Here is a 53,067-nt window from a genome sequence, read left to right on the forward strand (position 1 = left end):
AGGCATACGAAGCATCACTGTGAGCGCCGACTCTGGCAGTGCCGGTCAATGACGCTAGTTGACACTTCCAGCAGGTCGCAGCCAGTCGTTGATAGCGACGATGAGGGCTGTCGCCTCGTAGCGGACTGCGAGCTTTGTCGTACCTGGTGGGTGCGCCAAGCGTGGCTACGTCTATCTGGGGACCGTCACCGCTGCCGCGCTTCTGATCTGGCTCCGCTGCTGAACCAGGCCACGCTCTATCCCACCTCGGCGGTGACCACCATGGGCGTGTCGGCGTCGGCCTGCGCGAGAAGGGCACCGCCCGGGGCCCACATTGCCGAGCGGCCGCAACCGGTCCATGCGCCGGCCGGGCCGACATGGTTGGCCAGGACGACGTGCATGTTGAAGTCCTTGGCGATGCCCGGGTACACCGCCGTCAGCTCCTCCATGCCGCCGCCCGTGCCGTACAGCGAGCTGGCCAGATGCACCTGGCACCCATCAGCGGCGCCACGGGATGCCAACTCGGGGAAGTGGTTGTCGAAGCACGTGGCCAGGGCGAAACGAAGCCCTCCAAGCTCAAATCGCCCGTCGTGCTGTCCTGCCGCGAATACGCCTTGCTCGTGCTCGAACAAGTGCTGCTTGCGGTACGTGGTGATCAGTTCACCGTCGGCCCCGAAGACCAGCGTCTCGATGGCAGGCCGCTCCCCGTCGGTGGCCGCAGCACAGTTGACGACGCTGGCGACCCCAGACGCCCGGACCGTATCCAGGCGCGGGTCGTCCGCCTGCACCCAAAGATCACGGCGGTCAAGTACAGCTTCAAGCTCGTACCCGGTCAGCGCCAGCTCAGGGAACACCACCAGCTCGGCACCCTGCGCACGCGCCTCGTCGGCGAGGGCAGCCATCTGCTGCACATTCGCCGAAATGTCAGCAGGTACGCAGGTGAACTGGGCTGTCGCGATCTTCATGGAACTCAGCATGCCAGCCCGCCATAAGGACGCTCGGCGGAGGTACTGCTGGCCACCACATGATCGAAGAGTCAGGCTCTAGTCAGCGTGTCCATCCGACATCCTTCCCGGACGACTCAGCTGTCTTCTCCAGTGCGTGCCGCACGAAGTGGAGTTCCGCTGGGTCCACGTAGTCCCCGTTCTTGCGGTACATGGCCATGCCGGGCAGCACGAGCTGTGCCATCGCCACAGCTTCCTCGCAGGTCTAGCAGCCGTCCAGGCTGGTCAGCCTGAACGTCGGGTGCTCGTCCTTGAGGTGTTCGTAGAACTCGAATTCCCGCATCCCGAGTTGGCTCTTCTCATCGGCGATGCCGTGTTGCCACCAAGCATCAGCGATGTCTCGGCATCCGCCGCACGTGGTCATCTCCGGAATCAAGGTCACGGACACACCCTAGGTTTCTGCGGAGATCGACGGTAGCCGCTTGCCACGTAGTCGATCAGGGACTTGGCGGTGCTGGAACCGTTGGATGGCGCCTTGGCTGGAGTCTCCCAGGTCTCTTGGTCCCCGTAAGATCGAGACTGGGCACGGGGCCGCCGGGAGTGATTGCGGTGTCCGTGCCGCCGAGCGCCGAGCCCACGTTGTGGGAGCTGCACCGTGCTGTCTCGCAGCTGCGTGAGGATCTTCGCGGTGACCTCGCACAGCTCGCCGCACGTCTCGATCAGGTCGTCACCCAGGATGTGTACCGGGCTGATCAGCGGGCGGTTGACCAGCGCATCAGCCAGATCGAGGCCGGCCTTGCAGGTCTGCGCAGTGAGCACGATCAGAGTCTGGACCGGGCCGAACAGCAGCGCCGCGAGGACCAAGTGCAGGCCGCTGCGACGCGGCGGTTGGTGATCTCGTCCTTCGTTGCCCCGCTGCTGCTCATGGCCTTGCAGCTATGGATCGTCTCGCGCGGGGCGCCGCCGTAGGCGGTGAGCGAGCAGATCCAACTTCCACTTTGGGCGCGGGGGAGATTTCGAGCGCCAACGTTGGCAACACCTCTTACTCCAGACCGGCTGGTCGCGGCGCTGCGCGCCGAAGGCGTACGCATCGTCGAGCGGTCGGGCTGGCGAACCCACAACCGGAACCACAAGGGCCCCTGGGGGCCTGTCCGCGGCGTGATGGTCCACCACACGGTGACGTCCGGCACCAGCAACACCGTCAGCATCTGTGAGCGCGGATACGAAGGACTGCCGGGTCCCCTGTGCCACGGCGTGATCGCCAAGGACGGCACGGTCTATCTGATCGGAAACGGCCGCGCCAACCACGCCGGCCGAGGGGATGGAGACGTTCTCCGCGCCGTGGTCGCCGAGCGTGCACGGCCTTCAGCGAACCAGGCTGATACGGACGGCAATACGTCGTTCTACGGCTGGGAGTGCGAGAACCTCGGCGACGGCCACGATCCCTGGCCTGCAGCACAGTTGGAGGCAATCGAGCGAGTCTCGGCTGCACTGTGCCGGGTGCACGGCTGGAGCTCAGCGAGCGTGATCGGGCACCGCGAGTGGCAGCCCGGCAAGGTCGACCCCAAGGGTTTCACCATGCAATGGCTGCGTGATCGCGTGGCCACGCGCCTGAAGACTCGCCCCACGGGCGGAACCCCGAGTGAGTCCTCCAGAGGCACCACGTACACGGTGAAGAGCGGCGACACCCTGTCGGGGATCGGGCAGCGCCTCGGGGTCAGTTGGCAGGCGATCGCGCAGGCCAACGGCATCACCGCTCCGCACGTCATCCAGGCCGGCAAGCAGCTCAAGATCCCCGGGAAGAGCAGCGTGAGGCCGTATATGCCGCCGTCGTTCCCTGTCGGGCTCGCTCCAGGCCGTAGCGCGCCGTCGGCCAAGCATCTCCAGCGGGTACTGAAGGACACCGGCTGGCTCGACCGGTCGGTGCCTCTGTCGGACAACTACGGCCCGAAGACCCAGAAGGCGGTCACCGGGTTCAACCGCAAGCACAACCTCTACTCCGCCGGCCGCCCCAACGACCCGGCCATCGGCTGTCACGGCTGGGACCTCCTGCACCAACTCGCCTACGGGAAATGACCTTGAGCACTTTCATTCATGACCACAGCACACGCCTGTACGCCATCGCTGCGGCGGCGCTCTCCCTGATCGCCTACTACGTGGAGGGGCTGCCGACCGGGCTGATCCTCGCCCTGGTGGCCGCCGTCCTCGGTACTGGTGAGGCGGTGCAGCGCATCGAGGACCGCAAGACCAGCAAGGCGCTGCACCTCGAGCCGCCGCGCACGATCACGGACTGACCCAAGCGAGCCCGCCTCCCGCGCCACGCAGCCTGGCGCGGGAGGCGGGCCTCCTTCCTATGTCCATGACCAGCGCCCTCTCCCCGGTGGCAAGATCAGGCACCGATGGAGGGGGCTTACGCATGCGTCCAGTAGTGCACCTCGTGGGTTGCGGAACGCGACCCACCGCCGATCTTCCGAACTTCGCGTCCAAGCTGCAGCCATCGGGATGGGACCCCTACATCCTCCCCAGCCCGGTGGGGTGCCGGTGCCTCGACATCTACCATGCCGAACGGGACTCCGGGCATCCTGTGCGCTGGGACAGGCGCAAGCCGTCGTTGTTGCACCGGCTACTTTCAACTCGATCACCAAGATCTCTGCGGGTGCCGCGGACACCTTGGGGTTGGCGGTGACTGCCGAGGCCATCGACGCGAAGCTGCCGGTGGTCGTGGTGCCATGGGCGAACTCCAGCCTGGCCAGCCATCCGTTATACGAGCCCGCTCTGCGGTCACTTCACGAATGGGGTGTGCAGATCCTGTCAGCGGCCCAGTCCCAGGCTTTCCCGTGGAAGGCACTGGGTGCGGTGCTCGGCGAGATCCGCGATGACTTCGAAGCAAAGAAACAGCTGCTTCCCCCTGGGTAGTTCTGCCGCATGCAGCAGCACAGCTCCTATCCGGTGAAAGGGATTCGAGATTTGAAGACTGGCCTGAAGGTGGCGTTCTGTACTGGCAACCCGGGCAAGTTCGCCACCGCACAGGAGCACTTGGCGCCCTGGGGTATCGAGATTGAGCAGGTTCCCCTGGATCTCGATGAGATCCAGACGGTGTCGGTTGAGGAGATCGCGCGGCACAAGGCGCAGCAGGCATTCACCATGCTGGGCCGGCCTCTGTTCGTCGAGGATTCCGGTTTCTACATCGAGGAGTTCGGCGGCTGGCCAGGACCGATGGTCAAGCACGCGCTGGAGGCCCTGGGGCCGGGCGGGCTGACGCACTTGGGTGACCGTACAGAGAAGCGGGCGTGTCGCTTCTCCAGTGCTGCCGTGTACGTGGCGCAGGACGGCCAGGAGCATATTTTCGCTGATGACACTCGTAAGCCTGGGACCATCTCTGCGGAGCCGGTGCGCGGATTCGGAGAGAGGGCCTGGTCCGACTTGTGGTCGATCTTCGTTCCTCAGGGGGCTTCCACGACATTGTCTGCGTTGCCTTCCGACGAGCAGGACCGCTTCTTCGCAGAGTGGCGGAAGGCCTCAGTTGTCGCGGCAATGGGAGCGTGGCTGTCGCAGGCACATTGATATTTCCGCGGTGATATCACTCTGGGAATGGGGGGGTGGGCAGTTTCTTGACATGGTGGTCATCCGCCACCGCGACGGGCACCCGCCGCGTGATTCGGGTGCCCTCTTGAGCTGTCGGGTGATTCGTTGGCCTATGGGGAGAGCGCGTTGATGCCCAAGCTCACCGTTCCGCGAAAGGTCTCAGTCATGTCGCACCGCCATCTCGACAAGTTGCCCTTCGCGTTCAGGGTTCCGGCCTCTCTCGATGAGGTGCCCCCTGCACGGCGGCGAGTTGTCGACCATGCACGGAAGGTCGGCCTAGTCCTGGACGAGCAGGTGCAGGGCGACTTGGAGCTGATGGCGGGCGAGCTCATCGCGAATGCCGTCGTGCACACGGGTGCTCCGCTTGTCGTGTGCGTTCGGTGGGCTGGTGAGCGGCTGCGAGTCGAGGTCACCGATGTTGATGCGGTCGTGCCAAGCGCGGCGAGCGCCGGGGAGGATGCTGAGACCGGGCGTGGCCTGCTTCTTGTCGAGGCTCTGGCCGACGCCTGGGGTGTGGCCCCTGATCGTGCGGGGAAGACGGTCTGGTTCGAGAAGGGGCTCGGCTCGACGCCCTTGGCTCGTCCTGTGGACGCGTCGCCAGGTGCTCGCCCCACCGTCGCGGGATGTTCGCGTCAATCGTCACCAGGGCCGTGGCCCGAAGGGGGACCTGCGGGGTCCGCTGCTCAACTGGATGGCGAGCACCGTCGGGAGAGTTCTGCGGCGGCCTGATCAAACGGGACCTGGACCTGGTCACCGCTGTCCATGACCCGCACGGTGACCGCGCCGGCCTCACGTTCGGCCGCACCGTTGATCACGCAGAATCGGGCCCCTTGGGCACTCGCCCATTTCATCTGCTTGGCGACCTTTTCGCTTGACCTGAGGTAGACGCCCGTGCGGACTCCAGCGCGGCGGATCCCAGCTGCCAGGCGCAGCATGGTCAAAGCCCCCGAGCGCCGACATCTGGGCGGCGGGGGCCTTGTAGCACCTCTTGGAAAGTGCTGGTTCAGACTAACAGTGCCCAGCTCAGGCGCCTCGGCGCTCGGATCCGCGACGGCTGCAACTATTCTGCTCTCTCCAGCACGTCGTAGCGGAGAGGAGGCTGGGGTGGCGAAGCCGCTGTTGTTCGGGCGCCAGGAGATCGGTCGGGTCTACAACATCAAGCCCGAGGCGATCAGTAACAACTGGGTCTACAAAGGCGTCCTCTCCTACGAGGACGCGGTGATCATTTCGGGCAAGCCGTACTGGCCTGGCGGGTTTGTGGTGTCGCTCGCGTTGCCGCCGGGCAGTCGAGGCCGGCAGCTGGATGAGCGGGAAGTGGCCGCGCTGGAGAAGGAGCAGGGTGCCGGTGTCCGGCCGATGAAGAAGGGCGAGCTTCCGCCACTGGTCGGCGCTCAGGAGTATGCGGAGCTGTTCGGCGTGACGGAGTTCGCGGTCGGGCGGGCTGCCGCCTCCGGTTCGGGCCAGGTGCCGCAGGCCGACTACGAGCTGTCGGGGTCGAACGTGTGGCTGCTGGAGACGGTTCTCGACCACGCGCCCGCCACCATGGAGAAGTCCCGCAAGAAGATCTGGGTGTTGCGGGACGAGGTGGCTGCGGCGTTGCGTGAGGGCCGGTATGACGGTCCGGGGTCGTTCTTCTCGCAACGGGGAAGCAAGGCGAAGCCGGCCTCCTAGGGCGAGCTTCGAGCGGTGCAGAGCGTAGTTGACTCCCCTTCATTAAAGAGTAGAATTCACACATAAGGGGAGAGGGGGTGTGCAGAGTTGCACTCTTCATGCCGCAAAATAGGTCGCGATACAACGGAGGAGGGAGGGTCATGCTTCCTGTTCAGGTGGAGCTGCCCATCGCACCACTGCGACACCCGGAGCCCGCCAGCACGGGAGTGAGCATCCAGGAACGCTTCGAATCGTTCCACCAGTTCAACCCCTGGATCCTTGAGCAGCTGGAGGCGTTGACCGCCGACTGCACCGAGCGCGGCCTGCGCCGCATAGGCATCGGGATGCTGTTCGAGGTCCTGCGCTGGCATTACGGGCGCGCAACGCGGGGCGAGCCGTTCAAGCTCAACAACGACTTCCGCTCTCGATATGTCCGCATGCTGGTCGATCGGCGCCCGGAGTGGTCTGGCCTGTTCGAGACCAGGGAGCTCCGCACCCCTTGATATAGGTCGCGATAAATCTTCTGTACCTCTTGGAGAAGTGCATGTCCCACCCCGTACCGAAGCTCCGCACCCGCAAGCCCACCGGCGTCATCCCGTGGCCGATCATCCTGATCGAGGGCGAGGAGAAGAGTGGAAAATCGCACCAGGCCGCGACATTCACCGGCTCGGAACTGACCGGCCAGGCGTACTGGCTGGAGCTCGGCGAAGACACGGCCGACGAGTACGCGAACGTGCCGGGCGCGGACTACCTGCTGATCGAGCACAACGGCAGCTACCGCGACATCCTCGGGCAGATCGAGGCCGTGCACGCCGAGGCGAAGCGCGCGGCCGCGGCGAAGGAGAAGCCCGTCGTCCTGGTCATCGACTCGGTGTCGATGCTGTGGCGGATGCTCGTGAACTGGACCAACGAGCGAGCCCGGCGCACTACGAAGAACCAGGCGAAGATCCGCCAGGACCCGGATGTCGAGATCAAGCCCGCCATGAACTTGTGGAACGACGCAGCGGAGCGATGGCAGCGCGTCATGTACCTGGTGCGCACGATGCCGGGCATCGTGATCCTGCTGGCGCGTGGCAAGGAGGTCGCGGCCGTCGACGGTAAGGGTGAGCCGATCTCCGGCACGAAGGACTGGCGGGTTGAAGCGCACAAGTCGCTCGCCTTCGACGCGACGGTGTGGGTGCGCCTACGCCGCGAGGAGCCGACGCAGATCGTGGGCGCCCGTTCGCTGAAGTTCGAGGTGCCGCGCAATGGGACGCCGAAGAGGATGCCGGACTTCTCCATCGAGCAGTTGGTGTTCGGTCTGATGGGCTGCTCGATCCACAACCAGCCCAAAGTCGCCCCGGAGTTGACCGGGGATCTGGCGCAGCTATGGATGCCGAAGGTCGACAAAGCTGCGGAGCAGGGCGTGGACGAGCTCAAGAAGCTGTGGCGTGAGGTTGAAGCGGACAAGAACCTTGGCCGCGACGAGGTTCTTGTGGTGCGGGCCGCCATCGAGCGGAAGGCCGCCGAGGTGAAGAATCCGAAGAAGTTCAGCGACCAGACGAGTGACGACGTCGCACGCCTGCGGGCGGCCGCGGCCGATCAGCAGGACCAGGACGCCGAGGCCAAGGGCGACTTCGAGGAGTTGCCGCCCGACGAGTTCGCCGCCGCCTGACCTTCGCACCCTCTCTGCCGGGGCCCGCTGTGACGGCCCGGGCCCCGGCATGCCCTCTTGGAGACTGCTGTGACCGCCGCAACCTTCCGTACGCCCACTTCCCTGTCGATCTGGGATGCCGCGCACGCCGCCGACGCCCGCCGCCCCCGGTCCATACAGACCCAGCTCGGCGCATCGGACACCATCTGCTCACGCCGGGCCGGATACATCCTGGCCGGCACCGAGCGGACGAACGCCGGGGACAAGCGTGCTGCGATCCTCGGCACCTACATCCACAAGGGACTGCTCGAGGACGCACGCCGCGAGTACGGGTGGCTCGTCGAGCGCACTGTCGCGGACGCCACGCTGCGCGGACACATCGACGTCGTACAGCTTGATGCCGCGACCGCGGACCGACTCCCGAAGAGGCACCGGCCCATTGAGCCTGCCGAAGTCGTGACCGTGGAGGACGTGAAGACAAAGTCCAGCCGGGTCTGGGACCGCGTCGTGAGGTACGGGCCGACAGCAGCCGAGATGCGCCAGGTCCTGCTATACGCGGATCTGCTGCGCACGGTCGGCTTCGCGGATGTTCCTGGGCAGCGGTATCTGCACCGGCTTGGGCCGATCGACGTGCAGCGCATCCGCTTCAGGTTCGTGTGCCGCGACACCGCCGGAGAGCACATCCAGGAGTTCGACTTCGACGACTGGCTCGCAACTGAGGCCCGCTGGTGGGTGGACCGCGTCATGGAAGCGGACTCCCCGCAGGAACTGCGCCGCGACCACGACGGCCCTGGCGTGTCCGTGATCTGCGACAACTGCCCGTTCGTGAACACCTGCTGGCCGGGCGTGGCGCCGGGCAGGCCTGCGCAGACGATCCTCATCCACGACGACGAGGACCGGGCCAAGGCGCTCGCCGACTACGTGCGGGCGCACGAGCGGTATCGGGAAGCGAAGCGGGTGAAGGAGACGGTGCGGGCGATGCTCGACGACTCCCCTGAAGGCGACTACGGGGACAACCATCTGGGTTGGGGCGGTGGCAACGGCAAGGAAGAGACGGACGTCGCCGCGATGGTCGAGCAGTTCGAGGACGCCGAACTGGTCGTGCCGATGCTGCCGGACGAGAAGGCCATGGTCCAGATTCTGCGCCGCGCCGGCATGGTCGTGCCGCGGCGTAAGGCAGCCGGTCAGAAGACCGCCCGCACGATCAAAATCAGCCGGGCCCACAAGATCACCTGACGGCTCTTCTGGCGGCCTCCCATGCCCACGGTGGGGCCGCCTTCCATCTTTGCTCCATCCGCTGCTTGTACTGCCCTGGAGGCATGCTCCGTGACGATCCTGCGCCGCCACCTCAGCACCGGGTTCACCGTGCTGCCGACGGCCACCCTCGAAGACTCCCGGCTGTCGTTTCGCGCGCGGGGGATTCTCGCCTTCCTGATAGCCAAGCCGGACGACTGGAGGGTGCGGGCCGAGTCGATCGCCAAGGCAGGCAAGGAGGGCCGGGACGCAGTGCAGGGCGCGCTGCGGGAGCTGCGGAACTGCGGCTACTACCGGGTGGTGACCGAGCGGCTGGATGACGGGACGCTGGCGCGGGTCACGGAGGTGTACGACACAGCTCAGGAGTGGGCGGCTGAGGAGTACGCGCGGCAGGTGGGCAGGCGGGTCGGACGCAGGTTGATGCGGGAGGTCGAGGAGGCCGCAGGTGGAGGCAGCGAGGGAGACGAGGGGACCGAAACCGGGTTTTCAGGCGTCGGTTCACCAGGCGTCGGTGAACCCGCCGCCGGTTCTTCAGGCTTTCTAGTTAGTAACCAGAACAAGTACCCACAGGAGAAGAACCCCCTTACCCCCGCAGCTGACGCAGCAAGGGAGCCCGATGCCGCTCCGTCTCCAACTGATGAGGCGGCGACTAAGTCCTGCACGGCGCACCCCGACCGCCCAGCACGCTCTTGCCGTGGCTGCGGTACGAGTCCGCGACAGCAACGGGAGACGGGACAACGGGCACAGAAGGAGCAGTTCAAGAGGGCCGAGCGGGAGGCGAATGAGCGGGTGCTGAAGTCGGTTCGCCGCGATCCTGGTGGGCAGGGGCTGTCGGCGGTGGCCCGTCGCAGGCTTGAGGAGATGCGGGAGGCGCGCGCCGGGGCGGCTGACGGTGATCGGGGGCGGGAGACCGACAGCGCCAGATAGGTCGCATCTGATATGAAGCACTTCAGCGTGGGTCCCATTCGCCACCCCTACCCGACAGAGTAGAATTGAGGTATTGGGTGAGGGTGACGGTTCCACAAGGACGATGCTTCCAACTGCTGTTCCATGAGGCCTCCGAGGCCTCGGACACATCTCCACCCATCAACCATGACGCCTAACGCGATGACTAAATAGGTCGCGACATTATCTCTGGGATCGGACTTCTCATGCTGGACGTCGCTTCGAAGGTTGCTGGCATCCGCGCCGAGTACGGGCCGGAGGAGCTGGACGCACTGGCCATCTACAGCGACGTGCACGCTGCTCTCGAATCGATCGGGTTGCATCCGTACATCGAGACGCGCGGGGGCCTGGCCGTCTGCGCGTACGCCCCGGACGGCTCGTTGGTGATCTGGGCCGGCCAGGACGCTCTTCCGCTGGGGCGTCGCATGCTCATGGGCTGGCACGTCACGCATGTCCCGGAGGACTCCAACCGCCCGCCGTGGCGCTGTGTCGTGCGGGACACGACACCTGCCGACCTGTGCTGTGATCCGCCGGGCGATCTACGGCTCGATGCGATGACCGATGCGATCGCTCAGCACCTGGCCGGCTGCTCGCACACCTCCGTGGAGGCAGGAGCGTGAAGCTCTCGGACGACGACCTGCGGATGGCCGTGCGGGACTTCTTCGCGCCGATGCAGCTACTGGGGTTCTTCGACCTGCCGGACAGTGCGGCCCGCATCGAGTGGGGTGAGCGGCAGTTCGCAGAGCGCGGGGGACGTTTCAGTGTGCGGCGCCTGGAGGGCGAGCCCGACGCGGGAGCACTGGCCGTGTGGACGCCGGCGCCTGGCGGGTTCCGCTACGAGGTCGAGACGCGGCAGGCAGTGCGCGCTGGCTACCTCACGTGGCGCGAGGTGCATGAGCTTGCCGACCGGCGCATGACCGCGGTTCGCTACGGCGCCCTGCGTGAAGCGGTCGAGCAGGAGCGGCTGCATCAGGAGGCGTACGTGCCGTGCCCGGGACCTCACGTGACACCCGGGGCATGGGAGGCGAAGTTCTATCGCCGTTGGTCGCGCCACAGCATGACGCTCCAGCTCAAGGCTGCTGCCGCCTTGGACGCAATCCTGCCTGCCGCCGTCGCCCACCCCTCCCTGTTCTGAATTCATCCCCACTACAAGGAAGCGCCACCGTCGTGATCACCTCCACCGCCTCGACCGCCTGGACCGAGCTCGCCCCCTGCGCCGGCCTGGACGGCTATCTTCCCGACGACTCCCTGGTGCGCAGGCCGAAGCAACTCCTCGAAGCCTGCGGGCCGTTGATGGAGGACTGCGCACAGTGCCCGTTCGCGGTGCGCTGCTACGACCTTGTGCGGCCGGAAGCCAACCGCTTCGACGGGGTGTGCGCGGCCCGGATATGGGTCAACGGCAAGGCGGTTGCCGCAGCCGAGGGCTCGCCTAGGCTGCCCAAGCTGCCTACGCAGGCCGGGACGTGCGGGACAAGCAGCGGAGTGGCGGGACACCGGCGGCTCGGCGAGGCTCTGTGCGGTCAGTGCCGGGTGACGGCGCAGCGTGCCGATGTGCGCCGCGCGGGGGCGGCGAGCATCCGCAAGCGCGCTCGTCGCAGCGGTTCACTGGCTCATCGCGAAGGCCGAGGCGGACGGCTTCAAGATCTGGGGGCCGACGGACTTCGCGAAGGGTGACTTCGCGCGCGTGCACGGCCGGTGGTTCCAGATTCTGCGGGTGAATCCGAAGTCGCTGACCGTGCCGAGCATCCTCAACGTGCACTCCAAGGTCGTAACCAAGGAGAACTCGGCGTTCCGCGATATGACGCACACCGTTCCCTACGACTCGGTGTTCGGCCGCAAGTCCGCCGAGGCCATGGCCGAGGCGCTCGTGCCCGCCGACGAGCCCTAGGTGTTGCGGGTCATGACGTTGTTGACGCTCATGCGATGGGCGCGGGGGTGTGCGTCCCGGTAGCGCCTTGTGCGAGTGCCTGTTTTGCCTGCGCGAGTCTGCGGATTGCCTGGATCAGTTGACTCGAAGGGAGCGTGTACGGCAGTCGGATGTTGCGTTCGAACGCGCCCCCGATCCCGAATCGTGGTCCGGCCGCGATGGTCACTCCGTGGTCAGGCGCCATGGCTGCCAGCCGTGAGCTGACGGGGCCGGGGAAGGTTGCCCATAGCGTCACACCGCCGGCTGGTTGCAGGGCGTGGATATCCGGTAGGTGCTCGGTGAGTGCTTGCCGCAGGGCGTCACGTTGCGACCTGAGTTGCTGGAGTGTGTCGGGCCGCTGGGTTTGGTGCTCGTTCAGGAGGACGGCTGTGGCGAGCTGTTCGACGACGGGGGTGCCGAGGTCTGTCGTGGGACGGGCCCTTTCGACGCGTTCCAGGAGAGAGGGAAGTGCGCGAATCCAGCCTATGCGTAGGCCACCCCAGACACTCTTGGACACAGAGCCGATGCTGATGGCTGCGGGCATGTGCAGCGCGAGGGGTTCGGGGTTCGGAACGTCCAAAGCCAGATCGGCCATGGTCTCGTCGACGACCGTGGGACACGCGAGCTTGAGCTGTTGGCGCACGCTCGTGGGCATGCACATCCCGGTCGGGTTGTGAAAGTCAGGTATCAGGTAGGCCAAGTTCGCAGCTTGCCCTGCTGCTTGGAGTTGCTCGGTGTCCCAGCCGGACGACGTCACAGCGACGGGCAGAAGTCGGGCGCGCGCTTGAGTGAATGTCGTGATCGCGTGTGGGTAGGTCGGATGGTCGATGAGGACTTTGTCGCGTGGCGACAGGAGTATTCGCGTCAGAAGAGCGAGCGCATGCTGTGCGCCGTTGGTGATCAGGATGTGATCGGGCCGGGTGGGCAGTCCTCGCCGCTGATACCAGTGGGCGACTGCTTCGCGCAGCTCCGCGGTGCCGTATCGGTCGTAGCCGTGCCGCTCGAAATGTCGTGGCAGCTGTTCGAGAGCGGTCGCGAACGCAGCGTGGAGGATTTCTACGGGCGCAGCCGGCGCGGCAAAGGACAGGTCGATGGTCTCTGTGTCCGGGCCAACCGGGTGCTCGGACGTGGTGTCATCAGGCAGTCGTACCGTCGCCCTGGTACGTGCCTGTGTGGCGAGGTATCCGTGCTCGACCAGGGTGCGAAATGCGGTACCGACGGTGGTTCTGCTGGTGCCGAGCGCGACAGCCAGGTCACGCTCGCTCGGCAGGGCCGCCCCAAGGGAGAGGCGTCCATCCAGGATGAGCAGACGCAGCCTGTCGGAGAGACGTTGATGCGCTGGCCCTGGCCCCTCCTGCCAGGTCCCCAACATCCGCGCCACCGCGTGCGAGCTGATTTTCACCAAACCAGCGTATCCAATCTGGCTATGGAATACAGGTCCAGATCACCCAGAGACTCGCCATATGGCACCTCCCGCTTCCACGGCACACACCTCCGTCCCGGCTCGTCACGACCCACCGGTGCTACCGCGCATGAGCGCATTTGCCCAGGTCCGGGCGGCCCGAAAGGCACGTCGGATCCCTCAGCTCCTGCTCGGCTTGGTGGGATACGGGGCCGCCGTCATGTTGCTCGTCCAGTCCGGGCTTGGCGCGGCCAGCTGGAACGTGCTCACAGAAGGCACCGCCAAATCTCTTGATATCTCGTTCGGTTGGGCGACGAACCTGATCTCGCTGCTTGTGCTTCTTGCATGGATCCCCCTACGAGAACTGCCCGGGCTTGGCACGCTCCTCAACGTCGCGATCGTCGGCTTCGCCGCCGACGCCACCGCGACTGTGCTCCCCAGCCCACAGGGGCCACTCACCGAGATCGCATATCTCGCCCTCGGCCTTGTCGCCCTGGCATTCTTTGACGCGCTCTACCTCGGCGCCCAGTTCGGGTCGGGACCACGCGACGGCATCATGACCGGACTCGTTCGCCTCACTCACCTACCCGTCGCCCTTGTGCGCACCGGCATCGAAGTCGCTGTTGCCTGCGCCGGCTGGCTTCTGGGCGGAACCGTCGGGGTCGGCACGGTGCTGATCGCCCTGTGCATGGGGCCACTCGTCGCCTGCTTCCTGCCGCTGGTAGCGGTTCGCATCCCTGCCGTTTCTGCACCCACACGGCACACCCGATGACCTTGCAGAGACCGTCGCTTCACCGCAACGCCCCGCTGTCTGTTGAAGGCCGACGCCGCCTCGTCGAACGCTGCACCTCCCGCCCGATCGCTCACGTGGCCGCGGAGATGGGGATCTCAAGAGCGTGCGCGTCGAAGTGGGTGAACCGGTTCCACCACTACGGTGAACTTGGCCTCCACGATCGGTCCTCCGCGCCTCGCCATCAACCGACAGCCACGCCGGGCGAGGTAGTGGAGCAAATCGAGCGGCTATGCCGGGAACTGTGCTGTTCGATCAGGTAGCTCGCTGTTCTGTGCATGTTTGAGTCGGGGGGATCTGGCTGCCGGCAAGTGGGCTGTGCTGGAGCCGTTGTTGCCGGTGAGCAATAACCGGTGCGGTCGGTGGCGGGATCACCAGCAGGTGATCAACGGGATCATTCACCGGCTGGGCACCGGTGTGCAGTGGCGCGCCGCCGGCGCCGCCGGGCTCCTCAAAAGGGTCCCTGCGAAGATCGGTTCAGCCTCTGCCGGCGGCGGTGAGCCTGCGCGACCTGCTGGAGGAGGCGGTGCGGCAGGCGAAGGGCTCGGCCCGTCCCGCGGCGGACTCACCTGCAAGATCCACGTCCCCTGCACGGGGCCCGGTCGTCCCCGCCGCACGCCCGACAGCGTGAGCGCCGACAAGACGTACAGCAACCGGAAGATCCGCGCCTACTTGCGCAAGCGAGGGATCCGGCACGTGATCCCAGAGAAGAAGGACCACAAGGCCGCCCGCCTGCGCCGAGGTTCATGCGGCGGACGGCCCCCGGGCTTCGCCAAGGCCCGCTACAAAGATCGCAACACGGTGGAGCACGCCATCGGGAAGCTGAAGCAGTTCAGGGCCGCGGCCACTCGCTATGACAAGCGCGGATATGTCTATCTCGGCACCGTCACGGCTGCGGCGCTCCTCATCTGGCTCCGCTCCTGACAGGGGGAGTTCGGGAGCGGACGCTGCACCAATAGCAACCCGGAGCCCGCGATCAGGATTCCCGCTCGGGATGTGACATTCCCCCACCGCTTCGCGCCTTCCCGCCACGCCTGTCACCCGCGCATACTCCAGGGCCGCATCGCCTCAGACGGACGGGAGGCGAAGGCCGATCAGATGGAGTTGATGGAAGAGATGATGTCGCACGCGGTCTCTGCGGCAACCTCGGGAACCTGGCTGCTCGGTGACCTGAAGGTCAACCGGATCGGCTTCGGCGCCATGCGCCTGACCGGCAGCGCCGCCTTCCACCAGGGCACCCACAGCGACCGCGATCAGTCCATCGCCGTCCTGCGCCGCGCGGTCGAACTCGGGGTCAATCACATCGACACCGCAGCGTTCTACTTCTCTCGGCTGCGCTCCGCCAACGAACTGATCAACACGGCGCTGGCGCCGTACTCGGACGACCTTGTCATCGCCACCAAGGTCGGCCCCGCCCGGGACGCCTGCGGCGAGTGGGCCGATCCGGCACGGCCCGACCAGCTGCGCGGCCAGGTCGAAGAGAACTTGCGCCAACTCGGCCGCGACCACCTCGACGTGGTCAACCTGCGCATCATGGGCCAGGACAACATCAGCGAGCACTTCGGGGCCCTCGCCAAGCTGTGCGACGCCGGACTCATCCGCCACCTCGGCATCTCCGGCGCCCGCCCGGAGCACCTGACCCAGGCACAGGCCATCGCACCAGTGGTCTGCGTCCAAAACCGGTACGGCATCGACATGCCCAGCGGCGAACAGATGCTCCGCGAATGCGCAGCGCGCGGCATCGCGTTCGTGCCCTTCTTCGCCATCGCCGGGAAGGGCCGCGAGGCGGGAGCCGTCCAGGCCGAGCACGACGAGGTGCGCGCCGTCGCCGACACTCACGGCGTCTCACCGGCGCAGATACGCCTGGCATGGATCCTGCAGCACGGCGCACATGTGCTGGCTATCCCCGGAACGGGCAACCCGGCGCACCTGGTCGCCAATGTGGCAGCGGGCACACTGCGGCTGACGAAGGAAGAACTCCAGCTCCTCGATTCGATCGACCGCTCCGCACCCTGATGCCTGCCGCGTCAACCCGTACTTGAGCAAGCCCCGCAACCGGCTCGCGATCGGGGAGAGGCCGTAGCCCCAACACCTCCTTGTGGGCTGGGGTTTCGCAGTTGCCCCACCTCAATTAGAGAGTAGAATTCATTTACGAGGTGAGGGGGTGACCCCACTCCCTCACCTACCGCCTCAGACCCACGAGAACGGCATCTGCATGAGCAACACCCAAGCCCCCACCAGCGGCGGCATCAGCGCCTACCTCGCAGGCCTGAAGCCCTCGGTGCGCAATCTGGCCTCAGCCGTCAAGGCCTTGGCCCGGATCGACGACCTCGGCTGGGCGCCGCTGGGCGGGTATCCGGGCAGCGACGTTCTGTGGCCCGTGCGCTGCCTGGTCTGCGACTGGGAAGGCACCCGCTTCTACAGCCACCTGCGCCGGGCGCGCCCTGCCAGCCGTCACCCCGGATGCCGCCCGAAGGCAGAGCATTCCGCCGCCCTGGCGAAGCTCGCCGAGCGAGTGAGGAGCACCTGCGAGTGCTCCGTACCTCACGCGATCACACCAGAGCAGGTCACGCTGGCCTTCGAGACCGTCGCTCAGGCTCAAGTGCGCAACAACGCCCAGGGTTTGGCGATCGGGCTCGACCGTCTCCTGACTCCCTGCCCAGCGAGCGGAGCGCGCGCGGCAGCGGTCGCCGCCCACGTCCAGACTGCGAACTGCCTCAGCGATAAGGAAAGAACCTCCGTGGACCTCTATCTGCCCGGCGACCGGGTGGCCGCCCAGTACCTGTCGAAGAACCACGGCCCCTGCATCGCCTACAACCGCACCGTCATCCAGTCCGAGCCCCATGAGCGGCACGGGCCGCAGGTCTGGGTGCACATGCCCGACGACGCCGTGTACGGCAGCCCGCTGCAGTTTTCCGCCCACAGCGACTCCATAGCCTTGATGGAGAGCACTCCGGTCGGGCTGCAGAGCCCCGCATTCCTGGAAGCCAACCTGAACTGGCACCTCGCCGCGGCGGCCCCGAACTCCATGCACGCAACCTGGCCGTATCCCCGCAGCCACGCCCTGGTCAAGGAGGCGTTCACGGACGCCGAGCGCACTGAACACGCCAGCATCGCCGCTCAGCACATCCAGCAGTGGCGCCAGCGAGACCCTGCCGGATTCTGCACCTGGCAGGACTCCTGTCCCTCAACGGGCGGGGTGTGACGTGGCGGGCTGGATGCGCGGCATGTGGAGCATCACGCTGTGGCACCCCGAGCGCGAGGTGGGCACGTTCATGTACCTGGTGCCCCACTGGCAGGAACGCACCGAAGGCACAGCCCGGTTTCTCGCTGCGGCTCGTCATGCCGATCGCGCTTCGGTGATGCTCGACCCGGCCACCGTGCGCGAGATGGTCGTCGGCGACGTGTCCTACAGGGCCGCGGTGCGCTCACGGGAAAGGGCCGTGGCCTGGGTCGCCCTCGTCCAGCACGATGCGATCGACGCACGCGGATGGCACGCCGCCGAGCCTGGCGAGCGCGATGAGCTGTGGCGTCAGCCGCTTCGGGAGATGCACGAGCGGTACCGGGAGCGGGTCATCGGTTTCGGCGACTCGCTCGCCGACATCCTGACTTCGCGGGCCGGTACGGACGCGGGCTGGGATCTGGAGCCATACCGCGACCAGTTCGGCCGCATCGTGTGGGACGCCGTGCGCGCCGACATCCACAAGTCCGGGCTCTCCTACACCTGGCACACGCCATACGGCGTCGTCTGGATCGACCAGGGCTGACCCGCGCTCCCCCTGGCCCGTACGGCCGTCTCCTCTTCACCATCTCGGACCGCCCTGCAGGGGTGGGCCCTCGCACACCCACGCCCCCTCACCGAAAGCGATCAACTCATGACGCAGCTCGACCTGTTCGCCGCCCTGGAAGAAAAGCCGCACCCCATCCCCGCCACCTTCACCGCGCCAAAGAAGCCGTCCACGCCATCCCGCCCTGCGCCCACGGCGGCCGCCGTAACAGCCCGGCCGCGAAGGGCGACGCCTTCGGGCGACCCGCACGGGCACGCCATGCGGATCGGCGAGGCCGTTGCCGGGGTGTGGCATCGGCAGCACGGCGGTTCGCGGATCGAGGTGCCCATCGGCATCGTCGCCGCGCTCGCGCTGATCCGGCAGAAGGACGACAGTGGCCCGGACCTGAAGGCGCAGATCCTCGCCCAGGACAACACGCAGTTGATCACGATGTTCCGGGAGATCTGGTCGACGCATTGGATGCACCGGCCCGATCTCATCGACCGCGCCCGCATTCTGCATGAGTGGCTGAACGACAAGGAGATCGACGACCACCGCGCCTACCTCGTGCGTGCCGCCACCAAAGCCGCCCTGGACCAGGGCCTGTTCGACCTCACCGGACATGCGGACCCATATCTGCGCGCTCAGACCGACGTGCTGTCGCCGATCATGATGCTCGTACGTTCCAGCGGCGCCCAGCAGGGCCTCGGCGAGTACCACACCCCCGCCTCGGTAGCCGATGCCATGGCGAACATCCTCGCGGCCGGGAGCGTCATGAATATCCAGCTTGCGGTGAAGGACCCGCAGCGCGGCGAGCACATCCATGACCCGGCCGCCGGCAGTGGCGGACTGCTGCGCTCGGCGGCGCAGCGCCTGCGTGAGCAGGGGCTCGATCCAGCAGAGTTCCAGTGGTCGATGGTCGACATCGACGAGATAGCCGCCGCCTGCGCAGCAGCGAATTCGATCATCTGGGAGCTTGGGCCTCGGGTGACAGTTGCCTGCGCCGATTCACTCGCCAACCCCAATGCCGTCGAGGACGCGATGAGGCACGCGCGGGCCGTGTTCGCACACCGTGACGAGATGCTTGGCAAGGCGCGCATCGTCGCCGCCCTACGCCAGACGCAGCGCCTCCTGGAACAGAGCACTGCGGTCGCCGCCTGACGCGGGCGGGCCCGCGGAGCCGACAGCCGGCTCGCACACCTGGCGCTACCCCTGACCTGCGCAAACAGGTTTGACGCCCCCTCTCTGAAGAGTAGGATTACCGTATCGGTTGGAGGGGAAATCCCTTCCACTACGACGAACGGACTCCTTCATGACCGCCACCATCCACGCCCTTCGCATCGACCTCGACGGCAGGCTCCGCGACCTCGACATCGGCACCACACTCAATGAACAGTCGAAGGTCATCGCGCGTGCACTGGTCGACTCGGCGGAGGCCGTGCAGTACATCAGGCGGACGAAGGGGCCCTCCATCGTCGTGCTCGCCGGGGAGCACCGCGACAACAAGCTCCCCAACCTCTATGCAGGTCTTGCCGTCCACGGCCTGAGCGGAAGCCTCGGTCACGAACTCCAGGGCCCAGTCGTCTTCGCCGGATACACGCGTGACGGCGAGATCGCAGACCTCCCCCAGGACGCGGTCGCGGAGATTCGCGAGCTGTGCCCGGGCAACCCCGACGGCATCCCGGCCATCGTCCGCATCCGCTGAACCCGTCCGCGGGACGACCGCCGCGCCGTCCCGCCCCCACCCCGCCCGCCGCACCTCTGGAAGAGGAATCCTTCGCATGACCTCTACGGACACCACCGACCTGCAGCCGATCACCGTTTCCCTGATCGACCTGTACCTTCTCGCCGAGGAACTAGCCGGGCAGCTCGGCGTCTGGAACGTCACCGACGACTTCGAGCCCAGCCAGGACTCCTCCGTCCACCTCGTCGCCGCCGACCGCCGCGCGATCGGGCTGCGTCTTCTCTTCGGCGGGCGGGCAGTACAGGCATTCGCCATCGGCGGCACCGCCCCCGAGACCCCGGCCGGCACCGACAAGCCAGTCGAGGCGGGCCCTCGGCGTCTAGCAGAAGGCGCGCGCTACAGCACCGGCGTCACGTTCACGGTCGACGAGACTCCGCTGGAGTCGCTCCTCACCGGCGTTCGCACGGTGCTGCTCCCCGCGTTCGACGGTCACCGCTCTGTACTGGACTCGCGCGGCCGCCGTCCCACACCACCGCCGAGCACCGGCCCGGCCCCCGCAGATCAGGCGGAGGAGACGGAGCCTGAGGCGAAGGAGACTTCGAAGCCCCGCGCGCGCAAGAGCACTCCTCGCGCAAAGGCGGCGAAGCCCGCCTGCAGCAGCACCCGCAAGAAGGCCACTGCCACCGCCTGAGCCCCTGCGGGTCGCACCTTCCCGCCCACACGCATCTTGAAAGAGCACGATGACCGTCATTGACATCGAAACCGCCGTGACAACCGTAGACCTCAAGGAAGAGTCGACCGCTGAACCGCCCGTCGGCATCGAGGGATTCGCCGGTACGTTCACCTGGGTCGATCCGCGCACCCTGGTGGTCGACCCGTACAACCACCGAAAGTCCCGCACGTCTCTCCCGGTGAGCAGCGCGGAGCAGGACGACGAGGATGAGGACGAAGAGGAGGGCCACGGGGAGGCTGAGGATACGACCGAGCCGGATGCTGAGCTGATCGCCTCGGTCGACGAGATCGGCGTGCAGACTCCTCTGCTGCTGCGCCCGCAGGCCGACGGGGAGACGCTCGGGATCATCTTCGGGCAGCGTCGCTTCAAGGCGGCAGTCCTCGCAGCGCAGAAAGCGATCGCCGCTGGCGGTACCTACCGGCTGGTCCCGGCGATCATCCGCACCGACCTCAAGGGCGTGGATGACGACGCGCTGACGCTGAGCCTGATCGAGAACAAGCACCGCAGGGCCGCTTCCGTACGTGATGACATCGACGCTGTACGGCAGCTCTCGCTCATGAAGATCAGCAAGACCCGCAAGGCCAAGCACGCCCGCACACTTGGGCTGACGCCGGAGCAGGTGAAGGCGGCGGAGACGGCGGACAAGCTGAGCGACGAGAGCCTCAACCAGGCTCTCGCCTACGACTTCGACTTCGTGGAACTCGCCGACCTGCATGAGGTCGAAACCCTCGACCATGCCTTGTGGTGGCTGCGCAGCGCAAAGAAGAGCGACCTGGAAGAGGGCAACGGTCGGCGCGGCAACTGGGCGCACACCATGCAGCAGTTGCGTGATCAGCTCGTGGACCGGGCAGCGCGCGAGAAGGTCACCGAGGAACTTGCTGCGGCCGGCATACCGCTCGTCGACCGGTGCTGGGACTGGGCCAGGACCGCCGCCCGCCCGCTCACCGACCTCGTGACGGCGGACGGCGATCCGGTCACCCCCGAGGAGCATCGCGACTGCCCCGGCCATGCCGCCTTCCTCGACCGGGGGGAGCCGGTGGCGGTGTGGCTGTGCCAGGACTGGACGAAGTGCGGCCACGCACTCGGCCCCGACGCGCCGAAGGACACCCGGGCGCACAAGGACCGGGAGGCGGAGAAGGAGGAGCGGCGCACCGTCATCCGCAACAACAAGGCGTGGCGGGCGGCCAGGTTGGTGCGGCACGAGTTCCTGGCCAGCTTGTGTACGCGTAAGGGTGATGCCTCTCCTGCTGCGTGGGGGCTGATCATGTCGACGATCACCGGCACCAGCTACCTGTACGAGCACTTCGTCGACTCCGCCGACACCTCCCTGACCGCCGCGTTCCTGCGCACCCCGGACCCCAACGAGGACCGCAACAAGTGGACTCGGGTCGGTGACCCGTTCGCCGAGGTGATCGCGAAGACCCCGGCCTCGCGCCGGTGGCAGATCCTCCTCGCACAGGTCTGCGCCGCGCACGAGCAGCAGGCCATGGGCGACAGCGCCTGGCGCGGCGACATCAGCTCCACCACCGCCGCCTGGTTGAGGTTCCTGAAGTCCGAGGGTTATGCGCTGTCCGACATCGAAGCGGAGACGCTGGCGACTGCCGAAGCGCGAGCGCAGAAGCTGGCCGAGGCACTGGCCGCCACCGAAGCGGAGAAGGCGGCGGACGAAGACGCTGAGCTAGCCGCCGCCTGACGAGCACCCCTGTTGACCTGCATAAACGGGTTTGACGCCCCCTTCGTGAAGAGTAGAATTCACTTACAGATGGAGAGGGCGTCACCTCCCAAGCACCACGAACGGAACCAACGACATGACACCCATCACCCTCAACCGCGACGCCGTCCTCAACGCCCTGGAAGCCGCAGGCCGCCCCCTGCAGCGATACGACCTCGTCATGACCGTGTTCTGGGCAGCCGGATACGACCGCGACACCTACCGCACCGTCCAGGACCTGCCCGACGGCAGCCTCCAGTGCGTCCAGCTCATCGACCGCCTGCACGCCGACGCGGACCTCGTCCGACTCCCCTCACCCAAGTGGCGACAGATCCTCGGCACCGCATTCGACACCACCACCATCCACAGGCAGCGCGGCTACCACTGGTTCGCCACCCACGACCAGCACGCCCGCTGGACACAGGCGGACCACGACCGCGCCGAACGCATTACCGCGATCACCGCACGGCTTGAAGCCGCGAACCTGCCCCCGCTCGAACTCCACCGCACCGACTGGACCGAGACCGGCGGCCTGGTCGACGCCGACGATCCCGAGGCCGTACACACCTCCCTCGAGATCCTCGAACCGGGCGGCGCCCGCGTCGCCAAAGTCCTGTGCAATCACGCACCCGACGACGAGCAGCCCGAACAAGCCCTCGCCGCCGCGGAGACAGCAGCCGACCTCTTCATCCACGCCCCGGCCGACCTCGCGTTCCTGCTGTCCCTCGTCCACGGCCAGGTGAGCCGTTGAGCCCCGTGTACGGGGCGTCGATCTCCGGCAAGCCCCATCTCGCCACGGTGACCACCTGGCCGGCCGCCCCAGACCAGCTCGTCCTCACCCGCTGCGGCCGCCTCGCTCTGCGCGAGATCCCCGAACCCGCCCCAGGCCATCTGTGCGGCATCTGTAGACGACTCCTCGAAGGCGATCAGCGGCAGGAGGCCACCGCCCGGCGCCACCATCAGCGTCGTCTCGAACCGGTCTTCCGCCAGATCGCCGACGAAATCAACCGGCTGCGCACCCAGCTCCTTGCCGACATCGAGCTGCCCGCCCACTTCGCCATGACACCTGCGCACCGCTTCGAGAGGTCCGCCATCGTCACCGGCCTCCTCACCGCCTTGTCGATCGCACTCGGCGCACCCAGCGACGGCCACGCAGCCGAGCTCTACGCCCAACGGCAAGCAGATCAGCGATGAGCGGACTCCCCTGGCAAGCAGGCTTCCCCACCACCATCTACGCCTTCGGGAACGTCACCTACGACCTCACCCGCCCCTACTTCGCACCCGACGGCTCCCAGTGGCGCTGGACACGGTGGTGCACCGAGCACCAGCGCCCCGTTGCCACCCGCGCCGAGCACAACCCGGGCGACGTATCGGCCAGCGCCGAGATCAGAGAGCTCATCGAAGGCCACGCCTACCGCTACCTCGCACACACCCTCACGACCCGGCAAGGACAACACCCGTGGAAGCAGTGACCTGGCTCCGGCCCGAATACGAAGGGCGCGAGGACGAACTGATCACCCTCGCCGACGGCGCCCGACTCGTCGGCGTCACCCGCTCCACCGTCAGCAACTGGGCAGCCCGCCACACAGGCTTCCCCCGCCTGGTGCTACTGACCGGCCCTCTCAACAAACGAAGCAAGTACGTCGTCCGCGAAGAACTCGTCGACTTCGCCCGCCACCAACGCAACAAGCCCCGCAAGCCCCTCAGCGAGCACAAGCCCCGCAGGCCAACCGCCGAACTCCGCGCCGGCGAAGTCGAGCACTACACCCAACAAGTCGCCCGGCTCACCGAGCTCATCGACCGCCAGAAGCAGACCCTGGCCAGCACCGAGGGACGGCTACGAACCGCCCGGCAGCGACTGCGCAAGGCCCGCACCCAACTGGCCGCCGAACTCACCGCAGCCCACCAGCACAGCACCACCGACACGAGCACCACCCCACCCGTTCCCAGGGGCTTCAGCGTCACCGACCCGATCACACCGGCCATACCCGCAGCGATTCTCCAGAAGGGCAATGCCGCCGAGTCCCACGCCCAGACGCAAACAGACCAACGGTGAGCGGACTTGCCTGGCAAGCCGACTTCACCATCACCGGCTACAGCCCACCGTGCACCAAGACAGCCACCCCTCACCGCAAGCAGACCACCGCACCACATCAGAAAGACCCATCTTGAACTCCACGCCCAACCCGCCCATGCCCAACCCCCGCCAGACCAAAGGCTTCATGGTCACCATCGCACTCCCGGCGGCTCTTCCCGCATCGCGCCTCCAGGCAGGCGACACCTTCGCCCTTCACGAGAACCCGGGCGAGCAGCTGCTTGTCGAGCGGACCAAAGCCCACCCGCCCTCTCAGCTGATCATCACCGTCCCCGGCAAAGCCACCCCGATCACACTGCACATCGACGAACCCATACGGCCACTACGGATGCCCCGCACCGTTCATGTCACCTGCCAGCTGTGCGACCAGAGCACCGAAACCCACCTCGAACTCGTCGCCAACGGCGAGCCGAAGACATGGGTCTGCAACCGGCACTGATGAGCCTGCGGGCGGGCCGCTGAGGCCCGTCCGCACCCGCCACAAGCACCACGAACAGGACACCTGTGCTGTGACCTATAACGCCGGGCGCACCATCACCGTCGGCGACATCACCATCCACGTGCGAACCAGCAATCGCATCACCCTGGACCTCGACGTCACCGCCTCCGGACAAGTTGTCGTCCGCGGCCCCCACCACACCACCGACGCCCAGGCAGCCGACCTTGCCCAGCGCCGGCGCCGCTGGATCTACCGACAGCTCCAGCACGTCATCGACACCACATCTTCCAACCCGGCCAAGACCCTTGAGACGGGCACGGAGTTCAGCGTCCTCGGAAAGCCGTACCTCCTGCGGATCGTCCCGGACACCCAGCAGACCGAGCCGCTCCTACGCCAGCAGGACCCCGCCACCGGCTTCTTGCTCTCCATGCGGCGCAGCACGGCCGCAAACATACAGAAGGGGCGACAAACCCTCATCAAGCTTCACGCTGCCGTCGGCTAGGAATGGCTCAAAATCGCCTGCCCCCAAATAGGAGAACACGCCATGAAGCAGAACATCCCGATGTCGTACTCGACCAGACTCCGCACATCCCGAGCCCACCGCCATCCCACCCGCGGACTCACCCTCCACTGGGCCACCATCCAGCTCGCCGAACCCTCCCTCCACGAACTCATCCACCGCACCCTCCATCTCCACACCATCGCCGACACCCACCAACTCGACCACGACCTGCGCAACCTCTGGCTCGGCAACCTCACCGCGCCCGACCCATCGGAGGCCTCGGCCCGATGAGCTACAACGGCATCAACGTCGGCGAAACGTTCCTGACCCGCGAAGGCGCACGCTGGGACTTCCACCGGTACAACGACGTCACCGACGACGTCATGGCCTTCACCCGCAACGGCGCGGCCATCACCGCGCGGGAACTGATCTCCGGACAGCAGCACCGCCACCTCCAACCCGCCCACCCGACGACGCCCATCGAACTCAAGACGCTCCGCGAACTCGGCCGCCCGTACGGCACCGCCCAATCCTGGCCACGCGAGGCAGACGGCCCGGCCGACACGTGGGAGATCTACGACTACGACGCCGACCTGCGCCACATCTGGCTCGTCCACACCGGCTTGTACTGGGAAACCACCGGACGGATGCGCTGGAACCGCTGGCACTACGACAACAACTGCGACCGGCTCGTAGCTGTACACACCGAACACATCAACGCCCTGCCGCGCCTGACCCTGTGGGAGGAGCGCGACCAGAAGGCCATGCGCCTCAACACCCGTGATCAGGAAGGCCGCCGGCTGTGACAACGACGACGAGGATGCCGCGCGCTGATGCGGTCCGGCCAGGCCTGGGCAAGGGCTGGCGTGCAGTGCGGGAAGTCGGGCACCACACACTCAACGACGACGGGGAACGGAGCCCGTCGTGCATCGCGACTCAACTCGAAGCGAACCCACTGACATCGAACACCACCCGTACCCACGCCGTGTTCATGCGTCTGACGCAGGACCCAGACGTTCCCGAAGTGGTCGATCGTCGGCCCCGGCTACATCGCCATCCGCTTGGCAGTCGCCTTCGACATCCTGCCCGCCGAAGCCCTCGCACCAGGAGAAGGCCGGCCGGAGCTGTACGAGAATCTGATGCGTTACTCGCGGTGCGCTCCGCCGCTCTGGAGAGGGCTGCACCGGTCGCCGCAGGACGCAGTTGTCACTGAGAGACACGAACCCGTACCGGTAGTCACTCGAATGCTCGGCAGCCGGTCACCTGTGGCTTTGACGCAACTCGCCAGCCGCAAGTCCCAGAGATCCTCACGGGGGACGTCTCGGGGGACGGACGGGGGACAGAACCCTAAGGACAGTTAGGGAAAGCCAAGGAAGGATCAGGCAAGAACTCCATCCTGTTACGGATGCCCATCCTGCACCAGCAGGCATCTGACCTGCATTGATGCGACCTGGCCTGGTAAGTCTCCGGATGCCGTCATTGATCATGGAAGGAAGATCCACCATCCCGGGAAATGTTGACGGGAAGTCGTGAAGTTCGGTTGTCAGGACAAACCGTTGACAGCGGGTTCCCCGGGCGGCACCTTGACTGCATGCGCATCGGACTCATCGGGACGGGCCGTATCGGCACCTTTCACGCAGCTGTTCTGGAGCGGTACCGCGAGGTCGGCTCGCTCGTCGTCACGGACGCGGACCCGGAGCGGGCCGTCGCGCTCGCGGACCGGATCGGCGCGACCGCGGCGCCCACGGTGGACGAGATCTTCTCCTGGGGCGTGGACGCGGTGGTCATCACGGCGGCGACGTCCGCGCACGGCGACCTGATCGCGCGGGCGGCGCGGGCCGGGCTCCCGGTGTTCTGCGAGAAGCCCATCGCCCTCGACCTGCCGGGCACGCTGGCCGCGCTCGACGAGGTGGAGCGGGCCGGGACCGTGCTCCAGCTGGGCTTCCAGCGCCGCTTCGACGCCGGGTACACGGCGGCGCGCGAGGCGGTGCGCTCGGGCCGCCTCGGCCGGCTGCACACCGTACGGGCCATGACGAGCGACCCGGCGCCGCCGCCGGCCGCCTATCTGCCGCTCTCCGGCGGGCTCTACCGGGACTGCCTGGTCCATGACTTCGACATCCTGCGCTGGGTGACCGGCCGCGAGGTGACGGAGGTGTACGCGACCGGGTCCGACGCCGGACCCGCGATGTTCCGCGAGGCCGGGGATGTCGACACGGCGGCCGCCGTCCTCACGCTGGACGACGGCGCGCTGGTCACGGCGACGGCGACGCGCTGCAACGGCGCGGGCTACGACGTACGCATGGAACTCTCCGGCGAGCTGGACACAGTCGTCGTCGGCCTCGACGACCGCACGCCCTTCGCCTCCACCGAGCCCAAGGGTCCACCCGCCGCGTCCAAGCCCTGGCCCGGCTTCCTGGAGCGCTTCGCCCCCGCGTACGAGGCGGAGCTCGTCGCGTTCGTCGACGTGGTGCGCGGCGAACGCGAGAACCCGTGCGACGGCCGCGAGGCCCTGCACGCGCTGCGGATCGCGGAGGCCTGCGAACTGTCGCGCCGGGAGCGGCGGTTGGTCCGGATGGAGGAGATTCCGGGGGGCTGATCCTCCGGCCTTGTCCGCGCGCCGCTCAGCCTGTGCGGCCGATCAGCCCTGGGTGAGAGGTCAGTCCTGCGTGACCGACAGGACCGTGCCCTGGGCGACGGCGCACAGCTTCTCCGTGCCCTCCTCGTCCGCCGTCGACAGGTCACAGCGGACGACGGCCTGGCGCCGGCCGCCGTGCACCACCTGGGCGCGGGCGATCAGGGTGCGGCCTGTCGCGGGGCGCACGTACTGGATGGAGAAGCCGCCGGTGAGCACCGCCGCGCCCAGGGCCGCGCCGCCCGCGAACGTCAGCGCGTTGTCGGCCGCGTAGGAGAGCACCCCGCCGTGCAGGAACCCGTTCTGCTGGTGCAGCTCGGGTCTGATGTCGACCTCGATCGTGGCCGCGCCGTCGCCGAACCCGGTGAGCCGGGCTCCCACGAGACGGGTGAAGGGCTGGGCGTCCAGGAGCTTCGCGGCCAGGGCGAAGTCGAGTGCGTGGGGGTTGTCGCTGTCGCGCGGTGCGGTCATGAAGGTCTCCGGGCGGGTCGGCGGGTGCGTCGGGGACGGCCGGCCGGTCGCGCCGGCCGGTGGCGTCATCTCACTCACCACCGGACCGGCAGACTGCGGACGCCTCTTATCAGCATGCCGGGCAGCCAGTCGTCGGCCGGGCCGTCGAGCGCGAGCGCGGGGGCACGGTCCAGGAGCGAGCGCAGGGCGATCTGGCCTTCGAGGCGGGCCAGGGGTGCGCCGAGGCAGTGGTGAAGGCCGTGCCCGAAAGCGATGTGGCCCCGGGCGTCGCGCCGGATGTCGAAGCGGCCCGGTTCGGGGAAGCGGTCCGCGTCGTGGTCGGCGGCAGCGAGGCCCACGAGGACGGGGGAACCGCCGGGGATGACCGTGCCGCCGATCTCGGTGTCCTCGACCGTGAAGCGGTACGTCGCGTTCTCCACGGGGCCCTCGTAACGCAGCATCTCCTCGACGGCGCCGTCGAGGAGGGTCATGTCGGCGCGCAGCGCCGCGAGTTGACCGGGGTGGGTCAGCAGAGCCCGTACGCCGCCCGCGATCAGGTTCACCGTCGTCTCGTGGCCCGCGATGAGGAGGATGAAGGCCATGGCGCGCAGCTCGTCGGGCGAGAGCCGGTCGCCGTCCTCCGCGGTCGTGCGGATCAGGGCGCTGAGCAGGTCGTCGGCGGGGGCCGAAGCCTGCTTGTCCTCGATCAGGTCGCGCAGGTACGCGGCGAGTTCCGCGAACACCGCGTACTCGGCCTCGCGGTCGGTCGGCGCCACCACCTCGTTCGACATGCGCCGGAAGTCGGCGCGGTCGATGTCGGGCACGCCGAGGAGCTCGCAGATGACCGTGAGCGGCAGTGGGAAGGCGTACGACTCGACGAGGTCGGCGCGGCCGTGCGGGAGCATCGCGTCGAGGAGGTCGTCGGTGATGCGCTGGATGCGCGGGCGCAGGGATTCGACGCGGCGCGCGGTGAAGGCGCGGGTGACGAGGGAGCGCAGCCGCGTGTGGTGCGGCGGGTCGGTGATCAGCAGATGGGCGCCGATCAGCTCTTCGTCGAGGCCGGAGAAGCCCAGCTTGGCGGGGGACTTGACCAGGCGCGGGTCGGTGAGCGCGGCGCGCGCCTCCTCGTGCCCGACGATCAGCCACGCCTCGCTGTCGTCGGCGGGCTTCGGCAGCCGCACGCGGTGCACCGGGCCCCGGGCGCGCAGCTCCTCGTAAACGGGATAGGGGTCGGCCGTGAAGCCCGCGTACCCGCCCAGATCGATCAGTTCCCCCATGGCACCGCCCCTCACGTCGGTCAGGCGTCAGTCTCTGCTGAATCTAACTCGCGCCACTGACGATCGGTTCCCGTGACGTGATCGCCGCGCCGCCCTCGGCCAGGAAACGCGCGAGCGGCAGGGTCGCCGCGCCGACTGTCACCGCGTCGGGTCCGAGGCGCCCGAGTTCGATGGTGGTCTGCGCGTACGGGTGGCGCAGCGCGTACGCGGCGGCCGCCCGCCGGACCGGTTCGAGGAGGCGGGGGCCGAGGAGCAGCCCGGCCCAGCCGCCGACGACGATGCGCTCGGGGTTGAAGAGATTGACGAGGTCGGCGAGGCCCGCGCCGAGGAACTCGGCCGTCTCGTCGAGCAGTTCACCGGCTTCGGGGTCGGCGAGGAGTTCGGCGAGCGCCCCCTCCTCGTCGGCCGAGGCCGGGTGGCCGCCGCTCTCCCGCCACCGTTCGAGCAGCGCCTCGGCGCCCACGTACGCCTCCAGGCAGCCGCGCGCCCCGCACCGGCAGCGGCGTCCGCCGACCTGGAGCGTGGTGTGGCCCCACTCCCCCGCACTGCCGGACGAGCCCTGGTAGGGGACGCCGTCGGCGATGACGCAGGCGCCGACGCCGGAGCCGATGAGGGTGACGACGGCGTTGCGGGCGCCTCGGCCCGCGCCGAACCACATCTCGGCGAGGCCGAGCGTCTTGGCGCCGTTGTCGACGAACAGGGGCAGTTCGGGCGGGAGTTCACCGCAGTCGCGGAGCATCGCCTCGAGGGGGACGGCGTCCCAGCCGATGGCCTGGCCGTGCACGACGGCTCCGACGGCGCCGCCCGCACCGGAGGCGTCGACGATGCCGGGCACGCCGATGCCGACGCCGATGAGGGCGTCCGGCGCGGCCTTCGCCTCGGTGAGCACCTGCGCGAGGCCGGCCGCGACGATCCGTACGACGTCCCGCGCGTCATGGTGTCCGTCGGGCAACGGGGCGTCCACGCGCGCGAGTTCGTTCAGGGTGAAGTCGAAGAGCTCCACGCGTACGCGTGTCTCGCCGATGTCGACGCCGGCGAGGTGGCCGCAGTGCGGGGCGACGCGCAGGAGCGTGCGCGGCCTGCCGCCGTCGGAGTCGACCGATCCGGCTTCCTCCAGGAGGCCGTCGGCGACGAGCTCGGAGACGACGTTGCTGATCGACCCCGAGCTGAGTGCGGTGAGCGGGCCCAGCTCCTGCCGGCTGAGCGGCCCGTCGAAGTAGAGCTTGCGCAGCACCGTGGCGCGGTTGTTGCGTCTGAGATCACGCACCGTGCGCCGGCGTGGTCCGGCCATCGTCATCCTCCCCCGTGCGGCGGACCCCGAGCGCCGTTCGCCCGCGCCCGGATCACGCTGTGAATTTACCCGTGCCGCCGGGGTCAGTCGTCGAGGAGTCCCGCGTCGTGGGTCAGGAGGGCGATCTGGACGCGGTTGTTCAGGCCGAGCTTCGCGAGGATGCGGGAGACGTGCGCCTTGACGGTCGCGAGGCTCATGTAGAGCTCGGCGGCGATCTCCGCGTTGGACGCGCCGCGGCCCACGGCGACGGCGACCTCCCTTTCGCGGTCGGCCAGTTCGGCGAGGCGCTCACGCGCGCGTGCCCTGCGGTCCTGCTGCGGGTCGGGGCCGGTGGCCCGCGTGATGAGCTGCCGGGTCACGGTCGGCGACAGGACGGGCGCTCCGGAGGCGACACGGCGGACCGCCTCGACGATCTCGGCGGGCGCGGTGTCCTTGAGGACGAAACCGGCGGCACCGGCGCGCAGCGCCCGCAGTACCTGTTCGTCGGCGTGGAACGTGGTGAGGACGATGACCTCGGGTGCGCCGGGCCGCGCCCGCAGCGCCTCGGTCGCGGCGAGTCCGTCCACGTCCGGCATGCGGATGTCCATGAGCACGACGTCGGGCCGGGTCCCGGCGACAAGGGCGGGGACCTCCGAGCCGTCGCCCGCCTGGCCGACGATCTCGATGTCGGGCGCTCCCCCGAGCATGAACGAGAGGCCCGCGCGTACCAGCGGGTCGTCGTCGACGAGGAGCACCCTGATCGGTTCCACCGAATTCACCCAGTCCCGCCTTCGCGCGCTCGTACCGCCACCGCCGCCCCCCGGGGGCCACCGTAGCGAGCCGGTGATCACGTGGTCCAGGCGTGCCGGCCGCGGGCGGGGGTCACGCGGGCCACGGCAGCCAGGCCTCGATCGCGAAGCCCCCGTCGTCGGCGGCGCCGTGGCCGAGGCTGCCGCCGGCCAGGGTGGCGCGTTCCGTGAGGCCGATCAGACCCTGGCCCGACCCCGGCACGTGCGGGACCTCGCCGGGGGGCGGCGGGTTGCGGACCGAGACGGTGACGCCGTCGCCCGGAGCGCCGGACACGAGAACCTCGACCTCGGCGCCGGGGGCGTGCTTGCGGGCGTTGGTCAGGCCTTCCTGGACGATGCGGTAGGCGGTGCGGCCGACGGACGCGGGGACGGCGTCCGGGGTGGCGACCTGGTGGTCGAGGACGATCTTCATGCCCGCCTCGCGGGACTCGGTGACCAGGGCGTCGAGCCCGGCGAGCGTCGGCTGGGGCCGCCCCGACTCCTCGCCGTGGTCGTCGGCCCGCAGGACGCCGATGATCTCGCGCAGGTCCTGGAGCGCCTCGTGGGCGCTCTCGCGGATGACGCCGGCCGCCCGGGCGACCTCCTGCCGGGGCGCGTCGGGCCGGAACTCCAGGGCGCCCGCGTGCACGCTCAGCAGGGTGAGCCGGTGGGCGAGCACGTCGTGCATCTCGCGGGCGATGGCCTCGCGGGCGAGGCGCTGTGCCTGCTCGGCCCGCAGTCCGGCCTCGGTCTCGGCGCGCCTCGCCCGGTCGCGCAGCGACAGCAGGAGCTGGCGCCGGGAGCGTACGAACATGCCCCAGCCGACGACGGTGACCGTCAGGACGATCGTGAAGGCGACGGAGACGACGTACGGCGAGTCCGGGTCCGGCCGGATCCAGAAGAAGAACGGGGTCAGCGCACAGGAGGCGCCGGCGACCCAGGCGACGTATCGGAAGGGGCGGTGCACGGCGAGGGTGAAGATGGCGACCAGGGTGGCGCCGCCCGCGCTGTTCGACACCATGCTGACGGCCGACAGCGCGACGGCCAGGCCCAGGGGCCACCGTCTGCGCAGCCACACGGCGGCGCAGGCGAGTGCGCCGAGCCATTGGTCGAGGGCGGCGAGGCCGTCGGAGGTGTTCGGGTCGTTCGAGACGGAGTGGGCGCCGAGCAGGCCGATGCCCACGGCGGCGAGGAAACAGGTGAAGTCGACGACCCAGTCGCGCAGGGTGCGGCGCCTGCGGCCGGGGCGGCCGTCCGGGTCCAGGTCGAGCTCGTCGGCGACGGCCGAGGGCAGCATCCTGCGCCGCCACCGGTACCGCTCCCCCGGTGGGGTCGTCCCTGTCCGCTCCTGAACCTCCATGGTCGACAAATCTACGCATCCATGACGCTCAGGAACCTCTCGCGGAGCGGACCGTGGACGAAAGTCGCGGCGGCCGGTACTTCGGTAGGCGCGTCCCGCCGTAAGCCGCGTCTTGCGGCGGGACGAGCCTCGCCCCGCGGCCGATGTGCGTGGGAGGTCCGCGGGGCGAGGTTGTCACCCATGAAGAAGGTTCTGGAGTTCATCGGCGCGATCGCGCTCATTCAGGGCGCGGTCGGCCTGCTGCACGAGTTCACCGGGTGGCTGAGCTGGGGTCTCATCCTGCATCTCGGCATCCTCGACGGCTACGAGGTGTACGGGAGCATCGCACTGATCGTGCTCGCGCTCGCCCTGTTCGCCGCGTCGGAGAGCCTCAAGAGCTGACGGCGCCGGTCACCGGGGTCGCTCAGCAGCCGTAGTCGACGAGGTCGAACGTCGCGTAGTGATCGCCGGTGTAGTAGTCCTCCTGGGACTGCTCACCGGTGACGATGCGGCGGGCGCCGCGGGTCGGGGAGCCGGGGGTGATGACCGTGTACTCGTGGTAGTAGCCGGTGGACTGCGAGGGCAGGACGCCCTCCCGGTTCTGGAAGACGGTGCCGTCCTGGTCGTACGGGTAGGGGCCGCCCTGCTCGATGAGGTCGAGCGTGTCGTGGGCCTGGGAGGGCAGCGCCGAGTAGCAGATGTCGCCGACGGCTGTCACGGAGTACGTGACGGGGGCCGGGGCCGCGGTGGCCGAGCCGGCGAGGACGGGGCCGCCGATGAGCAGGGCGGCGGCGAGGGCAGTGACACTGGCGATTCGTGGGGGGATTCGCATGGCCCCTAGTGTGACGCGCGTAGAGCATGACGTGTCAACGTCAAGTCGGGGGAGTTTTCCGGAAGTTAACCCGTCGGAGGCGCCGCTTCAGGCGCGTCCGGTGCGCATGCGGGGCCCGTTGAAGGTGCGGCTCAGGCGGTGGCGCGGCGCCCCCACGCCGTTCCTGCCAGCACGAACACGGCCCCCAACAGGCCCAGCGGTCCCAGGCGTTCGCCGCCGATGGCGATGCCGGCCGCCGCGGCCCACAGCGGCTCGGTGCCGAGCAGCAGGCTCACCCGGGACGGCGACGTCCGGTGGACCGCCCACATCTGTACGAAGAAGGCGAAGAGCGTACAGAAGACGGACAGGAAGACGAGCCCCCCCCACGCGCGCGGGCCGAAGTCCGCGGCCGCCTCCCACGGCGCGGCGCCCGTACCCGGCACCCCGCACAGGAGCGCGAACACCACGACCGACGCGCCCAGTTGGACCGTCGTCAGGGGCAGCGCGTCCGCGCCCCGCACGGACTTCATCCGGGCCATGGCGAGGACGTGGACGGTGCGGGCGAGGGCCGCGAGCAGCATCAGGAGGTCGCCGGCGGACGGGGCCGTGAAGCCGCCGCTCTGGGTGAGCAGGACGACGCCGGCCACGGAGACGGCGGCCGCGGCGAGGAAGGTGCGGGACGGCCTGGTCCGCGTCACGGCGGCCTCGGCGAGGGGCGTGAAGATCATGGTGAGGCTGATGACGAGGCCCGCGTTCGTCGCCGAGGTGTGGACGACGCCGTAGGTCTCCAGGAGGAAGATCCCGCTGAGGACCAGCCCGAGGAGTCCCGCCCCGCGCCACTGCGCCGCGCTCAGCCCCCGCAGCGCGCCCCGCCCGGCCACGGCGAGCGCCGGCAGGACGGCGCCGAACCGGAGCACGAGGACCGCGAGGACGGTGGTCTGTGTGGTGATGTCCTTGGCCGCGAGATAGCTGGCTCCCCAGACGACGGCCACGAGGAGAACGGGCAGGTCGGTGAGCCAGGCGCGGCGGGGCGCGGTGACGGTGAGCGTGGTCAAGGTGCGGTCTCCGGCGGCGTACGGCGGCGTGGAGACGACGGCGGCTCGCACGAGGGCGGGCTCACGGTACCGGCGGCAAGATCATCAGGGCCACCGTTTTCCGCCCACCGGACCCGCCCGGCCGCTCATCGCCGCGGGCGGGGGCATCGGTGTCCGTTCGCCGCCAGCGCCGGCGGTCGCCCGTCCATTTACTTGAAGTCATAACAACCGATGGCTTCTGGAGGACCCATGAACGGCAAGGCAGCACTCGTCACCGGTGGCAGCCGCGGGATCGGCGCGGCGACCGCGCTGCGGCTGGCCCGTGAGGGCGCGGATGTGGCGGTCACCTACGTGAACGGCAAGGAGGCGGCCGAGGAGGTCGTGCGCCGCGTCGAGGCACTGGGCCGGCGCGGTCTCGCGCTGCGCGCCGACTCGGCGGACGCGCACGGGGCGGCGGGGGCGGTGGATCAGGCGGCGGACGCGTTCGGCGGGCTCGACGTGCTGGTGAACAACGTGGGCGTGGGGGTGCTCGGGCCGCTGGAGGGCTTCTCGCTCGCCGAGATCGACCACGCGCTCGCGGTGAACGTGCGCGGTGTCCTGCTGGCGTCGCAGGCGGCCGCGACGCGGCTGTCCGACGGCGGCAGGATCGTCACCGTCGGCACCTGCATGGCGAAGCGCGTACCGGGCCCCGGCGGGACCGTGTACGCGACGACCAAGGCGGCCCTGATCGGCCTGACGAAGGCGCTGGCACGCGAGTTGGGCGGCCGCGGCATCACGGCGAACATCGTCCACCCGGGCCCGATCGACACGGACATGAACCCGGCGGACGGACCGTACGCCTCGGGCCAGACCGCGTCCGTCGCACTGGAGAGGTTCGGCACGGCCGACGAGGTGGCGTCGATGGTCGCCTATCTCGCGGGCCCCGAGGCCACGTATGTCACGGGCGCGGAGTTCGCCGTGGACGGCGGGCACGCGGCGTGACGTGATGTACGCGGGGGCGTACCGGTGCTGTCGGGCCGGTACGCCCCCGCGCGGGTCCGACGGGAGTTGCGGGGTCAGCCGCCGAGCTCCTGGTGACGGGCCGTCAGGCGGGCCGTGCCCTCGTCGGTCAGCGAGCCGAACAAGCGCAGGCGGGAGATGCCGCCGTCCGGGTAGATGTCCACGCGCGCGTGGGTGCCGACCGCGGGGGCGTCGAGGACGAAGCGGTGGTTGGTGTCGGGCTGGAGGCGCGTACGGGGCAGGACCTCCACCCACGCAGCTTCATCGGTGGACTCGCCGTCACGCACAGAAACCGACGCCCAGCCCGCGGAGTTGCCCTTGAGGTAGGCGGTGTCGATCTCCAGGGCGCGGATCTGCGACTGGGCGGCCAGGCCGTAGCTGATCCAGTCGTTGCCCTGGTCGCGGCGGCGGCGGGTCTCCCACCCGTCGTCCATCTTGCGGGAGCGGCCCGGCTGGATGGTGTTGCTCGCGGGCGAGTAGAAGAGGTTGGAGGCGTCCTCCGCGCGGCCGCCGTTCTCCAGGGCGACGACGTCGAACGTGCCGAGCGTGGCGAGCCACCTGGGGTCGGGCACGACCTCGCCGTGGACGCGCAGGCGGGCGATGCCGCCGTCGGGGTGCTGGTTGACGCGCAGGTGCGTGAAGCGCTGCTCCACGTCGACGGCGAAGCCGTTGGCCGCGTGGCCGCCGACCGCCGTGCGCGGTACGAGCGTCGTCCACTTGACGTCGCCCGAGAGCAGCTCCTCCGGGGTGGGCGCGCCCTCCACGGACGCGGCCTCCACCGACACGGCCTGCGGGTAGTTGCCGCGGAAGTGGGCGGTGTCGACGATGATGCCGCGGATCACGCCGGGGGCGCCGAGCCGGACGAGCGCCCAGTCGTGGTCCTCCGCGGTCGGCCACGGGTGGTCCGCGCCGGTGCCGCGGCGACGGCGGGTCTCCCAGCCGTCCATGATCTTGCCCTTGTGGCCGAAGTGCTCGGGGTCGAACTCGGCGCGCTCGGGCACGAGGAGGTTCTCGCGCTGGGCGAAGAACTCGTCGTTGGCGGCGATGACACCGGCGCCGAGCTGCCGCGCGGCGAGGTCGGCGAACTGCGTGAACGGGAAGTCGGCGGTGCGGTAGTCGGCGTAGGGGTCGCCGCCGCCGTAGGGGTTCGCGTCGCCGGTGAAGCGGGGAATCGCCGTCACAGTGATCAGTTGTTCCTTTCGAGGAGCTTGCCTGCCGGTGCGGTGAACTCGCCCTCGGCGACGATGCGTTCGCCGCGCAGCCAGGTCGACTTCACGACCCCGTGCAGCGTCTTGCCCGCGTAGGCGGTGACGCGGTTGCGGTGCTGCAGTGCGGCCGGGTCGACGGTGAACGTCTCCTCGGGGGCGAGGACCGCGAAGTCGGCGTCGCGGCCGGCGGCGATGGCGCCCTTGCGGTCGTCGAGGCCGACCAGCTCCGAGGTGCGCGAGGACATCCAGCGCACCACGTCGTCGAGGGAGTGGCCGCGCTCGCGGGCCTCGGTCCAGATGGCGGAGAGGCTCAGCTGGAGGCCGGAGATGCCGCCCCACGCGGTGGCGAAGTCGTCGGTCTTCAGGTCGGCGGTCGACGGCGAGTGGTCGGTGACGACGCAGTCGATGGTGCCGTCGGCGAGCGCCTGCCACAGCAGGTCCTGGTTGGCGGCCTCGCGGATGGGCGGGCAGCACTTGAACTCGCTCGCGCCGTCCGGGACTTCCTCGGCGGTGAGCGTGAGGTAGTGCGGGCACGTCTCGACGGTGAGCTTGACGCCCTCGGCCTTGGCCTCGGCGATCAGCGGCAGCGCGTCGGAGGAGGACAGGTGCAGGACGTGTACGCGGGCGCCGATCCGCTTGGCGGTGTCGATGAGCCCCTTGATCGCGACATCCTCGGAGATCCGCGGCCGGGTCGCGAGGTAGTCGTCGTACTTCGGGCCGCTGTTGTGCGGGGCGACGTCCAGCTCGTGCGGGTCCTCGGCGTGCACGATGAGCAGTCCGCCGAACCCGGCGATCTCGGCCATGGAGGCGGTGAGCCGGTCACCGTTCAGGTGCGGGAACTCGTCCACGCCGGACGGCGAGAGGAAGCACTTGAAGCCGAAGACACCGGCGTCGTGCAGCGGGCGCAGGTCCTTGACGTTGTCGGGCAGCGCGCCGCCCCAGAAGCCGACGTCGATGTGCGCCTTGGCGGCGGCGACGTCTTGCTTGGTGCGCAGGTTGGCCACCGTCGTCGTCGGCGGCAGCGAGTTGAGCGGCATGTCGACGATCGTGGTGATGCCGCCGGCCGCCGCGGCGCGGGTGGCCGTCCAGAAGCCCTCCCACTCCGTGCGCCCCGGGTCGTTCACATGGACATGGGTGTCCACGAGTCCGGGCATGAGGACGTCGTCACCGAAGTCCTCGAGCCGGGCGCCGGCCGGTACGTCCGCGTCGTGCGGAAGGACGGCGGCGATCTTTCCCCCGGTGACGGCGACCGACGCGGGCCGCGTGCCTTCGGGGGTGATGACGCGGGTCGAGCGCAGCACCAGTTCGACGTCGGACACCCGAGCCCCTCTCAGTAAATTCAACGTTCTGTTGAAGGAGTTTTCACTCCGGTCCAGGGTCCGTCAAGACCCGTCTCGTACGGGACGACACCGTCCTGGACGTTTCCACAAAGTGGAATTAGAATTCCGTAAGCCAGAACGTAGCTATCTACGACGGCACCGTCAAGAGAACACGGGTATGGCCCGGCGACACCCGGACAAAGGCCCCTGACCGGCCGGTACAACCCGGGCAGTGCCACCCCCCTCCCGGTGACCGCCGGGTAGGCTGCTGCCTTGCCCTTCCGCCCCGAAAGGAACGCGCCCGTGCCGACGTCAAGCGCCAGCACCAAGTCCTCTGGCCCTTCCGCCCCGACCGGCGGAGTCCAGTCCCTCGAGCGCGCCTTCGACCTCCTCGAGCGGATGGCCGACGCCGGGGGCGAGGTGGGTCTCAGCGAGCTCTCCGCGAGCAGCGGCCTTCCCCTGCCGACGATCCACCGCCTGATGCGCACCCTGGTCGCCTGCGGCTACGTGCGCCAGCAGACCAACAGGCGCTACTCGCTCGGCCCCCGCCTGATCCGCCTCGGCGAGTCCGCCTCCCGCCTCCTCGGCACCTGGGCCCGCCCCTATCTCGCCCGCCTCGTCGAGGTGACCGGCGAGACGGCGAACATGGCGCTGCTCGACGGGGACGAGATCGTGTACGTCGCTCAGGTGCCGTCCAAGCACTCCATGCGGATGTTCACCGAGGTGGGCCGGCGCGTCCTGCCGCACTCGACGGGCGTGGGCAAGGCCCTGCTCGCCCACACCCCGGCCGACGAGGTGCGCGCGCTGCTCGCGCGGACCGGCATGCCGGCCGCCACGGAGAAGACGATCACGACGCCCGACGGCTTCCTCGACGCGCTCGCCGAGGTGCGCAGCGCCGGGTACGCGGTCGACGACAACGAGCAGGAGATCGGCGTGCGCTGCCTCGCCGTCTCCGTGCCCAACTCCCCCACGGCCGCCGCGATCTCGATCTCGGGCCCGGCGGGACGCGTCACCGACGCCGCGACCGAGAAGATCGTGCCGGTGCTTCAGCAGGTCGCCGAGGAGCTGTCGGTGGCGCTGTCGAGCTCCGGGGTCGGCGCGTAGCGGCCACCGCCCGCGGCGTCACGGGACGGGCCGGCCTTCGTGAGCCGCCCGTCCACCATTTCGCACACCTCGTCCGCCACCGCGAGATGCGCCCGGTCGTGCGTGACCAGGACCGTCGCGGTGCCGCGCTCCCTCGTGAGCCGGGCGAGCAGATCCAGTACGGCCGCCCCGCGCTCGTGGTCGAGGGCGCTCGTCGGCTCGTCCACCAGCAGGACCGCCGGCTCGTTCATCAGGGCGCGGGCGATGTTGACGCGCTGGCGCTGACCGCCGGACAGCTGTTGGGGGCGGCGGCGCGCCTCGTCGGTGAGCCCGACCGCGGCCAGCAACTCCCCTGCCCGCTCCCGCACTTCGCTCGGCTTGCGGCCGTCCAGGTGGGCCATCACCTGGAGCTGTTCGAGGGCGGTCAGGGACGGCAGCAGGTTGGGCTGCTGGAAGACGATGCCCAGAGAGCGGCGGCGCAGCTCGGCGCGTTCGGCGGGGCCGATCGAGTCCGTCGGCGTACCGCCCACGGTCACGGTGCCGCTGTCGGGCGTGACCAGCGTCGCCGCGACCGCGAGGAGGCTGGACTTGCCCGACCCGGACGGGCCGACGACCGCGGTGACCGTGCCGGCCGGGACGTGCAATGTGACGCGGTCGAGCGCCGTGATGCGTCCGTCGCCGTCCGGGTAGGTGAGGGTGATCTCGTCGAGGTCGAGGCTCATCGGGCGCTCCCGAGTGCGGTGAGGGGGTCTACGGCGGTGATGCGCCGGATGGACAGGGCGGCGCCGGCCGCGCCGAGCACGGTCATGACGGCGGCCGGGCCGAGCGTGGTGAGCGGCTCCATGACGAACGGCACGCTGTCGGGCACGAACGCCCCGATGAGCGCCGCGAGGGCCGTCCCGAGGGCCGTACCGCCGACGAGCATGACCACGGCCTGCCCGAGCGCGTCCTTCAGCAGATAGGGCGTCGAGGAGCCGAGGGCCTTGAGGACCGCGATGTCGCCGCTGCGCTGGATCGTCCACACGGTGAAGAACGCGCCGATGACCATCGCCGAGATGACGAAGAGGAAGCCCCGCATCAGCTGGAGCGAGCCGTTCTCGGCCTGGTAGGACCCTATGGCCTCAAGGGCCCCTGCCACGGTCCGCGTCTCGGTGCCCGCCGCACGGTCCGCGGCGCCGAGGTCGGCGCCGTCCCCGGTGCGCAGGGCGATCACCGTGGCCCGCTCCCCTGTGCGCTGCCCGCCCGGCGCCACGTTCTGCCAGTCGCCGAGGTCGATCCAGACGACGGGTGTGTGGCTGTACGAGGCGTCGCCCGCGACCGCGCTCACCGTGAGGGACGTACTGGACAGGGCGATGCGGTCACCGGGCCCCGCGCCCAGATCGTCCGCCGCCTGCCGGGACAGGACGGCCGTGCCGGGCGCCGTCGTGTCGGGCGCGAGCCCCGAGCGGGGCCGAACGCCGAACGCGGACACGGCCGCCGTGTGGTGTCCGGCCTCGGCGTTGACGGTGCTGATGCCGAGCGGCTGCGCGCTCTCCGTCCCCGGCCGCGCGGCCAGCGCCCGCCACTGCGCGGCCCCGACCGTCGAACCGGTGAACGACACCGCCTGGCCGTCCGCGGGCCGGGCGAACGCCAGGTGGTCGGCGGGCAGCCCGGTCAGCGCCGAGGTGTTGTCCCGGGCCAGGCCCGCGGTCAGGGCGGACAACAGGCCGACGAGCAGCGTGATCAGCACGACCACGCTTCCCATCAGCGCGAACCGGCCCTTGGCGAACCGTAGATCTCTCCATGCGACGAACATGGTCCCCAGCCTGCGGCCGGGCGCCCGCCCCGGGCATCGCGCCACAGCACGCTTCACCCGAATCGAAGGAAGGAGCCGTCTTTCAAACTTTCGGTTGACCGTCTTCGACGTTGTTCTGCCTACGCTGGTGACGGTATGGATCCACGTTCTCTGACCCCCGTTCTGCGCGTCCTGCGCCTGTGCCTGCATCTGCTGATGGCCGGGCTGCTCCTGCTGGTCGCCGGCCGCGCGCTGGCCGGGGACTCGACGGGGGCGGGCGCCGTGGTGGCCGCGGCGGTCGTGATGACCGTCGTGTACGGGGCGGGCCCGCTGATCCCGGCCGTACGGGACACGCGGGCCGGGGCGGCGCTCTGGCTCGGGGCGCTGTGCGCGGTGTGGCTGGTGCTGCTCGTCCTCACCCCCGACGGACTGTGGCTGGCGTTCCCGCTGTACTTCCTCCAGCTGCATCTGCTGCCCGCCCGCTGGGGCGTCCCCGCCGTGGCGCTCACCGCGTGCGCCGCCATCGCCTCGTACGTACGCCATGGGCAGGAGCTCAGCCCGGGGGCCTTCATAGGGCCGCTTCTCGGCGCGGCCGTGGCCGTCGCGACCGTCATGGGCTACCAGACGCTGTACCGCGAGAGCGAGCGCAGACAGCGCCTGATCGAGGAACTGATCGCGACGCGCGCCGAACTCGCCGCCGCGGAGCGCACGGCGGGCACCCTCGCCGAGCGGGAGCGACTGGCCCGCGAGATCCACGACACCCTCGCGCAGGGTCTGTCCTCGATCCAGCTCCTGCTGCGCGCGGCCCAGCGCGCGCTGCCGCCCCAGTCACCGGCCGCCCCGCACATCGAACAGGCGCGCGCGGCCGCCCAGGACAACCTCGCCGAGGCCCGCCGCTTCGTGCGGGCCCTGTCCCCGCCGGACCTGGAGAGCGGGTCGCTCGCGGGGGCCCTGGAGCGGCTGTGCGCGACGGCTCCCGGGCTCACCGCCCGCTTCACGGAGAGCGGCACTCCGTACGGGCTGCCGACGCCGTACGAGGTCGCCCTGCTGCGGATCGCGCAGTCGGCGCTCGCGAACACCGTGCGCCACGCGAGGGCCCGCCGCGCCGAGATCACCCTCAGCTTCATGGACACGGCCGTGGCCCTCGACATCGTGGACGACGGCCGCGGCTTCGACCCCGCGTCGGCCCCGTCCGGCGACGGCGGGTTCGGCCTGCCCGCGATGCGCTCGCGCGCGCAGTCCCTGGGGGGCACGTTCACGGTGGAGTCGGCGCCGGGCCAGGGCACGGCGGTCGCGATCACTCTCCCTCTCCCCGTGGAAGGCGCGTCATGACCGTCCGGCTCCTGCTGGCCGATGACCACCCCGTCGTACGCGCCGGGCTCCGCGCCGTCCTCGACGCCGAACCCGACTTCGAGATCGCCGCGGAGGCCGCCACGGCGGAGCGGGCCGTGGAGCTCGCCGCGGCCGGCGGGGTCGACGTCGTCCTCATGGACCTCCAGTTCGGCGCCGGAATGCACGGCTCGGAGGCGACGGCGGCCATCGCGGCGAGGCCCGGTGCGCCGCGCGTCCTCGTCCTGACCACGTACGACACGGACGCGGACATCCTCGCCGCGGTGGAGGCGGGCGCGTCCGGCTATCTGCTCAAGGACGCGCCGCCGGAGGAGCTCGCGGCGGCGGTCCGTACGGCGGCCTCCGGCCAGTCCGCGCTCGCGCCCGCCATCGCACACCGCCTGATGGACCGCATGCGGGCCCCCGCCGAGGCGCTCAGCCGCCGCGAGCTGGAGGTGCTCCAGCTCGTCAGGGACGGCCTGTCGAACCAGCGGATCAGCAAGGAACTGTTCCTCAGCCAGGCGACGGTGAAGTCCCATCTGGTGCACATCTACGCCAAGTTGGGCGTCGACTCGCGCACAGCGGCGGTCGCCGCGGCCACCGCACGCGGCCTGATGCGACGCTGACCCGCCGTTCAGCGGACCGGCCCCGGCGCCGCGTAGTCGCCCGCGGTCGCCCGGCGCGGCTCGTGCCGCGCCGACGGCGGAGCGAGCACGGTCAGGACCGCACAGTCGGCGCGCACCACGACCGAGCCGAAGATCCGCCCCGCGGACAACGGCCGCCACCGCGCGGCCTCATGCGCCCACCGCCCCCTCACCCCGCCGGCCCCGCCGCCGCGAAGTCCCGTGCGGTCGCCCGGCGCAGTGCGCGCAGCTCCTGCCGTGAAAGCGGCGGGGCCGGCACGGTCAGGACCGGGCAGCCGGCGTGGGCGACCACGTGCCGGTGGATCCGGCCGCGCCACATGCGGCGTGGATGGACACCGATGACGAGCAGGTCGTCCGGGCCCGCCACCGCCTCGCACAGGGCCCGGCCCGGCTTGTCCCTGACCACGCGGCGCACCAGGTCCACGTCCTGGGGCGGCCCGCCGAGCGCCTCGGCGAACGCGCGGTCGAGGCGGGCGCGGGCCTCGCCGTACCAGTACCGGGCCCACTGCGGGTCGGGGCGGCGGGCGTACAGGCCCTCACCCTCGGGCGGCTCCCACGCGAGGACGGCCACGAGGACCCGGCCCGAGCGGCGCGCCTGCTCGGCGGCCGCACGCAGCGCCGCGAGCCCGCCCAGCGAGTCGCTCACCCCGACGACGACCTGACCGGCCGTTTCCTCGGGCCGCCGGGCCTCGACGGCGCTCACGGCTTCCTCCCCCTGCGCCGCTTCCCGCTCATCAGCGCGCGGACCCATGCGCCCGCCGGCCGCGTGGTGCGCTCCTCCGCGCGGCGCTGCATCTCCCGCTCGAAACGGTCCGTGACCCAGCCCGCCTCGTACCCGTCCATGGCATGCCTCCTCAGCCGCTCCCCAGGCCAAAATCCCTGACCTCTGTCGAGTCTGTACGCTGATTGGCCTGGACAGCAGGGCCAATAGCGGGGAGTTGGCATGGCAGGCAATCGAGTGGTCCACGCCTTGAACACGCCGGGCACGGACAACATGAACAGGTCCCTGGGCAGCCGTCGCCTCGCCGGCCTCCTGGCGGTCACCGCCGGGGAGAGGCCCGGCTACCGCGCCCTGGCCCAGGGCGTACGCACCCTGCTGCTCGACGGGCGCATCCCGCTGCACACCCGGCTGCCCGCCGAGCGCGAGCTGGCCACGGCGCTCGGCGTCAGCCGCGCCACGGTCACCGCCGCCTACGACCTGCTCCGCGAGGGCGGCTACGCACGCAGCAGGCGCGGCGCGGGGACGTGGACCGAGCTGCCCGAGGGACAGCGGCCCGCCAGCGTGGCCGTCTTCCCCACGGGCGACGACGTGATCGACCTCGCCATCGCGGCGCCCGGCGCGCCCGAGGCGGAGCTCGCCGACGCCCTCGCCGCCGCGAGCACCATGCTGCCCCGGCACGCGTCGACGCCCGGCTACCACCCGTACGGGCTTCCCGAGCTGCGGGCCGCGGTCGCCAAGCGGTTCACGCGGCGCGGCCTGCCGACTCTTCCCGAGCAGATCCTCATCACCTCGGGCGCCCAGCAGGCGGTGTCGCTCACCCTGGGGCTCCTCGCCCGGGCGGGCGACCGCGTCCTGGTCGAGAACCCGTCGTACCCGAACGCCCTGGACGCGCTGAACAGGGGCGGGATGCGGGCCACGCCGGTTCCGGTCACGGACGGCGGCTGGGACACGGACCTGTTCGAGTCGGCGCTGCGGCAGACCGCGCCGCGGCTCGCCTATCTGATCCCGGACTTCCACAACCCGACCGGGCGGCTGATGCCGCGCGAGCAGCGGGTGCGGCTCCTCGAAGCGGCGCGGGCGACCGGGACCTGGCTGGTCGTGGACGAGACGGTCGCCGACATCGCGCTCGACGTACCGCCGCCCGCGCCGTTCGCCTCACTCGCGGCGCACGGCGCGGGCGAACAGGTCGTCACCGTGGGCTCGTTGAGCAAGACGCACTGGGGCGGACTGCGCATCGGCTGGGTCAGGGCCGGATCGCGGCTCATCACCGAACTGGCGACGGCACGGGTGCCGTTCGACATGTCGGGTTCCGTGCTCGACCAGCTCGTCGCGCTGCGGCTGCTCGACCGGATGGACGAGGTCCTGAGCGAGCACCTGCCGCGGATGCGGGCCCAGCGGGACGCTCTCGCCGAAGACCTGGCCCGTGAACTGCCGGAGTGGCGCTGGCAGTTGCCGCCCGGCGGCCTGTCGCTCTGGATCGATCTGGGCCGTCCGGTCGCCTCGGCGCTCGCCCGGGCCGCACTGCGGCACGGGGTGCGCATCGAGGGCGGCTCCCGCTTCGGCGCGGACCCGGGGACGCACGAGCACCGGCTGCGCTTCCCGTACACCCAGCCGCCCGAGGTCGCCAGGGAGGCGGTGCGCCGCCTGGCGCAGACCCTCGCGGACGGCCTCGGACCGGCGGGCGAGGAGCCGGGACGGCCGCACTGGGTGGCGTGAGGCGGCGTGAGACCTGGATGACGGGTCGCCAACTCCCGTACGAGGTCAGCGCAGTGGCGGCCTGCCGAACAGTTCCACCGCGTTGCGCACGTCCCCGAGACCCTTCGCCAGGGCGCTGACCGAGCCGATCGCGCCCGCGATGAGCAGCAGGGAGCGGCGCAGTCGCGGGATCTCGGGCAGGCCGCCGGCGGCCATCGCGTCCAGCGCGGCCAGTTCGTCCTCCGCGACGGCCCGGTCGGGGAACTCGGCCGGATGGGCTGCCAGTTCACGGCGCAGCCTGGACACCGCGGTGCGCAACTCCGCCACCCGCGGATCCTCTTCGCCGACCACCACCAGCTTCCGCCCCACGCTTCGCAACACAGCTCTCCCCCTCGCACGCCTTTGTGCGACCGCACACGCGCGCGTTCGCACGTCGTACGCCTTCCGCGGCCCCGCTGGGGCGTAGGTCGGACGCGCCGCATCGGGGTCGCGGCCAGTAAACGCCACTTTCTGCCGCGCCCGCCACCGTGCCGACCGAATTCCGGCCTCACGAGTGTCCCCGGGGGTCGGCGCGCGGGCCGCCCGGTGAGGTATCCAGGCTTCATGACACACGCAACGGATGACGCTCCGGTGACGGGACTGCTGCTCGCGGCGGGCGGCGGGCGCAGGCTCGGCGGGCGGCCGAAGGCGCTCCTGACGCACCGCGGGCGCCCTCTGGTGGAGCACGCGGTGGCGGTGCTGCGCGCGGGCGGCTGCGAGCGCGTCCACGTCGTGCTGGGCGCGGCGGCTGACGACGTACGGGCGCAGGCGGACCTGGCGGGGTGCGTGCTCGTGGAGAACCCGGCGTGGGAGGAGGGCATGGGGTCGTCGCTGCGGGCGGGGCTCGGCTCGCTCGCCGGGACGGGGGCGTCGGCCGCGCTCGTACTCCTTGTGGACCAACCGGGGATCGGGGCTCCGGCGGTGGCGCGCGTGCGGGCCGCGTACCGGTCGGCGGGGTCGCTGGCGGCGGCCGCGTACGACGGGGAGCGCGGGCATCCGGTCCTGTTCGGGACGGAGCACTGGCCGGGGATCGTGGCGAGCGCGGCGGGTGACCGCGGGGCGCGCGCCTACCTGAAGGAGCACGCGCCGGAGCTCACGCTCGTGGAGTGCGGCGATGTGGCCGATGACTACGACATCGACACCGAGGCCGACCTCAAGCACCTTGAATGAGTGGTGAGTGCAGGGCATGAACGGGGCGTGAGGAGCCTGGCACCGAGCGCCACGTTATGTCGACCCGAAGAATCTCGACGTCAACAAACCATTGAACTTCCACAATGAGGAAACTAGTATCCACTGTTCAGAAGGGCCGGTCCCCCCGCGCGGGGTCCGCAGTCGTATCCCGGCGCCCACGGCACTCGGTGCCGCCCGCGCCCGTTCGCTGAAGGAAGTGACAGCTCATGTCCGCACCAGCGCCGTCCCCGCTGGCCATCGTCGACGCAGAGCCCCTGCCCAGGCAGGAAGAGGTGCTCACGGACGCGGCCCTCGCCTTCGTGGCCGAGCTGCACCGGCTGTTCACGCCCCGGCGTGACGAGCTCCTCACCCGCCGCGCGGAGCGTCGCGCCGAGATCGCCCGCACCTCCACGCTCGACTTCCTCCCGGAGACCGCTCACATCCGCGAGGACACCACCTGGCGCGTCGCGCCCGCCCCGGCGGCGCTGAACGACCGCCGCGTCGAGATCACCGGTCCCACCGACCGCAAGATGACCATCAACGCCCTGAACTCGGGCGCCAAGGTCTGGCTCGCGGACTTCGAGGACGCCTCGGCCCCCACCTGGGAGAACGTCGTCCTGGGCCAGGTCAACCTGATGGACGCCTACACGCGCAACATCGACTTCACGGACGAGCGCAGCGGCAAGTCGTACGCCCTCAAGGGCAACGACGAGCTCGCCACCGTCGTGATGCGACCGCGCGGCTGGCACCTGGACGAGCGCCACCTGAAGGACGAGGCCGGCCGCCCCGTCCCCGGCGCGCTCGTCGACTTCGGCCTGTACTTCTTCCACAACGCCAAGCGCCTGATCGAGCTCGGCAAGGGCCCGTACTTCTACCTCCCGAAGACGGAGTCGCACCTGGAGGCCCGCCTCTGGAACGAGATCTTCGTCTTCGCGCAGGACTACGTCGGGATCCCCCAGGGCACCGTCCGCGCGACCGTCCTGATCGAGACGATCACGGCCGCGTACGAGATGGACGAGATCCTCTACGAGCTCCGCGACCACGCCGCCGGGCTGAACGCGGGCCGCTGGGACTACCTGTTCTCCATCGTCAAGAACTTCCGTGACGGCGGCGCCAAGTTCGTCCTGCCGGACCGCAACCTGGTCACGATGACGGCCCCGTTCATGCGCGCGTACACCGAACTCCTCGTCCGCACCTGCCACAAGCGGGGTGCGCACGCGATCGGCGGCATGGCGGCGTTCATCCCGTCGCGGCGCGACGCCGAGGTCAACAAGGTCGCGTTCGAGAAGGTCAAGAACGACAAGGACCGCGAGGCCGGCGACGGCTTCGACGGCTCGTGGGTCGCCCACCCCGACCTGGTCCCGATCGCGATGGCGTCCTTCGACGCGGTCCTCGGCGACAAGCCGAACCAGAAGGAGCGCCTGCGCGAGGACGTGTCCGTCGCGCCCGGCGACCTGATCGCGATCGACTCCCTCGACGCCCGGCCCACCTACGACGGCCTGGTCAACGCCGTCCAGGTCGGCATCCGCTACATCGAGGCGTGGCTGCGCGGCCTCGGCGCCGTCGCCATCTTCAACCTGATGGAGGACGCGGCCACCGCCGAGATCTCCCGCTCGCAGATCTGGCAGTGGATCAACGCCGGTGTCGTCTTCGAGGGCGGCGAGCACTCCGGCACGACCGTCACGGCCGACCTGGCCCGCGAGGTCGCGGCCCAGGAGCTCGCGAACATCAAGGCCGAGATCGGCGAGGAGGCCTTCGCGGCCGGCAAGTGGCAGCAGGCCCACGACCTCCTCCTCCAGGTCTCCCTGGACGCGGACTACGCGGACTTCCTGACGCTGCCCGCGTACGAGCAGCTCCGCTGATCGACCGCACCATGGCCCCCGGCACCGCACAGCGCCGGGGGCTTTGTGTTCCGTCCGCGCGGCCCCGGTGGGGGCTGGTCGCGCGGTTCCCCGCGCCCCTGACGGCATGCGCTGCGCGCAGCCTTCATCGGGCGGTCAGCCGAGGTGGACGGACCAGTCCTGTTCGGCGGCCGGTTTGCCGTGCAGGTCGGGGACGCGCTTGAGCCAGTCGGGACGGCCCTTCTCCGTGGCGGCCGCGCGGCGCGCGTCGGCGGCCGCCAGCTGGTCGCGCGACGGGAAGTCCGTGGGCAGCCAGGCGGCGGACGTACGGGCGCGGGCCGCGAGATAGGAGACGTACGCCTCACGGACCTCGTCCGGCGCATGGAAGCCCGGCTCGTCGGTCAGCCACGCGTCGGGGACGAGCGCGGTGATCTCGCGGAGCATCTCCTCGGTGACGAGGGGCGCCAGCTCCGCGTCGGCGGCCCGCGTGTCGGGCCCGTAGGCACCGAGGGCGTGATGGCGGAAGTCGTACGCCTTGTCGGGCGCGGACGCATCCCAGCGGTGGTGGAAGATCAGGGCGGCGCCGTGGTCGATCAGCCACAGCTTCGGCTCCTGGATGCCGAAGGTCGGCCAGACCATCAGGTTCGAGCTGTGGATCGTGCGGTCCACGTTGACCGTGAGGGCGTCGAGCCACACGATCTTCCCGGCTTCCAGCGGGTCCACCGTGAAGGCGGCGGCGACCTCGGGCGTGAAGTCCTTCGCGCCCGGCAGGAAGTCCATCCCGAGGTTGAGCCCGTCGCTCGCGCGCAGCAGGTCCTGGACCTCCTGGTGCGGCTCGTGGGCGGCCACCTCGGGGTCGAAGTGGACGCGCACCAGCTCGGGGAAGCGCAGGCCGAGGCGGCGCGCCAGCTCACCGACGACGATCTCCGCGACGAGCGCCTTGCGGCCCTGCGCGGAGCCGGTGAACTTCACGACGTAGGTCCCCAGGTCGTCGGCCTCGACGACCCCCGGCACGGAGCCGCCGGTCCGCAGGGGGTTCAGATACCGGACGGCCGTCACTTCTCGCAGCACACCTGCCAGCCTAACGGGCGGCGCCCGCGGCCGAGGGGTGGCCGGGATCGCACCCCTCGGCGCTCCGGGTCCGCCCGGCGCCCGGCGACTGCCGGTACCGTCGTCCCGGCCGCGGAGACCTTCTTGCGCTATCTGCCTTGCGCGGGACCGATGATGAGGGACGGGACGTATGGCGAACGGGGGCCGGGTCGCGGTCGTGGGCGGGAGCATCGCCGGGTGCGCCGCGGCTCTCGCGGCCCATCGCGGGGGCGCGGACGAGATCGTCGTCTACGAGCGGGCCGCGGGCTCCCTCGCGGAACGCGGCGTGGGCCTCGCGGTGCACGACGCGCGGTACGCCGAGCTGGAGTCGGCCGGGTACATGGACGCGGGCATGCCGTGGGTGGGCCTGGTGCGCCGTCGCTGGTACGTGCGCGCCAGGTCCGCCCGGAACACCGAAGAGATGGCGCTCGGGCGCGAGATCGCCGTCATGCCGTTCCCGTTCCGTACGTACAACTGGGGGCCGCTCTGGCGCGATCTGCGCCGGGCGGTGCCCGAGGACGTCGAGTTCCGTACGGGTGCGGCGGTGGCGCGGGTCGAGGCGACGGCCGGCGGGGCCCGCGTGCACACGGCGGCCGGCGGCGCCGAGGAGTTCGGCCTCGTCATCGGCGCGGACGGCTACCGCTCGGCGGTGCGGGCCTGCGCGTTCCCCGACGTACAGCCGCGGTACGCGGGATATCTGGCGTGGCGTGGCGCGTTCCCCGCACGGCGGCTGGCCGAGCCCGGTCTGTGGGCCGAGGAGGACTGCGCGTACGTGGTGTTCCCCGGCGGGCACCTCATCGTCTACCGGATCCCGGACGGCGGCGCGGCCGGCGGCCGCCGCGTGAACTGGGTTCTCTACACGGCTCCCCCGCCGGGCGTCGACGCGGCGCTGCGCGTCGACCTGCCGACGAGCCTGCCGCCCGGCACCGTCACCGACGCGCTGCGCTCCCATCTCGCTCACGTCGCCGACGAGTTGCTGCCGCCGTACTGGGGTGACCTGGTCCGCCTCACCGCCCCAAATGAGCTGGCCCTCCAGCCCATGTACGACTTCACGGCCCCGCGGTACGCGACGGGCCGGTTCATGCTGGCCGGGGACGCGGCGACGGTCGCGCGCCCACACACGGGGGCCGGTGCGGTGAAGGCCCTCCAGGACGGCGCCGCCCTCGAATCCGCGTTCCGCTCCGCGTCGGACTTCGACGAGGCGCTCGCCGCGTACGACGACTCCCGCACGGCGGCCGGCGGCGCGCTGGTCGGGCTCGGGCGGAGCCTCGGCCGGGCGCTCGTGCAGGAGACCCCGGAGTGGGGGGAGTTGGACCAGGCCGGGCTCGAGGCGTGGTGGGCACAGGCGGACGGAACCGGGGTGTTCGGCGGGAAACAGCTGGATTCCGGCACCGGCCCGCATCCCCGCTGAGCAGTCGTTTTGTTGTGCGCGTACGTTGATCCATAAGATCCGGCGATGATCATAAGAAAACGGCTGGCGGCGGGAACATGTGTCCTGTTCGCCGCCCTGACCATGGGGCTGACGCCCGTCGGCGCCTCCGCGGCGGACAACCCCGACGAGCAGCCCACGGCCGCCCCGAAGGTCGAGCTCGTACTCGACGTGAGCGGTTCCATGCGGGCGCGCGACATCGACGGCGGGACCCGGATGACCGCCGCGAAGCAGGCGTTCAACGAGGTGCTCGACGCGACGCCGAAGGAGGTGGAGCTCGGCATCCGCACGCTGGGCGCCAACTACCGCGGCGAGGACCGGAAGGTGGGCTGCAAGGACACCGCGCGGCTCTACCCGGTCGGGCCGCTCGACCGCACCGAGGCGAAGACCGCCGTCGCCACCCTCTCGCCGACCGGCTGGACTCCGATCGGCCCCGCGCTCCTGAAGGCGGCCGACGACCTGAACGGCGGCGACGGATCGCGCCGCATCGTCCTCATCAGCGACGGCGAGGACACCTGCCGGCCGCTCGACCCGTGCGAGGTCGCCCGCGACATCGCCGCCAAGGGCATCAACCTCACCATCGACACGCTCGGCCTGGTCCCTGACGCCAAGACGCGTGACCAGCTCAGCTGCATCGCCGAGGCCACCGGCGGGACGTACACCTCCGTGCGGCACACCGATGAACTCACCGACCGTGTCGGCCAGTTGGTCGACCGGGCCGCCGACCCCGTGGTCAACCCCGTGGCCGTCGAGGGCGCCAAGGAGTGCACCGGCGCCCCGGAGATCAAGCCAGGTCTGTACACGGACCGCGAGACGTTCGGCGAGCACCGCTTCTACCGCGTGACCGTCGCTCCCGGGCAGGAGCTGCGCGCCTCGGTGAGCGTGGCCGCGGACCGCGCGGTCAACAAGGACTACGGCGTGCTGCTGCGCGCGGTCACCGAGCACGGTCGTGAGATCGTCCGGGGCTCGGAGGCGGGCGACGGTCGTACGGACGTGATCTCGACGGGTCTGCGCTACCCGAAGCCCGAGCAGGACGACGACGAGACCGCGGCCGAGACCGTCTGTCTCCAGGTGTCGAACTCCTACTCGGCCCCCGCTTCGGTCAAGACGACGCCGGGCCTCCCGGTCGAGCTGACCGTGGACGTCGTGGACGCGCCGAGCGCGGCGTCCGACGTGGCCGCGTTCGGCCTCGGCCGCGGCTGGTGGCTGCTCGGCGCCCTGGTGCTCACCGGCTTCGTGGCGGGTGTGCTGTGGGGCTGGATCTCGCGCTGGCGGGTCGCGGTCTGGAGGACCAACTGATGCGTACGAACAAGTTGTTGGTGACTGCGGGACTCCTCGGCGCGAGTGCGCTGACCGCACTGCTCGGGGCCGGCACGGCGTTCGCCGGGTCCGGCGACTCCGGTTCCTCCGGTGACGACAAGGCCCCCACCGAGGCGGGCACGTCGTTCCGTACCGCGCAGGAGGTGGAGCAGGGCCGGCGCGCCACCGCGGGCGCCTCCACGGGTGACTACCTGTACTGGTCGTTCCCGGCGGACGCCGGGCAGCGGCCCACGGTCAAGGCGACGGTGAAGCTGCCGGACTCGGCTGCGCGGCCCTCGGGCGCGACGTGGCGGATCGACGTGTACGACGGGCTGAGGCGCCGTCAGTCCTGCATGTACGGGACGCAGTCGAGGGCGGCTGCGCAAGACGCGACGTCGGTCGGCCTGTCCTGCACGCTGCGCACGGTGCGGGCCTGGTCGGAGCAGTGGGCGAACGACCCGCTGCCCGGCACGTACTACGTCCGGCTCACGGCGGCCGCGCTGACGCCCTCCGACCAGGGGCTGCCCGTCTCGGCCGAGGTCGAGGTGACCTCCAAGGAGGTCGGCGGCTCCTCGGCGGTGGACGGCTCACTGGCGGCCCCGCTCGTGCCGGGCTCGACGACCCAGGAGGCGGCTGCGTCCTCCGGGGATTCCTCCGACGAGGAGAACGGCTCGTCGGCGAGCCAGGCGCTCGCGACGGGTGAGCCCGAGGACGGCTGGTCCTCCGGCTGGTGGTCGGACCGCTGGGTCTGGACGGCGGCGGGCGGCATCCTGGCCGCGCTCGCCGGTATCGGCGGCTACGCCCTGAC

The 53,067-nt window shown here is 69.9% G+C and carries 66 protein-coding genes and 2 pseudogenes (2 of these 68 cut by a window edge); 47 read left to right on the plus strand and 21 right to left on the minus strand.

Annotated features, from left to right (window positions below):
• On the plus strand, positions 1-23 hold the final stretch of the coding sequence (locus ACWIGU_RS03495; RefSeq protein WP_454396932.1) for an Lsr2 family DNA-binding protein. It extends 532 nt beyond the left edge of the window; 23 of the gene's 555 nt are visible here — the last part of the coding sequence; its start codon lies off the left edge, out of view; its stop codon occupies positions 21-23.
• Between the two features lie 213 nt (positions 24-236).
• Here the strand turns inward: ACWIGU_RS03495 and ACWIGU_RS03500 are convergent, their stop codons facing one another.
• The 3 genes from ACWIGU_RS03500 to ACWIGU_RS03510 form a co-directional block, all read right to left on the minus strand.
• Positions 237-944, minus strand: a complete 708-nt coding sequence (locus ACWIGU_RS03500) for a carbon-nitrogen hydrolase family protein (protein WP_454396934.1) — start codon at positions 942-944, stop codon at positions 237-239.
• Positions 945-1,026: 82 nt separating this feature from the next.
• Positions 1,027-1,167 carry a hypothetical protein gene (locus ACWIGU_RS03505; protein WP_454396936.1) on the minus strand — a complete coding sequence of 47 codons (141 nt, stop codon included), beginning with the start codon at positions 1,165-1,167 and terminating at the stop codon, positions 1,027-1,029.
• Between the two features lie 21 nt (positions 1,168-1,188).
• Positions 1,189-1,365, minus strand: coding sequence for a hypothetical protein (locus ACWIGU_RS03510; RefSeq protein WP_454396938.1), 177 nt, complete (start codon positions 1,363-1,365; stop codon positions 1,189-1,191).
• 167 nt (positions 1,366-1,532) lie between these two features.
• On the opposite strand from ACWIGU_RS03510, the gene ACWIGU_RS03515 reads away from it, so the two are divergent.
• The 7 genes and pseudogenes from ACWIGU_RS03515 to ACWIGU_RS03545 all read left to right on the plus strand — a co-directional run bounded on the left by ACWIGU_RS03515 (position 1,533) and on the right by ACWIGU_RS03545 (position 5,237).
• Positions 1,533-1,892: a hypothetical protein gene (locus ACWIGU_RS03515; protein ID WP_454396940.1), complete on the plus strand. Its 360-nt coding sequence runs from the start codon at positions 1,533-1,535 to the stop codon at positions 1,890-1,892.
• Between the two features lie 60 nt (positions 1,893-1,952).
• The gene (locus tag ACWIGU_RS03520; RefSeq protein WP_454397272.1) at positions 1,953-2,999 is read left to right on the plus strand and encodes an N-acetylmuramoyl-L-alanine amidase; all 1,047 of its coding nucleotides are present in this window, start codon (positions 1,953-1,955) and stop codon (positions 2,997-2,999) included.
• Positions 2,996-3,217: a hypothetical protein gene (locus ACWIGU_RS03525; RefSeq protein ID WP_454396942.1), complete on the plus strand. Its 222-nt coding sequence runs from the start codon at positions 2,996-2,998 to the stop codon at positions 3,215-3,217. Before ACWIGU_RS03520 ends, ACWIGU_RS03525 begins: the two co-directional genes overlap by 4 nt.
• 208 nt (positions 3,218-3,425) lie before the next feature.
• Positions 3,426-3,605 (plus strand): annotated as a pseudogene (locus ACWIGU_RS03530) (flavoprotein); the annotation flags it as partial.
• Positions 3,606-3,839: a hypothetical protein gene (locus tag ACWIGU_RS03535; protein WP_454397299.1), complete on the plus strand. Its 234-nt coding sequence runs from the start codon at positions 3,606-3,608 to the stop codon at positions 3,837-3,839.
• 9 nt (positions 3,840-3,848) lie between these two features.
• Positions 3,849-4,487 carry a non-canonical purine NTP pyrophosphatase gene (locus ACWIGU_RS03540; RefSeq protein ID WP_454396944.1) on the plus strand — a complete coding sequence of 213 codons (639 nt, stop codon included), beginning with the start codon at positions 3,849-3,851 and terminating at the stop codon, positions 4,485-4,487.
• A 186-nt stretch (positions 4,488-4,673) separates the two neighbouring features.
• Positions 4,674-5,237, plus strand: a complete 564-nt coding sequence (locus ACWIGU_RS03545; RefSeq protein ID WP_454397274.1) for an ATP-binding protein — start codon at positions 4,674-4,676, stop codon at positions 5,235-5,237.
• Here ACWIGU_RS03545 and ACWIGU_RS03550 read toward each other — a convergent pair.
• The gene (locus tag ACWIGU_RS03550; protein ID WP_454396945.1) at positions 5,192-5,443 is read right to left on the minus strand and encodes a His/Gly/Thr/Pro-type tRNA ligase C-terminal domain-containing protein; all 252 of its coding nucleotides are present in this window, start codon (positions 5,441-5,443) and stop codon (positions 5,192-5,194) included. The two genes, ACWIGU_RS03545 and ACWIGU_RS03550, sit on opposite strands and share 46 nt — an antisense overlap.
• A 169-nt stretch (positions 5,444-5,612) precedes the next feature.
• Between ACWIGU_RS03550 and ACWIGU_RS03555 the strand changes: the two genes are divergently transcribed.
• The 9 genes from ACWIGU_RS03555 (at position 5,613) to ACWIGU_RS03595 (ending at position 11,878) form a co-directional block, all read left to right on the plus strand.
• Positions 5,613-6,179: a hypothetical protein gene (locus ACWIGU_RS03555; RefSeq protein ID WP_454396947.1), complete on the plus strand. Its 567-nt coding sequence runs from the start codon at positions 5,613-5,615 to the stop codon at positions 6,177-6,179.
• 140 nt (positions 6,180-6,319) lie between these two features.
• Entirely contained in the window at positions 6,320-6,661 is a 342-nt protein-coding gene (locus ACWIGU_RS03560; RefSeq protein ID WP_454396949.1) for a hypothetical protein, read from the plus strand.
• Positions 6,662-6,702: 41 nt separating this feature from the next.
• The gene (locus tag ACWIGU_RS03565) at positions 6,703-7,812 is read left to right on the plus strand and encodes an AAA family ATPase (RefSeq protein ID WP_454396951.1); all 1,110 of its coding nucleotides are present in this window, start codon (positions 6,703-6,705) and stop codon (positions 7,810-7,812) included.
• Positions 7,813-7,881: 69 nt separating this feature from the next.
• Positions 7,882-9,027, plus strand: coding sequence for a PD-(D/E)XK nuclease family protein (locus ACWIGU_RS03570; protein ID WP_454396953.1), 1,146 nt, complete (start codon positions 7,882-7,884; stop codon positions 9,025-9,027).
• Positions 9,028-9,117: 90 nt separating this feature from the next.
• Positions 9,118-9,972, plus strand: coding sequence for a hypothetical protein (locus ACWIGU_RS03575; protein ID WP_454396955.1), 855 nt, complete (start codon positions 9,118-9,120; stop codon positions 9,970-9,972).
• A gap of 224 nt (positions 9,973-10,196) precedes the next feature.
• Positions 10,197-10,610, plus strand: coding sequence for a hypothetical protein (locus ACWIGU_RS03580; protein WP_454396957.1), 414 nt, complete (start codon positions 10,197-10,199; stop codon positions 10,608-10,610).
• Positions 10,607-11,125: a hypothetical protein gene (locus tag ACWIGU_RS03585; protein WP_454396959.1), complete on the plus strand. Its 519-nt coding sequence runs from the start codon at positions 10,607-10,609 to the stop codon at positions 11,123-11,125. Before ACWIGU_RS03580 ends, ACWIGU_RS03585 begins: the two co-directional genes overlap by 4 nt.
• Before the next feature lie 32 nt (positions 11,126-11,157).
• Positions 11,158-11,664, plus strand: coding sequence for a hypothetical protein (locus ACWIGU_RS03590; RefSeq protein WP_454396961.1), 507 nt, complete (start codon positions 11,158-11,160; stop codon positions 11,662-11,664).
• Between the two features lie 40 nt (positions 11,665-11,704).
• Positions 11,705-11,878, plus strand: a complete 174-nt coding sequence (locus ACWIGU_RS03595; RefSeq protein WP_454396963.1) for a hypothetical protein — start codon at positions 11,705-11,707, stop codon at positions 11,876-11,878.
• Between the two features lie 28 nt (positions 11,879-11,906).
• On the opposite strand, the gene yczR (ACWIGU_RS03600) is transcribed toward ACWIGU_RS03595, so the two are convergent.
• A complete protein-coding gene (gene yczR / locus ACWIGU_RS03600; protein ID WP_454396965.1) occupies positions 11,907-13,298 on the minus strand; it encodes a MocR-like transcription factor YczR in 1,392 nt (463 codons plus the stop codon).
• Between the two features lie 130 nt (positions 13,299-13,428).
• On the opposite strand from yczR (ACWIGU_RS03600), the gene yczE reads away from it, so the two are divergent.
• The 19 genes and pseudogenes from yczE (at position 13,429) to ACWIGU_RS03695 (ending at position 27,615) form a co-directional block, all read left to right on the plus strand.
• A complete protein-coding gene (gene yczE, locus ACWIGU_RS03605; protein WP_454396967.1) occupies positions 13,429-14,070 on the plus strand; it encodes a membrane protein YczE in 642 nt (213 codons plus the stop codon).
• Positions 14,067-14,330: pseudogene (locus ACWIGU_RS03610) on the plus strand (helix-turn-helix domain-containing protein); the annotation flags it as partial. The gene yczE and the pseudogene ACWIGU_RS03610, both read left to right, overlap by 4 nt.
• A gap of 40 nt (positions 14,331-14,370) precedes the next feature.
• Positions 14,371-15,012: a transposase gene (locus tag ACWIGU_RS03615; RefSeq protein ID WP_454396969.1), complete on the plus strand. Its 642-nt coding sequence runs from the start codon at positions 14,371-14,373 to the stop codon at positions 15,010-15,012.
• A 192-nt stretch (positions 15,013-15,204) separates the two neighbouring features.
• Positions 15,205-16,104, plus strand: coding sequence for an aldo/keto reductase (locus ACWIGU_RS03620; protein WP_454397275.1), 900 nt, complete (start codon positions 15,205-15,207; stop codon positions 16,102-16,104).
• Positions 16,105-16,303: 199 nt separating this feature from the next.
• Positions 16,304-17,293: a hypothetical protein gene (locus ACWIGU_RS03625; protein ID WP_454396971.1), complete on the plus strand. Its 990-nt coding sequence runs from the start codon at positions 16,304-16,306 to the stop codon at positions 17,291-17,293.
• Positions 17,294-17,315: 22 nt separating this feature from the next.
• A complete protein-coding gene (locus ACWIGU_RS03630; protein WP_454396973.1) occupies positions 17,316-17,855 on the plus strand; it encodes a hypothetical protein in 540 nt (179 codons plus the stop codon).
• 108 nt (positions 17,856-17,963) lie between these two features.
• Positions 17,964-19,016 (plus strand): N-6 DNA methylase, encoded by a 1,053-nt coding sequence (locus ACWIGU_RS03635; RefSeq protein WP_454396975.1) that lies wholly within the window; start codon positions 17,964-17,966, stop codon positions 19,014-19,016.
• A gap of 151 nt (positions 19,017-19,167) precedes the next feature.
• Positions 19,168-19,560 (plus strand): hypothetical protein, encoded by a 393-nt coding sequence (locus ACWIGU_RS03640; RefSeq protein ID WP_454396977.1) that lies wholly within the window; start codon positions 19,168-19,170, stop codon positions 19,558-19,560.
• Positions 19,561-19,636: 76 nt separating this feature from the next.
• Positions 19,637-20,230, plus strand: coding sequence for a hypothetical protein (locus tag ACWIGU_RS03645; RefSeq protein WP_454396979.1), 594 nt, complete (start codon positions 19,637-19,639; stop codon positions 20,228-20,230).
• Between the two features lie 49 nt (positions 20,231-20,279).
• Positions 20,280-21,965 (plus strand): ParB/RepB/Spo0J family partition protein, encoded by a 1,686-nt coding sequence (locus tag ACWIGU_RS03650; protein WP_454396981.1) that lies wholly within the window; start codon positions 20,280-20,282, stop codon positions 21,963-21,965.
• A gap of 115 nt (positions 21,966-22,080) precedes the next feature.
• Positions 22,081-22,734 carry a hypothetical protein gene (locus ACWIGU_RS03655; RefSeq protein ID WP_454396983.1) on the plus strand — a complete coding sequence of 218 codons (654 nt, stop codon included), beginning with the start codon at positions 22,081-22,083 and terminating at the stop codon, positions 22,732-22,734.
• Entirely contained in the window at positions 22,731-23,177 is a 447-nt protein-coding gene (locus tag ACWIGU_RS03660; RefSeq protein ID WP_454396985.1) for a hypothetical protein, read from the plus strand. Before ACWIGU_RS03655 ends, ACWIGU_RS03660 begins: the two co-directional genes overlap by 4 nt.
• A complete protein-coding gene (locus tag ACWIGU_RS03665) occupies positions 23,174-23,455 on the plus strand; it encodes a hypothetical protein (RefSeq protein WP_454396987.1) in 282 nt (93 codons plus the stop codon). The genes ACWIGU_RS03660 and ACWIGU_RS03665 overlap by 4 nt, the downstream gene beginning before the upstream one ends.
• Positions 23,443-24,039, plus strand: a complete 597-nt coding sequence (locus ACWIGU_RS03670) for a hypothetical protein (protein WP_454396989.1) — start codon at positions 23,443-23,445, stop codon at positions 24,037-24,039. The genes ACWIGU_RS03665 and ACWIGU_RS03670 overlap by 13 nt, the downstream gene beginning before the upstream one ends.
• A 112-nt stretch (positions 24,040-24,151) precedes the next feature.
• Positions 24,152-24,517 carry a hypothetical protein gene (locus ACWIGU_RS03675; protein WP_454396990.1) on the plus strand — a complete coding sequence of 122 codons (366 nt, stop codon included), beginning with the start codon at positions 24,152-24,154 and terminating at the stop codon, positions 24,515-24,517.
• 70 nt (positions 24,518-24,587) lie between these two features.
• Positions 24,588-25,019 (plus strand): YgjP-like metallopeptidase domain-containing protein, encoded by a 432-nt coding sequence (locus ACWIGU_RS03680; RefSeq protein ID WP_454396992.1) that lies wholly within the window; start codon positions 24,588-24,590, stop codon positions 25,017-25,019.
• Positions 25,020-25,061: 42 nt separating this feature from the next.
• Positions 25,062-25,310 (plus strand): hypothetical protein, encoded by a 249-nt coding sequence (locus ACWIGU_RS03685; RefSeq protein WP_454396994.1) that lies wholly within the window; start codon positions 25,062-25,064, stop codon positions 25,308-25,310.
• On the plus strand, positions 25,307-25,825 hold the full coding sequence (locus ACWIGU_RS03690) for a hypothetical protein (RefSeq protein WP_454396996.1): 519 nt from the start codon (positions 25,307-25,309) through the stop codon (positions 25,823-25,825). Before ACWIGU_RS03685 ends, ACWIGU_RS03690 begins: the two co-directional genes overlap by 4 nt.
• Positions 25,826-26,610: 785 nt before the next feature.
• Positions 26,611-27,615: a Gfo/Idh/MocA family protein gene (locus ACWIGU_RS03695; RefSeq protein WP_454396998.1), complete on the plus strand. Its 1,005-nt coding sequence runs from the start codon at positions 26,611-26,613 to the stop codon at positions 27,613-27,615.
• Positions 27,616-27,675: 60 nt separating this feature from the next.
• On the opposite strand, the gene ACWIGU_RS03700 is transcribed toward ACWIGU_RS03695, so the two are convergent.
• The 5 genes from ACWIGU_RS03700 to ACWIGU_RS03720 form a co-directional block, all read right to left on the minus strand.
• Positions 27,676-28,122 (minus strand): PaaI family thioesterase, encoded by a 447-nt coding sequence (locus ACWIGU_RS03700; RefSeq protein WP_454397000.1) that lies wholly within the window; start codon positions 28,120-28,122, stop codon positions 27,676-27,678.
• A gap of 74 nt (positions 28,123-28,196) precedes the next feature.
• Positions 28,197-29,378 carry a cytochrome P450 family protein gene (locus tag ACWIGU_RS03705; protein ID WP_454397002.1) on the minus strand — a complete coding sequence of 394 codons (1,182 nt, stop codon included), beginning with the start codon at positions 29,376-29,378 and terminating at the stop codon, positions 28,197-28,199.
• 43 nt (positions 29,379-29,421) lie between these two features.
• The gene (locus ACWIGU_RS03710; protein WP_454397004.1) at positions 29,422-30,669 is read right to left on the minus strand and encodes an ROK family protein; all 1,248 of its coding nucleotides are present in this window, start codon (positions 30,667-30,669) and stop codon (positions 29,422-29,424) included.
• Positions 30,670-30,752: 83 nt separating this feature from the next.
• On the minus strand, positions 30,753-31,418 hold the full coding sequence (locus ACWIGU_RS03715; RefSeq protein ID WP_454397277.1) for a response regulator transcription factor: 666 nt from the start codon (positions 31,416-31,418) through the stop codon (positions 30,753-30,755).
• Between the two features lie 112 nt (positions 31,419-31,530).
• Positions 31,531-32,796, minus strand: coding sequence for a histidine kinase (locus ACWIGU_RS03720; protein WP_454397006.1), 1,266 nt, complete (start codon positions 32,794-32,796; stop codon positions 31,531-31,533).
• Positions 32,797-32,976: 180 nt separating this feature from the next.
• Here ACWIGU_RS03720 and ACWIGU_RS03725 point away from each other — a divergent pair, with 180 nt between their 5' ends.
• Positions 32,977-33,177: a hypothetical protein gene (locus ACWIGU_RS03725; RefSeq protein ID WP_454397008.1), complete on the plus strand. Its 201-nt coding sequence runs from the start codon at positions 32,977-32,979 to the stop codon at positions 33,175-33,177.
• Positions 33,178-33,199: 22 nt separating this feature from the next.
• On the opposite strand, the gene ACWIGU_RS03730 is transcribed toward ACWIGU_RS03725, so the two are convergent.
• Together ACWIGU_RS03730 and ACWIGU_RS03735 are read right to left on the minus strand one after the other, a co-directional pair.
• Positions 33,200-33,607: a ribonuclease domain-containing protein gene (locus ACWIGU_RS03730; RefSeq protein WP_329569115.1), complete on the minus strand. Its 408-nt coding sequence runs from the start codon at positions 33,605-33,607 to the stop codon at positions 33,200-33,202.
• Between the two features lie 131 nt (positions 33,608-33,738).
• Positions 33,739-34,641 (minus strand): DMT family transporter, encoded by a 903-nt coding sequence (locus tag ACWIGU_RS03735; RefSeq protein WP_454397279.1) that lies wholly within the window; start codon positions 34,639-34,641, stop codon positions 33,739-33,741.
• Positions 34,642-34,869: 228 nt separating this feature from the next.
• Between ACWIGU_RS03735 and ACWIGU_RS03740 the strand changes: the two genes are divergently transcribed.
• The gene (locus tag ACWIGU_RS03740; protein WP_454397010.1) at positions 34,870-35,601 is read left to right on the plus strand and encodes an SDR family oxidoreductase; all 732 of its coding nucleotides are present in this window, start codon (positions 34,870-34,872) and stop codon (positions 35,599-35,601) included.
• A 74-nt stretch (positions 35,602-35,675) separates the two neighbouring features.
• Here ACWIGU_RS03740 and alc read toward each other — a convergent pair whose 3' ends face one another.
• Positions 35,676-36,800 (minus strand): allantoicase, encoded by a 1,125-nt coding sequence (gene alc / locus ACWIGU_RS03745; protein ID WP_454397011.1) that lies wholly within the window; start codon positions 36,798-36,800, stop codon positions 35,676-35,678.
• A 5-nt stretch (positions 36,801-36,805) separates the two neighbouring features.
• Complete coding sequence (gene allB, locus ACWIGU_RS03750; protein WP_454397013.1) at positions 36,806-38,146, minus strand: allantoinase AllB; 1,341 nt, start codon at positions 38,144-38,146, stop codon at positions 36,806-36,808.
• 303 nt (positions 38,147-38,449) lie between these two features.
• Here allB and ACWIGU_RS03755 point away from each other — a divergent pair, with 303 nt between their 5' ends.
• Positions 38,450-39,250: an IclR family transcriptional regulator gene (locus ACWIGU_RS03755; protein WP_356289260.1), complete on the plus strand. Its 801-nt coding sequence runs from the start codon at positions 38,450-38,452 to the stop codon at positions 39,248-39,250.
• Here the strand turns inward: ACWIGU_RS03755 and ACWIGU_RS03760 are convergent.
• On the minus strand, positions 39,193-39,951 hold the full coding sequence (locus tag ACWIGU_RS03760; protein ID WP_454397015.1) for an ABC transporter ATP-binding protein: 759 nt from the start codon (positions 39,949-39,951) through the stop codon (positions 39,193-39,195). The two genes, ACWIGU_RS03755 and ACWIGU_RS03760, sit on opposite strands and share 58 nt — an antisense overlap.
• The gene (locus ACWIGU_RS03765; RefSeq protein ID WP_454397017.1) at positions 39,948-41,024 is read right to left on the minus strand and encodes an ABC transporter permease; all 1,077 of its coding nucleotides are present in this window, start codon (positions 41,022-41,024) and stop codon (positions 39,948-39,950) included. The genes ACWIGU_RS03760 and ACWIGU_RS03765 overlap by 4 nt, the downstream gene beginning before the upstream one ends.
• 135 nt (positions 41,025-41,159) lie before the next feature.
• On the opposite strand from ACWIGU_RS03765, the gene ACWIGU_RS03770 reads away from it, so the two are divergent.
• Both ACWIGU_RS03770 and ACWIGU_RS03775 read left to right on the plus strand, forming a co-directional pair.
• Entirely contained in the window at positions 41,160-42,335 is a 1,176-nt protein-coding gene (locus ACWIGU_RS03770) for a sensor histidine kinase (RefSeq protein ID WP_454397019.1), read from the plus strand.
• Positions 42,332-42,958 (plus strand): response regulator transcription factor, encoded by a 627-nt coding sequence (locus ACWIGU_RS03775; protein WP_326773462.1) that lies wholly within the window; start codon positions 42,332-42,334, stop codon positions 42,956-42,958. Before ACWIGU_RS03770 ends, ACWIGU_RS03775 begins: the two co-directional genes overlap by 4 nt.
• An 8-nt stretch (positions 42,959-42,966) precedes the next feature.
• Here ACWIGU_RS03775 and ACWIGU_RS03780 read toward each other — a convergent pair whose 3' ends face one another.
• Genes ACWIGU_RS03780 through ACWIGU_RS03790 form a run of 3 tightly spaced genes read right to left on the minus strand, consistent with a single transcriptional unit; the run spans position 42,967 to position 43,819 of the window.
• A complete protein-coding gene (locus ACWIGU_RS03780; RefSeq protein WP_454397021.1) occupies positions 42,967-43,107 on the minus strand; it encodes a hypothetical protein in 141 nt (46 codons plus the stop codon).
• 38 nt (positions 43,108-43,145) lie between these two features.
• Positions 43,146-43,679: a universal stress protein gene (locus tag ACWIGU_RS03785; RefSeq protein WP_454397023.1), complete on the minus strand. Its 534-nt coding sequence runs from the start codon at positions 43,677-43,679 to the stop codon at positions 43,146-43,148.
• Complete coding sequence (locus ACWIGU_RS03790; protein WP_454397025.1) at positions 43,676-43,819, minus strand: hypothetical protein; 144 nt, start codon at positions 43,817-43,819, stop codon at positions 43,676-43,678. The genes ACWIGU_RS03785 and ACWIGU_RS03790 overlap by 4 nt, the downstream gene beginning before the upstream one ends.
• A 100-nt stretch (positions 43,820-43,919) precedes the next feature.
• On the opposite strand from ACWIGU_RS03790, the gene yczR (ACWIGU_RS03795) reads away from it, so the two are divergent.
• Positions 43,920-45,413 (plus strand): MocR-like transcription factor YczR, encoded by a 1,494-nt coding sequence (gene yczR / locus ACWIGU_RS03795; RefSeq protein WP_454397027.1) that lies wholly within the window; start codon positions 43,920-43,922, stop codon positions 45,411-45,413.
• Between the two features lie 45 nt (positions 45,414-45,458).
• On the opposite strand, the gene ACWIGU_RS03800 is transcribed toward yczR (ACWIGU_RS03795), so the two are convergent.
• The gene (locus tag ACWIGU_RS03800; protein WP_454397029.1) at positions 45,459-45,773 is read right to left on the minus strand and encodes a DUF5955 family protein; all 315 of its coding nucleotides are present in this window, start codon (positions 45,771-45,773) and stop codon (positions 45,459-45,461) included.
• A gap of 222 nt (positions 45,774-45,995) precedes the next feature.
• Here ACWIGU_RS03800 and ACWIGU_RS03805 point away from each other — a divergent pair, with 222 nt between their 5' ends.
• Together ACWIGU_RS03805 and aceB are read left to right on the plus strand one after the other, a co-directional pair.
• Positions 45,996-46,601, plus strand: a complete 606-nt coding sequence (locus ACWIGU_RS03805) for a nucleotidyltransferase family protein (RefSeq protein WP_454397031.1) — start codon at positions 45,996-45,998, stop codon at positions 46,599-46,601.
• A gap of 227 nt (positions 46,602-46,828) precedes the next feature.
• On the plus strand, positions 46,829-48,463 hold the full coding sequence (aceB, locus tag ACWIGU_RS03810) for a malate synthase A (RefSeq protein WP_454397033.1): 1,635 nt from the start codon (positions 46,829-46,831) through the stop codon (positions 48,461-48,463).
• A 135-nt stretch (positions 48,464-48,598) separates the two neighbouring features.
• Here the strand turns inward: aceB and ACWIGU_RS03815 are convergent, their stop codons facing one another.
• Entirely contained in the window at positions 48,599-49,513 is a 915-nt protein-coding gene (locus ACWIGU_RS03815) for a HipA family kinase (protein WP_454397035.1), read from the minus strand.
• 169 nt (positions 49,514-49,682) lie between these two features.
• On the opposite strand from ACWIGU_RS03815, the gene ACWIGU_RS03820 reads away from it, so the two are divergent.
• The 3 genes in view from ACWIGU_RS03820 to ACWIGU_RS03830 are tightly spaced (at most 45 nt apart) and all read left to right on the plus strand, a layout consistent with a single transcriptional unit that may run on beyond the window.
• Positions 49,683-50,942: an FAD binding domain-containing protein gene (locus ACWIGU_RS03820; protein WP_454397037.1), complete on the plus strand. Its 1,260-nt coding sequence runs from the start codon at positions 49,683-49,685 to the stop codon at positions 50,940-50,942.
• Between the two features lie 45 nt (positions 50,943-50,987).
• Positions 50,988-52,259 (plus strand): VWA domain-containing protein, encoded by a 1,272-nt coding sequence (locus tag ACWIGU_RS03825; protein ID WP_454397039.1) that lies wholly within the window; start codon positions 50,988-50,990, stop codon positions 52,257-52,259.
• On the plus strand, positions 52,259-53,067 hold the 5' portion of the coding sequence (locus ACWIGU_RS03830; protein WP_454397041.1) for a hypothetical protein. It continues 43 nt past the right edge of the window; the window shows 809 of its 852 coding nt (coding positions 1-809); it begins with the start codon at positions 52,259-52,261; its stop codon lies beyond the right edge, outside the window. Before ACWIGU_RS03825 ends, ACWIGU_RS03830 begins: the two co-directional genes overlap by 1 nt.

This window comes from Streptomyces sp. NPDC055400, assembly GCF_053644375.1.

Bases quoted from the DNA above. Each gene is read 5' to 3' on its own strand.
- ACWIGU_RS03500 (WP_454396934.1), bottom strand. From the start codon at position 944: ATGAAGATCGCGACAGCCCAGTTCACCTGCGTACCTGCTGACATTTCG.
- ACWIGU_RS03505 (WP_454396936.1), bottom strand. From the start codon at position 1,167: ATGGCACAGCTCGTGCTGCCCGGCATGGCCATGTACCGCAAGAACGGG.
- ACWIGU_RS03525 (WP_454396942.1), top strand. From the start codon at position 2,996: ATGACCTTGAGCACTTTCATTCATGACCACAGCACACGCCTGTACGCC.
- ACWIGU_RS03540 (WP_454396944.1), top strand. From the start codon at position 3,849: ATGCAGCAGCACAGCTCCTATCCGGTGAAAGGGATTCGAGATTTGAAG.
- ACWIGU_RS03545 (WP_454397274.1), top strand. From the start codon at position 4,674: ATGTCGCACCGCCATCTCGACAAGTTGCCCTTCGCGTTCAGGGTTCCG.
- ACWIGU_RS03550 (WP_454396945.1), bottom strand. From the start codon at position 5,443: ATGCTGCGCCTGGCAGCTGGGATCCGCCGCGCTGGAGTCCGCACGGGC.
- ACWIGU_RS03560 (WP_454396949.1), top strand. From the start codon at position 6,320: ATGCTTCCTGTTCAGGTGGAGCTGCCCATCGCACCACTGCGACACCCG.
- ACWIGU_RS03565 (WP_454396951.1), top strand. From the start codon at position 6,703: ATGTCCCACCCCGTACCGAAGCTCCGCACCCGCAAGCCCACCGGCGTC.
- ACWIGU_RS03580 (WP_454396957.1), top strand. From the start codon at position 10,197: ATGCTGGACGTCGCTTCGAAGGTTGCTGGCATCCGCGCCGAGTACGGG.
- yczE (WP_454396967.1), top strand. From the start codon at position 13,429: ATGAGCGCATTTGCCCAGGTCCGGGCGGCCCGAAAGGCACGTCGGATC.
- ACWIGU_RS03620 (WP_454397275.1), top strand. From the start codon at position 15,205: ATGATGTCGCACGCGGTCTCTGCGGCAACCTCGGGAACCTGGCTGCTC.
- ACWIGU_RS03625 (WP_454396971.1), top strand. From the start codon at position 16,304: ATGAGCAACACCCAAGCCCCCACCAGCGGCGGCATCAGCGCCTACCTC.
- ACWIGU_RS03630 (WP_454396973.1), top strand. From the start codon at position 17,316: ATGTGGAGCATCACGCTGTGGCACCCCGAGCGCGAGGTGGGCACGTTC.
- ACWIGU_RS03635 (WP_454396975.1), top strand. From the start codon at position 17,964: ATGACGCAGCTCGACCTGTTCGCCGCCCTGGAAGAAAAGCCGCACCCC.
- ACWIGU_RS03640 (WP_454396977.1), top strand. From the start codon at position 19,168: ATGACCGCCACCATCCACGCCCTTCGCATCGACCTCGACGGCAGGCTC.
- ACWIGU_RS03645 (WP_454396979.1), top strand. From the start codon at position 19,637: ATGACCTCTACGGACACCACCGACCTGCAGCCGATCACCGTTTCCCTG.
- ACWIGU_RS03650 (WP_454396981.1), top strand. From the start codon at position 20,280: ATGACCGTCATTGACATCGAAACCGCCGTGACAACCGTAGACCTCAAG.
- ACWIGU_RS03655 (WP_454396983.1), top strand. From the start codon at position 22,081: ATGACACCCATCACCCTCAACCGCGACGCCGTCCTCAACGCCCTGGAA.
- ACWIGU_RS03665 (WP_454396987.1), top strand. From the start codon at position 23,174: ATGAGCGGACTCCCCTGGCAAGCAGGCTTCCCCACCACCATCTACGCC.
- ACWIGU_RS03685 (WP_454396994.1), top strand. From the start codon at position 25,062: ATGAAGCAGAACATCCCGATGTCGTACTCGACCAGACTCCGCACATCC.
- ACWIGU_RS03690 (WP_454396996.1), top strand. From the start codon at position 25,307: ATGAGCTACAACGGCATCAACGTCGGCGAAACGTTCCTGACCCGCGAA.
- ACWIGU_RS03695 (WP_454396998.1), top strand. From the start codon at position 26,611: ATGCGCATCGGACTCATCGGGACGGGCCGTATCGGCACCTTTCACGCA.
- ACWIGU_RS03700 (WP_454397000.1), bottom strand. From the start codon at position 28,122: ATGACCGCACCGCGCGACAGCGACAACCCCCACGCACTCGACTTCGCC.
- ACWIGU_RS03705 (WP_454397002.1), bottom strand. From the start codon at position 29,378: ATGGGGGAACTGATCGATCTGGGCGGGTACGCGGGCTTCACGGCCGAC.
- ACWIGU_RS03710 (WP_454397004.1), bottom strand. From the start codon at position 30,669: ATGGCCGGACCACGCCGGCGCACGGTGCGTGATCTCAGACGCAACAAC.
- ACWIGU_RS03720 (WP_454397006.1), bottom strand. From the start codon at position 32,796: ATGGAGGTTCAGGAGCGGACAGGGACGACCCCACCGGGGGAGCGGTAC.
- ACWIGU_RS03725 (WP_454397008.1), top strand. From the start codon at position 32,977: ATGAAGAAGGTTCTGGAGTTCATCGGCGCGATCGCGCTCATTCAGGGC.
- ACWIGU_RS03730 (WP_329569115.1), bottom strand. From the start codon at position 33,607: ATGCGAATCCCCCCACGAATCGCCAGTGTCACTGCCCTCGCCGCCGCC.
- ACWIGU_RS03740 (WP_454397010.1), top strand. From the start codon at position 34,870: ATGAACGGCAAGGCAGCACTCGTCACCGGTGGCAGCCGCGGGATCGGC.
- ACWIGU_RS03760 (WP_454397015.1), bottom strand. From the start codon at position 39,951: ATGAGCCTCGACCTCGACGAGATCACCCTCACCTACCCGGACGGCGAC.
- ACWIGU_RS03765 (WP_454397017.1), bottom strand. From the start codon at position 41,024: ATGTTCGTCGCATGGAGAGATCTACGGTTCGCCAAGGGCCGGTTCGCG.
- ACWIGU_RS03770 (WP_454397019.1), top strand. From the start codon at position 41,160: ATGGATCCACGTTCTCTGACCCCCGTTCTGCGCGTCCTGCGCCTGTGC.
- ACWIGU_RS03775 (WP_326773462.1), top strand. From the start codon at position 42,332: ATGACCGTCCGGCTCCTGCTGGCCGATGACCACCCCGTCGTACGCGCC.
- ACWIGU_RS03790 (WP_454397025.1), bottom strand. From the start codon at position 43,819: ATGGACGGGTACGAGGCGGGCTGGGTCACGGACCGTTTCGAGCGGGAG.
- yczR (WP_454397027.1), top strand. From the start codon at position 43,920: ATGGCAGGCAATCGAGTGGTCCACGCCTTGAACACGCCGGGCACGGAC.
- ACWIGU_RS03805 (WP_454397031.1), top strand. From the start codon at position 45,996: ATGACACACGCAACGGATGACGCTCCGGTGACGGGACTGCTGCTCGCG.
- aceB (WP_454397033.1), top strand. From the start codon at position 46,829: ATGTCCGCACCAGCGCCGTCCCCGCTGGCCATCGTCGACGCAGAGCCC.
- ACWIGU_RS03820 (WP_454397037.1), top strand. From the start codon at position 49,683: ATGGCGAACGGGGGCCGGGTCGCGGTCGTGGGCGGGAGCATCGCCGGG.
- ACWIGU_RS03825 (WP_454397039.1), top strand. From the start codon at position 50,988: ATGATCATAAGAAAACGGCTGGCGGCGGGAACATGTGTCCTGTTCGCC.